A 45,914-nucleotide genomic window follows, 5' to 3' on the forward strand; every position below is an offset into this window, starting at 1 on the left:
CTGGCCGCCTACGCCGGCCAGACCGTCACCCTGAAGTTCACCGGCACCGAGGACATCTCCCTGCAGACGTCCTTCGTCATCGACGACACCGCGGTGAACGTCTCCTGAGCCAACCTCTTCCCACCGGCGTCCGGCGGTCCCCCTCGGGGTGACCGCCGGACGTCGTACGGGCGTCAGACGTCGAAGGTGGCCGGGCGCTCGGTGGCCGGCGGCGGCGGGGTGGCCTTCCACAGGCCGGTCTTCTGCGCGGCCAGCCGGGCCAGGTAGGCCGGGTTGAGGATGACGTAGCGCCGCCAGAGGCGCTTCGGCTCCAGGCCGAGCCGCCAGAACCACTCCAGCCCGGCCCGCTGCATCCACGGCGGCGGGTTGCGCAGCAGGCCGGCGTGGTAGTCGAAGGCCGCGCCGACCGCCATCAGCGGCATGTCCAGCAGCGGCCGCATGGCGTACGTGAAGACCTCCTGGCGGGGGCAGCCCAGCCCGACCAGGACCAGCCGGGCCCCGCTGGCCTTGATCCGGTCAGCGATCTCGACGTCCTCACCGGGGGAGAGCGCGCGGAACTTGGACGCCTCGACGCCGGCGATCTTCAGCGCCGGGAACTTCCGCTCCAGCGCCGGGACCAGCCGGGACAGGGTCTCCTCGGTGGAGCCGTAGAGGTAGACCGGCAGCCCTTCCGCGGCGAACCGGGCGAGCACCCGCAGCGTCAGCTCCGGCCCGTAGACCCGGTCGATGAGGCCGGCGCCGTGCAGCAGGTTGAGCGCCCAGCGGACCGGCTGGCCGTCGGGGGTGACCACGTCGAACGAGTTGAGCCGGGCGTTGTGCGCGGGGTCGAGCACCCCGGTCATCACGCCGTGCACGGCCAGCGCGGTCAGGGCCAGCGGACGCCGCTCGTGCGCCGCCGCGACGACCGCCTCGGTCGCCCGGGCGTAGTCGGTCGCGTCGACGAGGACGCCGAGGACGTTCCGCTTGGTGCCAGTCATGCCGTCGGCACCCACTTGTCGACGTTGGCCTCGTAGATCTCGCGGAGGATCATCGGCACGTCATAGGTGATCTTCCAGTTCGGGTAGTGCTCCTCGAACCGGGCCATGCTGCTGACGTACCACTGGTGGTCACCGGTGCGGGCCTGCTCGACGTAGTTGATCTTCGCCTCGCGGCCGGTGATCTGCTCGGCGATCCGGAACGCCTCGATGTGCGAGGTGTTCGAGTGCCGGCCGCCGCCCAGGTTGTAGACCTGCGCCGAGCGCGGCTCGCGGAAGAACGCCTCGAACGCGGTGAGCACGTCCCGGGAGTGGATCGCGTCCCGGACCATCTTGCCCTTGTAGCCGAAGAGGTTGTACGTGCGGCCCTCCATGACGCAGCGCATCAGGTACGCCAGGAAGCCGTGCAGCTCGGCCGCGGAGTGCGCCGGGCCGGTCAGCGTGCCGCCCCGGAAGCAGGCGGTCTTCATGTCGAAGTAGCGGCCGTACTCCTGGACCATCACGTCGGCGGCGACCTTCGAGGCGCCGAAGATCGAGTGCAGCGACTCGTCGATCGACATGTCCTCGGTGATGCCCTCGTACCACGGGTGGTCATCGGGCAGCTCGTACCGGGTCTCCAGCTCGACCAGCGGCAGGCTGTTCGGGCGGTCGCCGTACACCTTGTTGGTGGAGCAGTGGATGAACGGCGCCTCGATCGCGTGCCGCCGGGTGTTCTCCAGCACGTTGAGCGTGCCGCCCGCGTTCACGTCGAAGTCCGTGTAGGGCTCCTTGGCGGCCCAGTCGTGGCTCGGCTGGGCGGCGCTGTGGATCACCACGGCGATGTCCGAGCCGTACTTCCTGAAGACCTTCTCCAGGCCGTCCCGGTCCCGGATGTCCACCGGGTAGTGGGTGTAGGCGGTGCCCAGGTCGGCGGCGAGCCGGTCCAGGCTCCAGGCCGTCGACCCGTCCTCGCCGAAGAAGTACCGGCGCATGTCGTTGTCGATGCCGACCACGTGGAGACCGAGGCCGGCGAAGTGCCGGGCCGCCTCGGAACCGATCAGACCGCCCGAGCCGGTCACCAACGCGACACTCACACGCCACTCCTGATCCATGGGAGGCAGGGAACGAATCGGAGCATAGCGTGACGTGCAGCCTGCCCCGATACGGAGCGAGGGCCCCGCTGTCCGCGGAGCCCTCGTGATGGTGGGGAAGGGGGGAGTTGAACCCCCACGCCCTTTCGGGCACACGGACCTGAACCGTGCGCGTCTGCCATTCCGCCACTTCCCCGTGGCCTGACCTGCAACACCGTATCCCATCCCGCACCCGCCACCTGCGGCGGGTGCCGGAACATATTACGCTGTCACCGGTCATCGCCACGAGCGATCACCGTTCGTGGCGGACGAAACTGTAGCACGACCATCGGGCCGTCCACGAACGGGCCGCCGGCAGCCGGCCGAGCGGCATGTGAGCTGCGGAGGCGGTGTCCGGATACCATCATGGCCTCGGGACCCGAGGAGGAGCCGGTGAGCGTGCTGCAACGCTTCGAAAAGCGTCTGGAAGGCCTGGTCGAGGGGGCCTTCGCCAAGGTCTTCAAAGGGGTGGTCCACCCCGTGGAGATCCTCAACGCCATGCAGCGGGAGGCCGAGGCGCACAAGGCGATCCTGGCCGGCGGGCGCACGTTGGTGCCCAACCGCTACGTGATCGATCTCTCGCCGTACGACCACAGTCGGCTGGCGCCCTACGCCGCCGCGCTGGCCCAGGAGCTGGCCCAGTCGCAGGCGGAGTTCATCGGCGAGCAGGCCTGGACGGTCTACGGGGACGTGATCGTCGAGATCGAGCGCGGCGAGGGGCTCGACACCGGCATGTTCCGGGTCACCGCCGAGGTCTACACCGGTGGCGACGTCGCGCCGGTCTCCGCGCCCGGCGGTTACGACGCCGGTCCGGCCTACCCGGCCTACGACCAGGGTGGCGGCTACGGCCCCCCGCCCGGGCACGGCGGTGGCCGCAACGTCCGGCTGGTCTCCGGCGACGGCCGCACCTATCCCCTCCAGATGGGCTCGACCGTGATCGGTCGCGGCGACCAGGCCAACCTGCGCCTGCCAGACGTCGGGATCTCCCGCCGGCACGCCCGGCTGGACTTCGACGGTGGCCAGGTCGTGCTGACGGACCTCGGCTCGACCAACGGCACGATGGTCAACGGCCAGCGCGTCTCCGCCGTCGCCCTCAACCCGGGCGACATGGTCCAGCTCGGCACGACCACCCTGACCTTCCGCGTGGACGGCTGACCAGCCTTGCCGGAACTCGTCATCACCGTCGCCCGGTTCGGGTTCCTCATCCTGCTGTGGATCTTCGTGTTCACGGTGGTCGGTGTGATCCGTCGGGACCTCTTCGCGGGGGCCCGGTCGGGTCGGCTGGTGGCCGCGCCGCGCGGGGTCGGCGCCCCGGCCGGACCGGCGGCGAAGCCGGCCAAGGTCAAGCGGGGCAGGGCCGCGCACCAGTTGGTGGTCACCGCGGGTCAGCTGGCCGGCACCCGGATCACGCTGGGCGAGGCGCAGATCACCATCGGTCGCGCCGAGGATTCGACACTGGTGATCACCGACGACTACGCGTCGGCGCGACACGCCCGACTCGTGCCGCGTGACGGGCAGTGGTACGTCGAGGACCTCGGATCGACTAACGGCACCTACCTGGATCGCGCTAAGGTCACCGGACCAACCCCCGTCCCCCTCGGCGTGCCGATCCGGATCGGCCGCACTTCCCTCGAATTACGGCCATGACTCTGACCCTGCGCTACGCGGCCCACAGCGACCGCGGTCTGATCCGAGACGGTAACCAGGATTCCGTCTACGCCGGACCGCGGCTGCTCGCCGTTGCCGACGGCATGGGCGGCATGGCCGCCGGTGACGTCGCCAGCAACATCGTCATCGGTGCCATGGCGCCCCTCGACGAGGACGTCCCCGGGGACGCCCTCGTCGACGCGTTGCGTTCGGCCGTGGGCACCGCCAACCAGCAGCTCCGCGACACCGTGGACGCCAATCCCCAACTGGAGGGGATGGGCACCACGCTCACCGCGACCCTCTTCTCCGGCAGCAAGCTCGGGATGGTCCACATCGGTGACTCGCGGGCCTACCTCCTGCGGAACAACGAGTTCGCGCAGATCACCAAGGACGACACGTACGTCCAGATGCTCGTCGACGAGGGCCGGATCAGCGCGGAGGAGGCGAGCAGCCACCCCCAGCGCTCGCTGCTCACCCGGGCGCTCGACGGCCGTGACATCGACCCCGAGTACAGCGTCCGCCAGGTGCTCCCCGGCGACCGCTACCTGATCTGCTCCGACGGTCTCTCGGGCGTGGTCAGCGCGGACACCATCGGGGACACCATGCGGGAGTACGCCGACCCGCAGCAGTGCGTCGAACGCCTGGTGCAGCTCGCCCTGCGCGGCGGCGGCCCGGACAACATCACGGTGATCATCGCGGACGCGACGGACCAGGACATCGTCGAGGCGTCCCCGATCGTCGGCGGCGCCGCCGCCCGGGACCGGGGCATGGCCACGTCGGCCGACGTCTCCACCCCGGCGGCCCGCGCCTCCGCGCTCTCCGCCCCCCGGCCGCCCGCGCCGGAGGAGCCCGCGGACGCCCGCGACGACGAGCCCGAGGCGCGCCGGCACCACCCGCTGCGGACCGCGGCCATGCTGCTCGCGCTGCTGGTCATCCTCGGCGGCGGCCTGTTCGGCGGGTGGAGCTACACCCAGCGCCAGTACTACGTCGGTGCCACCCAGGACGGGCAGCTCGCGGTGTTCCGGGGCGTACCGGGCCAGGTCGCCGGCCTCGACCTGTCCAGCGTGCACGCCACCAGCGAGGCCAAGCTCGACGACCTCACCCTGGCCGCGCAGGAGCAGGTCAAGCAGGGCATCCAGGCCAAGAGCGAGCCGGACGCCGAGCGCCGGCTGGCCGAGCTGACCAGCGACGACCCGGCCAACCCGAACCTGAAGCCGCTCTGCCCGGCCAGCCCGACCCCGACGGCCGCCGCGCTCAGCCCGACGCCGACCGCCACCGCCAGCGCGGCGGCCCCGTCCGGCAGCGCCACCGCCCTCGCGCCGGTCACCCCCACGCCCACGCCGGCCGCGCCGACCACCACGCCCGACGCCGTCCCCTCCGACACGGTCCCGCCGGTCGACCCGGCCGGTTGCCGTTCGCCGGAGTGAGCGTCGGTTCGACCCGAAGGACGCATCCGTGACCGCAGCCGCCGTACCGGCAGCCTCGCCCGCCTCGACGGGCGAGCAGCCCGGCGTACGCCTGGCCCGGTCCCGGCGCAACGCCGAACTGTCGCTGCTCCTGCTCGCCATGGTGCTGGTCGCGGCATACTCGGCCACCGTCGAGGCGAACGTGCTGGACACGGTCACCTCGGACTTCTGGATCCCGGCCGCCACGCTGGGCCTGGTCTTCCTCGGCCTGCACCTGGTGATCCGCTGGCTGGCGCCCTTCGCCGACCCGGCGCTGCTGCCGGCGGTCGCCCTGCTCAACGGCATCGGCGTGGGCTTCCTGCGCCGCTACGACCTGGCCCAGGCGGCCCCGGAGGAGCGGGAGCACCTGGCCATCTTCGCCGGCACCGGCGGGCGGCAGCTCGCCTGGACGCTTGCCGGGGTGGTGCTCGCCGCGGCGCTGCTGGCGATCATGCGGGACCATCGGTCGCTCTCCCGGTACGCGTACACCCTGGGGCTGGCCGGCATCGTGCTGGTGATGATCCCGGCGGTGCTGCCGTCCCGGTTCTCCGAGGTCAACGGTGCCAAGCTATGGATCCGGGCAGGCGGGTTCCAGATCCAGCCGGGCGAGTTTGCGAAGCTGGCCCTGCTCACCTTCTTCGCCTACTACCTGGTTCGCAAGCGGGAGGTGCTGTCGCTGGCCAGCCGCCGGCTGCTCGGCATCGACTTCCCGCGCGGGCGGGACCTCGGCCCGGTGCTGGTGGTCTGGATGATCAGCATCCTGGTCCTGGTATTCGAGAAGGACCTGGGCACCTCGCTGCTCTACTTCGGCATGTTCGTGGTGACCCTCTACATCGCCACCGAACGGGTCAGCTGGCTGCTGATCGGTCTGGTCCTCTTCTTCGGCGGCGCCTACCTGGCGTACGTGCTGGGCAGCACCGTCGGCGGGCCGTTCGCGAACTTCTACCTCCGGGCGGAGATCTGGCTGGACCCGTTCGGTGACCCGTACGACAAGGGCTACCAGCTCGTCCAGGGCCTGCTCACGCTGGGCAGCGGTGGCCTCTTCGGCGCCGGCCCGGGCGGTGGCCAGCCGACCCTGCTGCCCGAGGTGCAGACCGACTTCATCTTCGCGGGGATCGGCGAGGAGATCGGTCTCTTCGGCCTCTCCGCGCTGCTCGTGGTCTACCTGCTGATCGTCGAGCGGGGGCTGCGGGCCGCGCTGGCGGTGCGGGACTCGTTCGGCAAGCTGCTCGCCGGCGGCCTGGCGTTCACCCTGGGTCTGCAGGTCTTCGTGATCGTCGGCGGGATCAGCAAGCTCATCCCGCTGACCGGTCAGACCACGCCGTTCCTCTCCGCCGGCGGCTCGTCGCTGATGGCGAACTGGCTGCTCATCGCGGTCCTGCTCCGGGTCTCCGACGGCGCTCGCCGGCCGGTGACCGGAGGCGGGCCGGCAGCCCGGCCGACGGGCGGTCCGCCGGAACAGCTGCACGGTGCCCCCACGGAGGTGATCCGGCCGTGAACGCACCGCTGCGCCGCGTCGGAGTGGTCGTGATGATCCTGTTCGGGCTGCTCTTCGCGAACCTGAACTGGATCCAGGCCTACAAGGCGGACGAATACCGCAACAGCGACTACAACGGTCGGGTCCAGGTCGCCGAGTACGACCGCAAGCGCGGCAACATCGAGGTCGGTGGCACCGCGTACGCGCTCAGCAAGGACACCGGCGGAAAGCTGCGCTTCCTGCGCACCTACCCCGCCGGCGAGGAGTACGCACACGTGCTCGGCTACCAGCCGGTCAACGGGGGCGCGACCGGCATCGAGCGGACCGAGAACCAGTTTCTCGCCGGCACCAGCGACCAGCTCATCGGCGACCGGGTGAAGGACATGTTCACCGGGAACAAGACCGGCGGCGGCAACGTGCTGCTGACCCTCTCCAAGCGGGCCCAGGACACGGCGTTCAAGCAGCTCCAGGACAACGAGGTCGGGGCGACCCGGGGTGCGGCGATCGCGATCGACCCGCGTACCGGTGCGGTGCAGGCGCTGGTCTCCATGCCGAGCTTCGACCCGAACCCGCTGGTCAGCCATGACACCGCCGCGGCGTCGAAGGCGTACAACAGGCTCGAGCAGGACCCGGACCACCCGCTGAACAACCGGGCCCTCTCCGAGACGCTGCCGCCCGGCTCCACCTTCAAGGTGATCATGTCGGCGGCGGCGCTGGAGAGCGGCTACACCAAGCAGACCAAGATTCCGGCCGGGGCGAGCTGGACCCCGCCGACCTCCGGGCAGCCGATCAGGAACGCGGCGGACTCGATCTGCCCGCAGGACGAGGTGACCCTGATCCAGGCGCTCACCGAGTCCTGCAACACCGGCTACGCGCAGCTCGGTGTGAAGCTCGGCGCGGACAAGGTCAAGGAGAAGGCCCGCCAGTTCGGCTTCGAGCAGGACGACCTGACCGTCGGTCAGCTGGGCGAGGGCGGGCTGACGGTGGCCGCCAGCCGGACCGGCGAGATCACCGCCCCGGGCGGCGCCACCGACCCCGCCGCGCTGGCCCAGTCCTCGATCGGCCAGCGTGACGTCCGGATGACCCCGTTGCAGGGTGCGCTGATCGCCGCCTCGGTCGCCAACGGCGGCAGCCAGATGCGGCCGTACCTGGTCAAGCAGCTGCTCGCCCCGGACCGCACCACCAGCTACTACACCGCCAAGCCGCGCGAACTGCGCCAGCCGGTGAGCGGGCAGGTCGCGGCCGACCTGCAGGACATGATGGTCAGCGTGGTCGAGAACGGCACCGGCAAGTCGGCCCGCATCCAGGGCTACACGGTCGGCGGCAAGACCGGCACCGCCCAGTCCAGCCCGGGCACCCCCGACCACGGCTGGTTCATCGGCTTCGCCCTGGACAAGAACGGCACCCCGATCTCCGCCGTCTGCGTGGAGCTGGAGCAGGCCGGGTCCGGTGGCAGCCACGAGGCGGCCCGGATCGCCGGCAAGATCATGGCGGCGGCCATCGCCGACTCCGGGGGCCGCTGACATGCTCAGCCCCGGGGTGCAGCTCGGCAACCGCTACCGCCTCGACGAGCGGATCGCCAGCGGTGGCATGGGTGACGTCTGGCGCGGCACCGACCAGGTGCTCGGCCGGACCGTCGCGGTGAAGAGCCTGCTCCCCGCCCTGCTCGACGAGGCGGGCTTCGCCGAGCGGTTCCGCGGCGAGGCGCGGACGATGGCCACCATCAACCACCCCGGTGTGGTGGACGTCTACGACTTCGGCAGCGACCAGCAGATCGCCTTCCTGGTCATGGAGTACGTCGAGGGCGACGCGCTCTCCTCGACGCTCAGCCGGGTCGGGCGGCTCACCCCGGCCCGGACGATGGCCCTGCTCGCGCAGGCCGCCGACGCGCTGCACGCCGCCCACGAGAAGGGGATCGTGCACCGCGACGTGAAGCCGGGCAACCTGCTGGTCCGGCCCAACGGCACGCTGGTGCTCACCGACTTCGGCATCGCCCGCTCCGACCTGGTGGGCCAGCTCACCGCCGCCGGCTCGGTGCTCGGCACCGCCTCGTACATCTCGCCCGAGCAGGCCACCGGCGCGGTCGCCACTCCGGCCTCCGACGTGTACGCGCTCGGCGTGGTCGCGTACCAGTGCCTCGCCGGCCGACGACCGTTCGAGGGGGACAACCCGCTCGAGATCGCCATGAAACACGTGCGGGAGGCCCCCCGGGCCCTCCCCGCCGACATCCCGCCCCAGGTCAGGGCGATCGTCGAGCGGGCCATGGCGAAGGACCCGGCGGCCCGCTGGCCGAGCGCCGCCGCGCTGGCGAGCGTCGCCCGGCAGGCCAAGCTCGCCCTGTCGCAGCAGACCCGGGGCGGCGCCGGGCACGCCGGGCCGATCTCCGGCGTACCCTCCTCGCCCGCCGCGCCGGCGGCCCGGGCGCAGGTCCCGGCCGCGTCGCGCCCGCAGCCCCGGCCGCCCGCGGTGGCCGCCCGCCCGCCGGTCGCGCCGGGTCCGGCCGCGGCGGCGCAGCCCGCCCCGCAGCCGCGCCCGCCGGTGGCGCCGCGCGGCGCGGCGACGGTCCCGCCGCCCCGACAGCACAACCCCCTCGGGTACGCGCGGCCGCCGGCCGCCCCGCCGCCGGCCGCCCCGCCGCCGGCCCCGCGCCGGTCCCGGTCGGGACTGTGGGTCACCGCCGTGGTGATTGCCGTACTGGTGGTCCTCTGCTCCGGCGTGATTTCGTACTACTACCGGAAGTACGCGGCGGCCGGCCCAGCCGGCACGCTTGCTCCGGTGAGCGTGACGTCCGGCGCGGTGCGGGCCCACGGTGCGGACGATCTGGTCGGTACGTCGTACCGTCGTGAGATACGGCTCCAGCCGGCTGGCGGCGAGACGACGACGAGCGAAGGACGAGAGACGCGATGACAGCGCAGGCCCGCCTGCTCGGTGGCAGGTACCAGGTCGGCGAGCTGCTCGGCTACGGCGGCATGGCGGAGGTGCACCGCGGTCGCGATCTCCGGCTCGGGCGGGACGTCGCGATCAAGATGCTCCGGGCGGATCTCGCCCGGGACGCCACCTTCCAGATGCGGTTCCGCCGGGAGGCCCAGAACGCCGCCTCGCTGAACCACCCGGCGATCGTCGCGGTGTACGACACCGGCGAGGAGACCGCGCCGACCGGCGAGACGCTGCCGTTCATCGTGATGGAGTTCGTCAACGGACGGACCCTCAAGGAGGTGCTGGGCGTCGAGGGCCGGCTCCAGCCGCGCCGGGCGCTGGAGATCTGCGCCGACATGTGCGCCGCGCTGGAGTTCAGCCACCGGCACGGCATCATCCACCGGGACATCAAGCCGGGCAACGTGATGCTCACCCAGACCGGCCAGGTCAAGGTGATGGACTTCGGCATCGCCCGGGCCCTGGCCAGCGGGGCCACCACGATGACGCAGACCAGCGCGGTCATCGGCACGGCGCAGTACCTGTCCCCCGAGCAGGCGCGCGGTGAGGCGGTCGACGCCCGCTCCGACGTTTACGCGGCCGGCTGCGTCCTGTTCGAACTGCTCTGCGGGCATCCGCCGTTCGTCGGGGACAGCCCGGTCAGCGTCGCTTACCAGCACGTGCGGGAGCAGCCGCCGACGCCGAGCACCATCAACCCGGACGTCAACCCGGCGGTGGACGCCATCGTCCTGAAGGCGCTGTCCAAGAACCCGCTGAACCGCTACCAGAGCGCTGGCGAGATGCGGGCGGACCTGCTCCGCGCCGCCGCCGGGCGGCCGGTGCTGGCCACCCCGGTCATGCCGATGGACGAGACCGCGGCGATGGGCCCGGCCGCCGCTGCCGGCGGCTACCCGACCCAGATGATGGGCCCGCAGACCCGCCAGCAGATGCCGGCCCGGGTCGGCGACGCGCGCAAGCGGAAGAGCTCTTCGTGGGTGATCGCGACCTTCGCCGCGCTCGGCGTGCTCGCGGTGATCGCCCTGGCCGCCGCCCTGTACCTCAACCAGAAGGGGGCGGACCAGGTCCGGGTGCCGGCCTTGCAGGGCAAATCCCAGGCCGTCGCCTTCCAGGAGGTCCGGAACGCGCAGCTCAACCCGATGCTCGGCGAGACGGTGCAGAACAACGACTGCGAGAAGGGCACCGTGGTCGGCCAGAGCCCGCCGGCCAGCACGACCGTGAACAAGGGCGACACCGTCACGATCCAGATCTGTGGCGGCCCGAAGAAGGTCACCATCCCGGACGGGCTGAAGGGCTCCCAGTTCACGAACGTCAAGCAGCAGCTCGAAGGGATGGAACTCCACGTCGACTCCGAGGAGGTCGACAGCAGCCTGGCGGAGGGCCTCGTCGTCAGCGTCGATCCCAAGGAGGGCCAGACGGTACTGGTCGGCTCCACCGTCAAGGTGCTGGTGTCCAAGGGCAATGTCGCAAAGGTCCCGGACGTGATCGGCCTCCCCAAGGACCAGGCGGAGCGACTCCTGAAGAACGCCGGGTACAAGGTGCGGGTCCTTGACGGTGACGAGGCCACCAACCCGGACCAGGTCGGCAAGGTCAGCAAGCAGACCCCCGACGCCAACAAGGACCTCCCGAAGGGCAGTCGGGTCACCATCTACGTCGACATCGCGCCGCCGGAGCCGACCGAAAGCCCGACCTCGCCCAGCCCCACCGGTTCGCCCACGACGCCGGGCACCGGTGGCGGATTCCCCTTCCCGACCCCGCCAGCGGGAGTCTCCGAGCAGTGAGGCATCGAGGCCCCGACTCCGGTCGGGGCCTCGATGTTCTCACCGCCTCCGGATCGCCGACCCGGCGGTGTCCGGGGCCGGGACCGCGCAACCTCGCCGATCCCGCGCGAGGCGAGCCGGTCAGGCGGTGGCGAAGGCGGCCCGCCGGCGGGCGTCCACCTCGGCGGCCAGCTCCGGTGCGCGCTCCAGCGCCGCCGGGTAGCCGCAGACGGCCAACCAGTTCGCCAGCATGAGGTGCCCGCCCTCGGTCAGCACCGATTCGGGGTGGAACTGGACACCCTCGATCGGCAGGGTCCGGTGCCGCATCGCCATGACTACGCCGGAGCCCGTCCAGCCGGTCACCTCCAGCTCGTCGGGGAGCGTCTCGGGCAGCACGGCGAGCGAGTGGTACCGGGTGGCGGTGAACGGGTCGGGCAGGCCGGCGAGCACACCCACCCCGTGGTGGCTCACCTCGGAGGTCTTGCCGTGCAGCAGCTCCGGCGCCCGGGTCACGGTCGCGCCGAAGGCCTCCCCGATCGCCTGATGGCCGAGGCAGACGCCGAAGAGCGGAAGCTTGCCGGCGTACTCCCGGATGACGTCGAGGCAGATGCCGGCCCGGTCCGGGCTCCCCGGCCCGGGCGACAGCAGCACACCCGCGGCCCCCACCCGGCCGACCTCGGCGACGTCGATCTCGTCGTTGCGTCGTACCTCGCAGTCGACGCCGAGCTGGCCGAGGTACTGCACCAGGTTGAAGACGAACGAGTCGTAGTTGTCGATCACCAGGACGCGCATCGGGTCACCTGCTCGGGGTGGTGGGCGGGGCGTTGTTGGTCTCCGTGCTGTACGGGATGTCCTCCTCGCTGGGGCGCACGCTCGGCACGGTGAGCTCGCCGCCGTCGTCACCCGGTACGCCGGAGTCCTGGGTGACCTGGACGTCGTCGAAGGGGAGCAGCGGCTCGGCCCACGGGAAGACCACGAACCAGAGCAGGGCGACCGAGGCCGCGGCGAGCAGCACCGAGCCGATCAGCTTTCCCGCCGGCCCGAACGGCAGCTTGCGCCAGATCCACGCGTACATCGTCAGCCTTCCAGCTCCGGCGGCCGGCCCGCGGACTTGGCCTGGGCGTGGTCCAGCCTGGCGTGGATGATCAACCGTTGGTAGTTGTCGAACTTGGGGTTGCAGGTGGTCAACGTGAGCAGCTTCTCGGTCGGCTTCTCGCCGGGCTCGCCCGGCACCGGCGCGACCACCTCGACCTGGGTCGGCCGGACGACCTGCTGCTGGTAGACCTTGTAGATGAACCACTCGGTCTGGGACTCGACCACGATGTCGTCGCCCGGCTTCAGCTCGTCCAGCCGCCAGAAGGTGGCGCGGATCCGGTGCCCGGCGACGGCGAAGTTGCCCACCTGGCCCGGCATGGCGCTCTTCGGGTAGTGGCCCGGGGCGTACCGGATGTCGTCCGGGGTGACCCCCTCGACCACCACCCAGTGTTTGTCCAACTTGGGGATGTAGAGCCCGGCGACGGGCTTGCCCTCGGCCGGTGGGGTGGGCTTGGGGGTGGGGCCGGTCGGGGCGACCGTTGGGTCCGTGTTGCCGCCCCACTCCTGGGCGAGCTGGCTGTTCAGGTCGTTCTGGTGGGCGTCGACGATCACCGTCTTGCCCCAGATCTCGTACCCGGCGAAGAGCAGCACGACCAGGCCGAAGGTGATCAGCACTTCGCCGGTGGCCCGGATCCCGGTACGCAGCCGGGAGCCGACGGTCGGGCGGGTCAGCTCGGAGTAGACGCTCTTGTATCCCTCGCCGGTCTGCTCGGGCCGGAGTTGCACCACACGCTCGCCCCGCCGGGGCTGGGGCGGTTCGGCCGGGGTGTCGGCGGGCTCGTCGCCGTGGTTCTCGCGCAGCGGCGGCACGGCTCCCATCAGCGCCGTGGAGTCGAGGGCGGGGCTGCTCGGGCGTCGGGCGGTGACGGCCGGAAGTACGGCGGTCGCGCCCGGATCCGCCGGCACGCCGCCGGTCTCCGGCCGCCCGGGCCGGCCCGCCTGCGGTACGCCACCGGGTGCCGCTGACCGTGGTGCGCCATCCGCCGGCGCGGCCGGGCGCGGCGTGCCGCCGACGGGTTCCGCCGTGGCGGGTCCGGTGTTCCGGGCGCGGCTCTCAGCACCCTCCGCCGACGTGGGGCGGGCCTCCGGCCGGTCGGACACCCGGGGGATGATCGCGGTCGGCGCGTCACCCGGTGCGGCCGGCCGTACGCCCGGAGTCGTGGACGGGACAGCCGGCCCGCCGCCGGGCTGCCCGGCCGACCGGCTCGGCGCTCCGGCCGCCGTTCCCGGCGCCCCAGCGCCCGGCCCGGCGGTGGTCGGGCCCGTCGTACCGGACGGGTCCAGGGCCCGTGCGGCGGTGATCGGCCGGTCGGCTCCGGCAGCCTGCGGCTCGGCGCCTGGTCGACGGTCGGCGGGAGCGGCCGGGCCGGCGGGAGCGGCCGGGCTGGTGGGAGCGGCCGGGCCGGCGGGAGCCGCCGGGCTGGTGGGAGTGGCCGGGCCGATGGGAGCCGCCGGGCTGGCGGGAGCCGCCGGGCTGGCGGGAGCCGCCGGGCTGGCGGGAGCCGCCGGGCTGGCGGGAGCCGCCGGGCTGGCGGGCGTGGCCGGGTGCGCGCGCGCGGCGATCTCGTCCCCCCAGCGCGGCGGCGGCTCGGTGGGCAGGCGACGCGGCGGGGCGGTCTGGGCCGGCCAGGCGTTCGGACCGGGGTGGTGCGGATCCGGCTGCGGCGTCGCGGTCGGCGGCTGGTGGGGCGCGCTCGTCGTGCCGGGCCGGCGCGGCTCCGCGCCGGTGGCCGGCCGGACGGGCTCGTGGCCGGGATGGGCGGGCCGGTCCGGGCCGGCCGGCGCCGCGCCGCGCCGGTCGGGGCTGGTCGGCGCCGACGGGATTGGATCGCGGCCTGCGGGGGCCGGCGCGGCGTAGGCGTCCGGGGGAGCGTCACCGAAGAGCCCGGTACGCCGGTCGTCGGCCGGTGGCCGGGGTGCGGCCGGTTGGCGCTCGGCCGGCTCCGGCCACGGGAGGTCGAGCGCGGGCCGCGCCGGGCGCTCGACCCGGGGGATGAACGCGGTCTGGTCCTCGCTGCGGTCGCGGTGGCGCCCGTCCCGCTCCCGGGGTTCTTCAGAGGTCACCGGGGCACCGTCGCGGAGCGGAGGGCGGTGGAGTCCTCGAACGCCGGCACGGTGACCGTGGAGACGGTTTCGGAGTAGCCGAGCTGGTAGTGGTCCACCGCTTCCTTGAACAACCGGACTCCCTCGGACGCGGCGAGGGCCCGCTGGAGGGAGGCGGGATCGCCGATTGCCACGATCTTGAAAGGAGGGGAGTACACCCGGCCGTGCAGCAGCAGGGTGTTACCGACGCAGCGTACCGCGCTGGTACTGAGGACGCGGACGTCCATGATTGACATGGCCTCGGCTCCACCCGCCCAGAGCGCGTTCACGACCGCCTGGACGTCGCCCTGGTGGACGACCAGATCGTCGTTGCTGGCCCCTTTGGGCAGGGTCTGGTCGGACCGGCGGGGCGCGTCGTTGAGTTCGATGGCGACGCCGATGCCGGTGAGCGCGGTGAACCCGGCGGCCTGCCGACTGGCGGCGGCCCGGTCGCGCTGCTCCTTGATCGGGCCGTCGGTGTCGGCCAGCGCGGCCGTCTGCTCCTCGACCTCGTCGCGCAGCCGGGCGGCCTCCCGCTCGCTGGCCGCGACCTGCTCCCGGCGGTCCTCGATCAACTGGGTGAGCTGGGGACGTCGGTCCTCCCGCAGGGCGGTCCCGCCGGCGGTGGTCGCGGTCGTGGTGAAGAGCAGGCCCGCCGCCGCGGCGATCAGGGGTACGCCGATCGACCATCCCGGGCGGCGCTGCCGTGGCCGCCGGGGCAGTAGGCCGACGACCGCCCGCCGGAGGACCTTCTGCCAGGAGGCGGCGCCGGACGTGTACTCCACCGGGCGTTCCCTTTCCCGTCGTCTCGTTCCGACCCGCGAGGGCGCGGACCGGCGTGCTCGACCCGAAAAGTCCCACCCTTTTCGGTCACTCCGCGCACCGGCCTGACCCCATTCGTGGCCTGGACGGTCCGTCGGGACTACGCTAGCTGTCGAACATTATTGGCCATGGACCGTCGCCCCCGCGCCCGGTTGTCAGGCCGGACGAGGTCGTACCCCCCTCTGGAGAGCGTCGTGCCCAAGTCTCAGGTCCGCAAGAAGAAGGTGTACACCCCGCCGACGGACGTGCGTCCGACGGCGACCGCGGCGACGCGCAAGCCTAGCCCGGTCTGGCTGCCGATCACCGCCGTCACACTGATCGTCGTCGGCATCGGCTGGCTGGTCGTGTACTACCTCTCCGAGCAGGCTTACCCCGTCGCCACGTGGGGCTACTGGAACCTCGCGGTGGGCTTCGGCGCGATGGTCACCTCGCTCATCCTGCTCTCCCGCTGGCGCTGACCCGGTCTGCGACTGCTTCAGCTCGGCGCGTCTGACGCTGAAGCAGTCGACATCCGGCCCGGCCCTGCTGCGACGGCTGAAGCCGTCGGGGGTCGGGCCGTCGCCCTGTCTCGCCCCGGTCGGCCACCGCTGACCGGTCTCCGGCACCGTCCGTTCGACGGACTTACGTCACGCCACCGCGCCCCTGCCCGGCGCGCGTGGCCGCGTCCACCTAAGGTGTCCGCAGGGCGGCGTGGCCGGATGCGAGATGACTCACGTTACTGCTGGGTAACCTTGCGCGTAGGCTGCACTGCATGACCGAGCGGAGCGAGGTCATCGGCCGGTCGGGTCGGGGTGGCGGTAGCGGCATGACGCCGGCCACGCCCTGAGCCGCTCCCGGTCGCCGAGCCGCTCGACAGGCAGCAGACCGGGAGGCCAACTCGATGGGCAGCGTCCAGATCGTCACCACGATCCTCGCGGCCGCCATCACCGCCGTGGCGGTGGGGCTTGCGGTACGCGCGGTCATGAAGATGGTGGCAGTCATCCGGCTGGGTCAACCCGCGCCGGAGCGGTTCACCGACAAGGGCGCCCGCACCAGGAAGATGCTGGTGGAGACCGCCGGCCACACCCGCATGCTCAAGTGGAGCGTGGTGGGTGCCGCGCACTGGTTCGTGATGGTCGCGTTCATCGTGCTGTCGCTGCTGGTGCTCGAGGCGTATTTCGAGGTGGTGACGCCGGGCGGCGGGCTGCCGATCATCGGGCACTGGACGATCTTCGGCCTGGCCACGGAGTTGATCGGCGTCTTCGGCTTCCTCGGCATCCTGGTGCTGATGGCGATCCGGCTGCGCAACCGGCCCAACCGGCCCGGCAACCGCTCCCGGTTCACCGGCTCGACCATGTGGCAGGGCTACTTCGTCGAGTGGGTCGTGCTGCTGGTGCTGATCTTCGGCTTCCTGATCCGGGGCTTCAAGGTCGCCACCGACCACTTCGAGTACCCGGTCTGGGCCACCCCGGTCAGCCACGCCCTCGGCAACGCCCTGCCGGCCTGGGAGGCCGGCGTCAGCCTGGCCGCCGTCATCAAGATCATCATCTCGATGACCTGGCTCATCGTGATCTCGCTGAACGTCACCATGGGTGTCGCCTGGCACCGCTTCCTGGCGTTCCCCAACATCTTCTTCAAGCGCGAGCCGGCGAAGCCGGCCGGCTCCGGCCTCGGCGCGCTGCGCCCGATGATGAGCGACGGCAAGCCGCTCGACTTCGAGGAGGCCGACCCGGAGAAGGACCAGTTCGGCGTGGCCCAGGTCGAGCAGTTCACCTGGAAGGGCCTGCTGGACTTCAGCACCTGCACCGAGTGCGGCCGCTGCCAGTCGCAGTGCCCGGCCTGGAACACCGGCAAGCCGCTGTCGCCCAAGGTGCTGGTGCTGAGCCTGCGCGACCACGCGTACGCCAAGGCGCCTTACCTGCTGGCCGGCGGAGGCAAGGACCTGACCGGCGAGGAGAAGGCGACCCAGGAGCAGCTCGCCGGCGTCGACGTGCTCGCCCTGGCCGAGGCCGACCGGCCGCTGATCGGCACCGCCGAGGAGGGCGGCGTCATCGACCCGGACGTGCTCTGGTCCTGCACCACCTGCGGCGCCTGCGTCGAGCAGTGCCCGGTGGACATCGAGCACGTGGACCACATCGTCGACATGCGCCGCTACCAGGTGCTGATCGAGTCGAGCTTCCCGTCCGAGGCCGGCGTCATGCTCCGCAACCTGGAGAACAAGGGCAACCCGTGGGGCGCCCCGCAGAACACCCGCGAGGACTGGACCAAGGGCCTGGACTTCGAGGTGCCGCGGGTCGGCGAGGTCGAGGACTTCGAGTACCTGTTCTGGGTCGGCTGCGCCGGCGCGTTCGAGGACCGGGCCAAGAAGACCACCCGCGCGGTCGCCACGCTGCTCAACGAGGCCGGCGTCTCGTTCGCCATCCTCGGTGAGGGCGAGACCTGCTCCGGTGACCCGGCCCGCCGGATCGGCAACGAGTTCGTGTTCCAGATGCTCGCCCAGCAGAACGTCGAGACGCTGAACGAGGCGTTCGAGGGCCGGGAGAAGAGCAAGCGGAAGATCGTGGCCACCTGCCCGCACTGCTTCAACACCCTCGGCAACGAGTACGGCCAGCTCGGCGGCGAGTTCGAGGTGGTACACCACACCCAACTGCTGGCGCACCTGGTCGCCACCGGCAAGCTCACCCCGGTGCAGCCGCTGGACGGCGGGCTCACCTACCACGACCCGTGCTACCTGGGCCGGCACAACCGGGTCTTCACCCCGCCCCGCGAGGTGCTCGGCGCTGCCCTCGGATCGGCCGAGATCACCGAGATGCCGCGCAACAGCGAGCGCTCCTTCTGCTGCGGCGCCGGCGGTGCCCGGATGTGGATGGAGGAGAAGATCGGCAAGCGGATCAACGTGGACCGGGTCGAGGAGGCCATGTCCACCGGCGCGAAGACCATCGCGGTCGGCTGCCCGTTCTGCTCGACGATGCTCAACGACGGGGTCAACGGCAAGGGAGCCGGCGAGCAGGTCGAGGTCGTGGACGTGGCCAGCGTGCTGCTCCGCTCCGTCCGACCCGAGAACGCCGCGGGCGAGAAGGAGGCCGCCGGCGCGGCCGGCTGAGCGAGCCCGCCAGCACGAGCGGCGCCACCCGTCCAGGGTCGGCGCCGCTCGGCGTTCGGGGGCCGGCCCTCGGGGTCCGAAGCACGCGCTCGTGCGGTCCGGCGGGTCCGTGGAAGAATCCCGTCCGAGGTGAGGCGAGCATCGACAGCCTTCTGGTCACCGCGTTGTTGCCCCTGGTCGGATTCGTCCTGCTGACCGCCGGCAACGCGTTCTTCGTCGCGGCCGAGTTCGCCCTGGTCACCGTCGACCGGGCCGAGATCGACCGGCGGGCCGGCGAGGGCGACGCCCGGGCCGTCACCGTACGCCGGGCGCTGCGCGAGCTGTCCTTCCAGCTCTCCGGCGCGCAGCTCGGCATCACCATCACCGCGCTGCTCACCGGCTACCTGGCCGAACCGGCCCTGGCCCGGCTCTTCGGCCCGCTGCTGCGCCCGCTCGGCGGGGCGGACCGGTTGAGCGGGCTGCTCGCCCTGGCCCTGGCCACGCTGATCTCGATGCTCTTCGGCGAGCTGGTCCCGAAGAACCTGGCGCTGGCCCGGCCGATGCCGGCCGCACTCGCCACCGCCGGGCCGATGCGGACGTTCGCCCGTACCTTCCGCTGGCTTATCCGGTTGCTCAACGACTCGGCGAACCGGCTGGTCCGGCGGCTCGGCGTGGAGCCGCAGGAGGAGCTGGCCAGCGCCCGGTCCCCGGAGGAACTGGGGCTGCTCGCCGCGATCTCGGCCCGGGCCGGCGCGCTGCCGCCGGACACCGCGATGCTGCTGCGCCGCACCATCCGCTTCGGCGACAAGCGGGCCGCCGAGGCGATGACCCCCCGGGTGGACGTGATCGCGCTGCGGGCCACCGCCACGGTCGCCGAGCTGCTGGACCTGTCCCGGCAGACCGGCCGGACCCGCTTCCCGGTCTACGAGGAGACGCTCGACCTGGTCACCGGCGTCGCCGGGGTGCCGGACGCGCTCGGCGTGCCGCTGGCCCGCCGGGCCTCCACCACCGTCGCCGCGGTCGCCCGCGAGCCCGTGTACGTCCCGGAGAGCCTCGACCTGGACGGGGTGCTGGCGGCGCTGAAGGCGGCCGGCGCCGACCTGGCCATCGTGGTCGACGAGTACGGCGGCACCGACGGCGTGGTAACCGTGGAGGACCTGGTCGAGGAGCTGGTCGGCGAGATCGCCGACGAGTTCGACCCGGACGCGGTCGACGACCTCGGGCCGGTCGAGCTGACCGTGCCCGGCGGCGAGCGGACCGTGCTGGTGGACGGCGTGCTGCGCGAGGACGAGCTGGCCGAGCAGACCGGCTTCCGGCTGCCCGAGGGGCCGTACGAGACGCTCGCCGGCTACCTGATGGCCCGGCTGGGACACATCCCCGTCGCCGGCGAGACGGTCGAGGAGGCCGGCTACGAGTTCACCGTGATCGAGGTCGAGCGGCACCGGGTGGAGCAGGTCCGGGTGGTCCGCCCCGAGGAGCCCGACGGCGATGAGTGAACTCCTGGTCGCCGTCCTGCTGCTGCTCGGCAACGCCTTCTTCGTGGGCAGCGAGTTCGCCCTGATCGCCTCCCGGCGTACGGTGATCGAACCGTTGGCCGCGGGGTCGAAGCGGGCCCGCTGGGCGCTCTCCGCGATGAATCAGATCCCGCTGATGATCGCCGGGGCCCAGCTCGGCATCACCATCTGCTCCCTCGGCCTCGGCGCGATCGCCGAGCCGGCGCTGGCGCACCTGCTGGAGACGCCGTTCGACGCGGCGGGCCTGCCCGCCTCCGCGGTGCACCCGGTGGCCTTCGTGATCGCCCTGGCCGTGGTGGTCTTCCTGCACACCGTGGTCGGCGAGATGGTGCCGAAGAACATCACCCTGGCCGGCCCGGAGCCGTCGGCGCTCTGGCTCGGTCCGGTGATGCTCGCCTTCTGCGTCGCCACCAAGCCGCTGCTGCTGGCCATGAAGTGGGCGGCCCGGCAGGTGCTGTGGCTGTGGCGGGTCGAGGCGACCGACGCGGTGAAGACGGTGTTCACCGCGGAGGAACTGGCCGGCCTGGTCTCCCAGGCGCGTACCGAGGGGCTGCTGGACGCGGAGGAGCATGCCCGGATCACCGGGGCGCTGGCCCTGCACAGCCGTACCGCCGCCGACGCGTTGCAGCCCTGGTCGACGGTCACCACGGTGGCCGAGGACGTGTCACCGGCCTCCCTGGAGGTCCTGGCGACCCGGACCGGCCGCTCCCGCTTCCCGGTGGTGCAGCGGTCCACCCGCCGGGTGCTCGGCTTCGTGCACGTCAAGGACGTGCTCGGGTACGCGGGCGCGAGCCGGCGGGCACCCGTACCGGTCGAGGTCTACCGGCCGCTGGCCGTGGTGCCGCCCGACCGTACGCTGGCCGATCTGCTGCTCGCCATGCGGCGGGAGCGACGCCACATGGTGCTGGTGAGGGACGGGCGGCGCGCGCTCGGCGTGGTGACGCTCGATGATGTATTGACCGCGATTGTTGGAAAGTGAATGAATACCCTTGGTGTGCAAGCGGTTGCGCATACGTGATTGACCAAAAGGTCGCCTTGATTCCACCCCGGTGCCTTCCCTAATGTGGGGCACCGACCGCTGTGGGTCGTCTGCCTCGACCTTCCCTCTCTCGGGGCGCCCGGCGGTCGGTTGCAAAGGAGTCCGTGCCGGTGGCAACCATGCCCCCTCATCGTCACGCCCCGAGCGAGCCGCCCGTCAGACCGGTCGGGGCGCGCCGGGTCGTACGCCGTCTCCTCACCCTGGTCGCGGCCGTCGCGGTCGGCGCCGGGCTGCTGACGGCACCGGCGCACGCGGCGCCGTCGGTCGACGAGATCGACGCGCAGATCGACAAGCAGTGGGAACAGCTCGAGCCCACCATCGAGAGCTTCAACAAGATCCGCTCCCAGCTCAAGGCCAACCAGAAGAAGTCGGCGGACCTCCAGAAGAAGATGGTGCCGCTGGAGCTGGAGTCGGCCCTGGCGATGAACCGGGTGGGCGACCTCGCCGCCCGGTACTACATCGACGGGCCGTCCCAGGACATCGGTGCCCTCCTGGTGAGCACCAAGCCGGGCACGCTCGGTGAGCAGCTCGTCATCCTCGACCGGCTGGCCGAGCAGCAGCGCAAGCAGGTGGCCGGTGTGCTGGCCATCCGCGACAAGTACAACGCGCAGAAGCAGAAGCTGGACAAGCTGATCGCCACCCAGATCAAGCAGCGGGACGAGCTGGCGGCGAAGAAGAAGCAGATCGACTCCGAGATCAAGCGGCTGACCGCGATGCTGCCGGTGACCTCGGTACGTGTCGACGGCTGTCCGAACATCGACGGCGTGGTGAGCAGCGCCGCCCGCACCGCCATCAAGACCGCCTGCGCGCAGGTCGGCAAGTGGTACGAATGGGGTGCCACCGGCCCGAGCACGTTCGACTGCTCCGGCCTCACCCAGTACGCCTACAAGGCGGCGGGCATCTACCTCACCCACTTCACCGGTGCCCAGTGGGACGAGGGACGGCCCGTGTCCCGGGCCGATGCCCGCCCCGGTGACCTGGTCTTCTTCTACAGCGACCTGCATCACATGGGTCTCTACCTCGGCAACGGGCTCATGGTGCACGCGCCCCGCACGGGTAAGCAGATCCAGGTCACCAAGATCGACTACATGCCGGTCGCCGGCTTCCGCCGGGTCACCTGACCCTCCCTCGGCAGCACGAAGGCCCCCGGTCCACGCGGACCGGGGGCCTTCGTCGTCGGGACCGGTCAGTCCGGCGCGCCGACCGCGGCCGGCAGGATCTCCACGTCGTCCAGGTTGGCGAACATCACCCGGTGACCGAACTGGATCTGCACGTACCGGTTCTCGCCCCGGATGACGGTCCAGTCACCCGGTGCCGAACCGTCGAAGGTGACGGCCCGGTAGTACTCGCCCGGCAGCACGCCACCGAGCGCGTACCGCTGGCCCGCCGCGAAGGTGTACTGCAGCGGCGCGATGGTCTGGTACGGCACGCCGGCCGGGTACGCCGCCCTCTCCGGGTAGGCCCGCCCGTACACCGGGATGGTGGCCTTGCCCGGCTTGGGGGTCACCACGAAGCCGTTCGCCCACTTGGCCGTCGGCGCCGAGGCCGGGTTCCAGAACCAGGCCTTCTGGCCGAGGTACCAGATCGCCGTCCAGTCGCCCTGGATGCCGGCGAGGGCGTACGTCTGGCCGGCGGACGCGCGGGCGCCGTGGTCGGAGATGTACATCGTGTCCGGCGTGCCGTCCTTGCGTAGCCCCAGGTCGTTGACGAGCGGGGCGGTCTCGCTCGGCGCGGTGTGCAGGATGACGGCCGAGGAGCCGCGCAGCGGGCAGGGCGCGGCCGGTGGGGTCGGCTTCGGGACGCCCGGCGGCTGCTGGTTGCAGCCGATGAACGCCGGCTGGTTGGTGGCGTAGTCCGGGTCGATGGTGACCAGGCCGGTGTGCGGCGTGGCGGTGCCCTGGAACGGCGCCTTCATCAGGTCGAAGTAGTGCGACCAGTCCCAGTACGGACCCGGGTCCCAGTGCATCCCGGCGACGTTGCCGGGGAGGATGCCGGGCACGTTGTCGTGGCCCAGGATGTGCTGCCGGTCCAGCGGGATCTGGAAGCGCAGCGCCAGGTGGCGGACCAGCTTGGCCGAGGTCCGGTACATCGCCTCGGTGTACCAGGTGCCGTGGCCGGCGAAGCCCTCGTGCTCGATGCCGATGGACTTGGCGTTCACGTACCAGTTGCCGGCGTGCCAGCCGACGTCCTTGGCCTTGATGTGCTGGGCGACGTAGCCGTCCACCGAGCGCAGCGTGTAGTGCCAGCCCAGGTAGGTCTTGTCCTGGACCAATTTCACGCTGGGGCCGAAGTAGCCCTCGGTGTCGTGGATGACGATGTATTCGATCTTCTGCTGGGCCGGCCGCGCGCCGAGGTCGTGGTTGCCGTAGTCGCCGGCGCCCGGGCCGTACTTCTCGTACGGGGCGGGAATCCACTCGCAGGCGAGCCGGACCGGGCATTCCAGGCCGTCCGGCCGCTCGGCGCGGCGCAGGCCCAGCTTGTGCAGCCCGGACTCGTCCGGCGTCACGGCGGCGGCGGCGAGGGTCACCCGCTGGCCGTCGTCGGTGGTCCGGCTGGCGCCCTGGCCGATCTGGTCGTACACCTCGTCGGCGAAGGCCGCCGCGGCGTCCTCGGTGTCCGCGCCGGAGTACCGGGCCACCGCGCCGTACCAGGCCGCCGGGTCGCTGCCGGCGCCGACCGGCCCGCCCAGATCCTTCTGGTACGAGGCGAGCAGCGCCGCGCCGCCCCGGATGTTCGCGACGGCGTCGGTACGCAGCGTCTCCACCGGGATGCCGGTGAGCGCGGCGGCGGCGTCGACGGTCTGCAGGGACGCCTGCGGCAGCACGTCGCCGGAGGGCGCGGCGGCGACGGTCGGGTCGAGCGTGAGCGGGCGGGAGTCGTCGCCGCGCGGGTCCTCGTTCTCGTCCACGTGTGAGCTGGACGGGGTCGAGGCGACCTGCTCGGCGTCGGTCAGGTGCATCGGGCCGTAGCCGCCGCTCGTGCTGGGCTGGCCCGGGTGGGTGTCCCAGCGGGACTCCAGGTACGAGACGCCGAGCAGGACGCTCTGCGGCACGCCGTACTCGTCGGCCGCGCCGGCGTACTGCTGCTGCCGGTCGGCGGTGTCGGCGCTGGACGGCTCGGCGGCCACCGGGCCGGTGGTCGCGAGCGCGGTGGCCGCCGCGACGGCGGCGGCCAGCAGTATCCGTCTGCCCGACGGCGGGGGTGAGAGGTGCATCGAACCTCCAGACAGGGATGGGGGTCACTGCGTTCCCACCCTCACTCCGCACCCGCCTTGCGGTCAATACCTTTCCGGCTGGTAAAACCCGCTGAAGAAAACCTTCATCCTCCGGATCGTGGCCGCAACTTCGCGTACGGAGTGTCACGGCCGCGTGAGTTGCGTCTTGATAACGGCGATCTCTACTCTGGTCAATCGTCGGCCGGCAGTTTCATCGCCCAGCCCGGGTGGTGACGGTCGGACACCGCCGAGTCGCCTCCGGGCGAGCCGGGGACCCAGGTAACTGGGGTGAATCCGCAGCCTCTGCGGTAGGGCGGCTCCCTTCCTGCCCGAACCCGTCAGCTAACCCGGTAGGCGGTCCGGAAGAAGGAGTACGGAGCCCGGTGGCTAACCATGCCCCGCGGCCGCCGTCGGCGCGGTCACTCGACCGGCTGACGGCTGCGCCGCGTTCACGCTGGTCCCGCTTCACCACCGCCCTCGCCGCCCTGGTCGGCACCGCCGTCATCCTGACCGGCGGCGCCACGGCGGCCCACGCAGACCCGTCGGTCGCCGAGATCGAAGCCCAGATCGACCGGGACTGGAACAAGCTCGAACCGATCATCGAAAAGGTCAACGCCACCCGCGAGGACCTCGCCGCCAACCGCAAGCAGGCCGCCGCGCTGGCCAAGCAGATCGCCCCGCTGCAGGCCAAGGTCGACCAGGCCCTCGGGCAGGTCGGCGGTCTCGCCGCCGACGCCTACAAGGGGGACAACCTCTCCACGGTGAACGCGCTGCTGGGCAGCCGCTCCCCGGGTGAGGTGGTCGACAGCCTGGAACTGCTCGACCGCTTCGCGCACCGCCAGCAGCAGCAGGTGCAGACGGTGGCCGAGCTGCGCGACCAGCTGGCCGCCAAGAAGCAGCCGCTGGACGACATGATCGCCAAGCTGGCCCGTACCGAGGCCCAGCTCGCGGCGCAGAAGAAGCAGATCGACGCCGAGATCGCCCGGCTCCAGAAGCTGCGGCTCAAGGTGTACGGCAACGGGGGCGGCGGGCCGCTGCGTCCGGCGCCCTGCCCGGCCGGCTACCCGGGTGGCCCCGGCGGGGTCGCGGCCAAGTTCGCCTGCGCCCAGATCGGCAAGATCTACGTCTGGGGCGCCGCCGGGCCGGACCACTACGACTGCTCCGGCCTGACCATGGCCGCCTGGGCCAAGGCCGGTGTCTCGCTGCCGCACAACGCGCGCCAGCAGCACGACGTCACCCGGCGGGTGAGCCGCAGCGAGCTACAGGTAGGCGACCTGGTCTTCTACTACAGCGACCTGCACCACGTCGCGTTGTACGTCGGTAACGGCTGGGTGGTGCACGCCTCCCAGTCCGGCAAGCCGATCACCATGAAGCGCGTCGACGACGGCCAGATCAACAGTTACGGCCGACCGGGCTGACGGTCCGCAGGGGCTCCCGCGACGCGGGGGCCCCTGCATCGTTCCTCAGCGGGTCGGCCAGACCCGCCAGTTCTGCCAGGACCGGCTCGGCGTCGGCCCGCGCTGCCCCTGGTAGCGCGACCCGTAGACCGCGGAACCGTACGGGTGCTCGGCCGGCGAGGAGAGCCGGAAGATGCAGAGCTGGCCGATCTTCATGCCCGGCCAGAGGGTGATCGGCAGGTTCGCCACGTTGGACAGCTCCAGCGTGACATGGCCGGAGAAGCCCGGGTCGATGAAGCCCGCCGTCGAGTGGGTGAGCAGCCCGAGCCGGCCCAGGCTGGACTTGCCCTCCAGGCGGCCGGCGAGCTGGTCGCCCAGCGAGATCACCTCGAGGGTCGAGGCGAGCACGAACTCGCCCGGGTGCAGCACGAACGGCTCGCCCTCGGGAACCTCCACCATCGACGTCAGGTCGTCCTGCTGGACCGCCGGGTCGATGTGGGTGTAAAGGTGGTTGTTGAAGACCCGGAACAGCCGGTCCAGGCGTACGTCGATGCTGGACGGTTGCACCAGCGTGGGCTCGAAGGGCTCCAGCGCGAGCGTGCCCGCCTTGATCTCGGAGACCAGGTCGCGGTCGGAGAGCAGCATCGGAACACCATAGCGACCGGTACGGGTGACCTGCGTGTCGGACTACATCTTCGTACACCTGTTCGATAGAATGTTCGCATGGCTTCCTGGTCCGAATTCGCCGCCGACGAGCCCCGACTCGCCGACGAGATCCGCCTTCTCCTGCAGCAGTACGGGCCGGGCTTCGGCTACCTCGCCACGGTCCGCGCCGACGGCGGCCCCCGGGTCCATCCGGTCGCCCCGGTCATCACCGACGACGGGCTCTACTGCTTCGTCATCGACTCGCCCAAGCGTCGCGACCTCGAACGCGACGGCCGCTACGCGCTGCACTCGTTCCCCCCGGAGGAGAGCGACGACGAGGCGTACGTGGCCGGCAGGGCCCACCCGGTGACCGATCCGGCGACCCTGACCCGGGTGGCCGAGCTCGGCCGGGCCGCGCCGCAGGTCGACTGGCGGCTGTTCGAGTTCACCGTCGACGTGGCGATGCTGACCCGGCGCGACCAGACCTCCCAGCCGGGCGCCGGCCGGCCGCAGGTGCGGGTCTGGCTCGATCCGCGGGCGACCGCCCCGCCCCGCCGTACGGTGGCCGCCGCCGAGGGTCGGCGCGGCGGCCGGCACGGCTTCGACACCCGCCGCCCAGCCGCCTGAGAGTCCACGAGAACGCCGGTGCCGGCCCCGTCCGAAGACAGGGCCGGCACCGGCGTTTCAGTGCTGGGCGCTCAGGCCGCGCGGTAGGCGTTCCACGCGGTGATCATCCGGCTCGCCTGACCAGCGGTGAACTGGTGCATGCACGAGTCGTAGGTGTAGTCCATGAAGTTGGTGATCGGGTCCAGGCCCGCCGCGGTGCAGGTGTCCCGACCGGTCGGGCACTGGTACGCGGGCGAACCCTCGGCCGGGGTGTCGTCGACGCTGTCGCCCGAGCCGGAGCAGCCGCCCTGGAAGGTGTGGTAGAGGTTCAGCCAGTGGCCGATCTCGTGGGTGCCGGTGTCACCCTCGTTGTAGTTGGTCGCGGTGCCGCCCGGCAGCGACTCGTTCAGCGCGACCACGCCGTCCATGCTGTCGAGCTTGCGCTTCGGGAAGGTGGCCCAGCCGAGCAGGTTGTCGCTCAGCTCGCCCAGGTAGATGTTCAGCGTGTTCTTGCCGCCCTCACGGAGCGAGGACTTCATCTGCCGCTCGGCCGAGGAGCCCTGCACGATCGGGTACCAGGCCGCGTTGGTGACGTGGTGCACCTTCTGCAGTTGGAAGCTGAAGGCGGTGGGGGCGCCGCCGGTGGCACCGCTGTACGCCTTGTTCAGCACGTCGATCTGCTGGGTGACCATCGAGTCCGGGATGTTGCCGCCGGCGCGGGTGCTGTCCCGCTGGACGACGTGCACGACGACCGGGACGGTGACGGTGGCCAGCGGGGCGGTGGCTTGGGCGCCGCCGCGGAAGGCGGCCTGCTCACGCAGGGCGGCGGCGAGGTCCGACTCGCGCTCGGCGACCTGCTTGGCGGTCAGGTTGTTCGGGTCCAGCTTGGTGCTGCCACCCTTGGCGACCCGGGCGTCCGAGTGGACGTCGGCGGGCTCGGCGCACGAGCCGGCGGGGGCGGCCGAGAAGGCCGAGGCAGCGGGGACGACACCCACCGCGGCGGTGCTGAGCATCAGCGCGAAGGTCGTCGTCGCGACACCGGCGGCACGCCGGGTCAGCAGGTTGGGACGGAGTCCCATGGGCCCACCTCTTTCTGTCGGCGTGCTACGGGGGTATGTCACGCCGAGTCGGAGAACGTGTGGGAGACGTTACATCCGATCGATGGATTTGAGAACGGGCATATGTTGCCGCGGTGAAACGTTCCGCTGCTCGGACGGGCCACCCCTGTTGCAAGATCGTTTCCGGGTGGTTGCGAGGGGGCTGGAAGTCGCCACGGGGGTACCTGCGTGCACGGAGATGGTGACCTCAGGTACAGTGGTGCCGCCTGCGGGTGTAGTTCAATGGCAGAACATCAGCTTCCCAAGCTGACAGTGCGGGTTCGATTCCCGTCACCCGCTCCACACGAAAGGCCCTGGCCAGGACGTCAGTCCCGGTCAGGGCCTTCGACATTCCACGGGCCACGAGCGGCCGATGCGCCTCCACGGGCCACCAGCCACGCTTCTCGCCGGCCTTCTTGTCTTGCCCTTGGCCTTGCCCGAAGGGCCGGCCAGCGACTTCTTGACCTACTTGCGCTCGGCCTTCACCGCGTCGCTCACCGCCTGGGCGATGGCCCGATCCGCCTCAGAAGTGGCGTGCTGGTAGATCATGGCCGCCCGGGGTGAGGCACGACCCATCCGGGCCATCAACTCGCGGGTGCTCGAGCCCGTCCGCGCCGCGATCGTGTTACCCGTGTGCCGCAGGTCATGGAAGTGCGGACCCGGCACGCCGACCTTGCCGACTGCCGACGACCAGCCGATGAAATGAGATTGCTCGACACGCCGCCGGCCCAGGTAGCTGCCCACCATGCCGCCGGAGCGCAGGCGACACCAGAAAAGACCTGTGCAACCGACGGAAGTGCCCGCACGTGTTCGTGCTGCCCGCCCACGAGGGTGGCACCACGGGAGGAAGGAAACGTGACCGCAGTGATGACCGCAGCCGCGGCCGCACCTCGTGCTTCGACAACAGACGAGCAGCGCGACTTCGACGAATTTTATGCGGCGAAGTTCGATGTCCTCCGATCGCAGCTCTACGCGTACCTGGGTGACCGAGCAGAGGCACAGGACCTGGTCCAGGAGGCGTTCTGCCGCGCTTACACCAGGTGGGCCAGGATCAGGAAATACGAAGACCCCTATGCCTGGGTGCGCCGGGTCGCATGGAATCTCGCCACCAGCAGGCTCCGGCGACAGAAGACGTCCGCGATGTTCCTGCGCCGCCAGCGCGAAGAACATCACGACGGCCCGTCGCCAGATCGCGTGGCGCTGGTCGCGGCCCTGTCCAAGATACCGCCGAAGCTTCGCAAGGCCGTCGTCCTGCACTACCTGGGCCAGTTGTCCGTAGCCGAAATCGCTCTGCAGGAAGACGTGCCCGAGGGCACCGTAAAAAGTTGGCTCAGCCGCGGGAGAACCGCCCTCGCTGAGCACCTCCAGGGATGACCGGAAAGGAAAGTCTCATGTCTGACAACGTGGACAACCTCATCAACGACGCGCTCGCCGAATTCGATGCGGTGGAGCGCTCCTCCTACCTGCCGGCACCGGGCACCCCCGCAGTCCGCCACAAGGTTGCGGTCCGGCGGAGAGTACGCCTCACGGCATTCAGCGTGGCCGGTGCGCTGCTGATCGCCGTGCCAATCGCCGCCTACGCCGCCAATCCACGGGGCAACAACTCGCCACCCAACGTGATCGGATCCGCGGGCCCCATCGAACCGGCCAGTCCGACTCCGTCGCTCGCCCCGTCGTCGGCTCCCGCATCGTCGGCTCCAGCGTCGTCGGCTCCGACGCCGGTCGATCTGCGCAATGCCACCCTCCACCTCCCGGCGTTCCCCGGCGTGGAGGACGTGTGCAAGGCGAAGGGGACGAGGACATTTGTGAACGGTACGACGACGCCAGCGGATGGCGTGAAACTGGTCATCGGCGAGTTGGCTCCCATCATGGCCGACCTCGACGGAGCACCGGGCGACGAGGAACTCACCACCATCCGTTGCCAGAACGATGAGTCGCTGAACGTCACCCAGCTGCTGGCGCTGAAGGTCGCCTCGGACGGCGCACTGACACCGTTGGGATACGTGATCAATTCGGCGGATACCCCCAACGTGGCCGCAACGTTCTCCCGCGAGGCGATCACGGTCGGTGACGGCGTCGTCCGGCTCACCGTCTATGGCCCGTACCAGACCGACGGGTGGCCGGCCTGTGACCGACAGGTGCGGGGCTACGCGTTCCGGAATGGTGCTTTCCGTCAGGTGAGCGGTCCGACCACCTTCCAGGCGCCATCCAAGAACTTCCACGAGGTCGACTTCCGCAACACCGGCCTCCTCATGGGCCGCGGGAATCCCGACGGGTCCGGTCGGGTCTACTGCGTGCCGATGGTGAATGGGGTCGGCGAAGCCGACCTGGACAACGACGACGACAAGGGCACGACCCGCTACACGATCACGATCGACGCCGTTTCCTTCGTCAACGCCAGCGACGGCGAAGCGACGTTCGCCATCCTCACGTTGCGGTCCCCCAGTGGCGAGATGTCACAGACCCTGCAATCTTTCCAGCAGGATGGGGACTACCCGCTCGGCTGGGAGGTTCTCCGGTCAGGCACCAACGGAGTCAGCCGTATCGAGAAGGCGGTAGTCAGCGGGAGCACCGTGCAGGTGACCGTCACGACCGCAAGCGGAGTGCAGGTGTGGTCGTACCGCCCCTCCGCCAAAAATCAGAGCTGGCAACGAATCAGCTGACAGTCGCTCCAAAAGCGCCGGGCCCGCCCGAGCAGGGCGGGCCCGGCGGCCGTGCCTCCGCACCTTCCTCGAAGCGGCCGCCGTACCCGCTGCCTGCCCGATGCAGCGGTCAACACCGGTCGACATTGGCTGCGCCCGACGGCGACAAGCTTGGCGTCTCTGCTCGCCCGCTGGGCACCGCGATTCCCGTCACCCACGGCCAGCTCGTCGTCGGTGATCGCGTCCATCAGTTGCCGGCTCCTCCGGTCGCGGGCATCGGGTCGAAGAGCGCCAGCTCCTCCGGCGTCGGGCGCTCCCGTTGGAAGAAGGCCCAGGCCCGCTCGAACTCCTCGTCGGTGACCCGGAAGACCCCGGGGCCCGGAGCGGCGGTCCGCGGCCGCAGCCGGTCGAGCAACTCCTGCCGGGAGGGCTCCAGCAGGCAGAGCACCACCCGAGCCCCGACCGCCCGGGCCTGCGAGCGGTAGCGGTCCCGTTCCTCCCGCGCCCAGAGCCCCCAGTCCAGGACCACGTCGACGCCGAGCGCCAGCACCCGGAGCGCCGTCGACCACTGGAGCCGTTCCACCCGGTCGCGGATGGTGTCCAGCTCCGGCTCGGACAGCTCGGGGTGCAGGTCGCGCAGCCACTCGTCGGCGGTGAGCCGCAGCGCGGAGTGCTCCCGCTCCAGCCGCCGGGCCAGCGTGGTCTTGCCGCTGCCCGGCAGGCCGCAGGTCAGGAAGAGGGTGGCGGTCACTGCTGGTGTACGGCGGCGGCGAGCCGGTGCAGCAGGGACAGGTCCGCCCGGTCGACGTCGCGCGGTTCGTAGCCGCGGTGGAACACCAGTTGCTGCTCCACCGAGATGCAGTCGACCCGGCGACCGGCGATGGTCCCGGTGGTGAAGCACTCCCGCGGCCAGCGGAAGCTGCTGCCGTCCAGTCCGGCCTGGTGGCCGTCGCCGGCCTCGTCGAAGGTCAGCGGGTGCAGGTCCACCCGGCCCCGCCCGTCCGCGACGACCTCGACGCGTACCGGACGCCAGTCGGTCTCGACGACGTACCCGAGCTGCGCGAGCGCCCGCAGCGCGGCCGACTCGTGCTCGGCCGGTACGGCCAGGTCCAGGTCGCGGTGCGGCCGGGTCTGCTCGCCGACCAGGGCGTCCACTCCCCAACCGCCGCTGATCCAGGCCGGGCAGCCGACGGCGGCGAGGGTGTCCAGGACGGCGTGCACCTCCGCCGCGCCCATGCCGGTGCCCTCGACCAGGTCGAGCACGTGCTGGAGGCACGGCTGGCCGTGGACCAGCGCCTCTCCGGTCGGGACGAACCCGGTGCGCCGCAGTACCGCGAGCGACGCGTGGTTGGTCAACGCCGCCGCCGCGACCAGCCGGCGCAGCCCGTACGCGTCGCGGGCCAGCGCGCAGACCCGGCGTACGCCGTCCTGGGCCACGCCCCGGCCGGTGGCCCGCTCGGCCACCCGGTAACCCAGCTCGGCGCTGCCGTCGGCCACGTCAACCAGGTTGAACCGGCCCAGCACGGCGCCGTCGTCGTCGACCAGCACGTGGAAGTGACACCGGCCGGTCGCCTGCTCCGCCAGCAGGCCCGCGTGCCGGGCGGCGAACTCGGCGAAGTAGTCGTCGCCCCGATCCGACACGGAGCGCGCGAAGTATGCCCGGTTCTCCCGCTCGAAGTGGAGCAGCGTGGGGGCGTGACGGGCGTCGAGCCGCTCAAGTTCGGGCATCGCGACACGCTAGCAACGGAGCCGGCCGTCCCGTCACCCGTTTCCGGGCGACCGGACGTCCGCCAGCAGCTCCTCCACGGCCGCGAACTCGTCGGGCCGCAGCGGCCCGTACGCGAGGGCGCCCGCGTTCTGCTCGACCTGGGCCACGGTCCGGAACCCCGGGATCGGGACGGTGACCTCGCTGCGCGCCCACAGCCAGCCCAGCGCGCCCTGGGCCGGCGTACGGCCGCCGGTGGCGAAGACCTCGCGCAGGGTCGCCACCCGCGCCAGCCACTCCGGTGCCCCGGCGCCGTCGCGGAAGTACGTCAGCCACTCGTAGCCCTGCGAGCGCACGTCGTCCCGGGCCACCGTGCGGCCGTCGGCGTACTTGCCGCTGAGCAGCCCCATGGCCAGCGGCCCCCGGTTGATGCTGGCCTGCCCGGACCGCTCGCACACCTCGACCATCGCCGGCCGGTCGGCCAGCACCGACATGTCGTGCTGGATCGCCGTGCAGTGCGGGCCGGCGGCGGCGAAGGCCGAGGCGCGTTCCGGATCGTCGGTGCTCCACCCGTACGCCCGGAGCTTGCCGGCGGCGACCAACTCCTCGAGCGGACCGATCAGGTCCAGGGCCGTGGCGATCGGCAGGTCGCCGAGGTGCAGCTGGTAGAGGTCGACGTGGTCGGTGCCCAACCGCCGCAGCGAGCCGTCCAGGCAGCTGCGCAGATAGCCGACGCTGCCGTCGGTGCCGAGCGCCTCCCGGGTCAGCTCGTCGAAGGTGAATCCCCACTTCGACGCGATCACCACCCGGTCCCGGTCGGCGCCGAGCGCCTTGCCGAGGATCACCTCGCTGTGCCCGGCGCCGTAGCTGCTCGCCGTGTCGAAGAAGGTGACCCCCAGCTCGACCGCCCGGCGGATGGCCCGGATCGACTCGGCGTCGTCGACCCGGCCCCAGCCGTACTGATTGTCGCCGCCCGCGTACGGGCCGCCGATCGCCCAGCAACCCATGCCCAGCGCGCTGACCTCGATCCCGCTGTGCCCCAACGTTCGATTCATGAACGCGAGTCTCCCGGTTCGAGCGCGCTCGAGGTCAACCCCTCACGAGGCCGGGTACCAGCGCAACTCGACGGTGTTGCCGTCCGGGTCGCGTACGTAGATCGAGGTGCCGTTGCCCTGCGCGCCGAAGCGCGGCACCGGCCCGGTCAGCACGGTGAACACCCCCGAGGCGATCACCTCTGCCCAGTCGAGCGGCTCCACCACCAGGCAGAAGTGGTCCACGTTCGACCCGCCGGGCTCGCCGCGTACCAGGTCGATGATGGTCCCGGCGTTGACGCGTACCGAGGGGAAGGGCACCTCGCCGGCCCGCCAGCGGTCGACCCGGACGGGCGCCAGGCCGAGCGTGCCGCAGTAGAAGTCGAGGGACCGTTCGACGTCGGCGACGGTGAGGACCAGGTGGTCGAAGCCCGTCACCCGCACTGCACTTACGGCATCCATCGGAGTTCCTTTCGAACGGTGAAAACCTCGCTGTCCACCCTCGTCCGGACGCCGCCGGCGACCAAGCCGCGATCGGGCTACGATCGTTGACCCTGAGTCAACGGTGGGGGTCGACGTGCTGGAGCGGTACGAGATCGAGACGTTCCTGACCCTCGCCGAGGAGCTGCACTTCGGGCGGACCGCCGAGCGGCTGCGGGTGACCACCGGGCGGGTCAGCCACGTGGTGCGGAAGCTGGAACGCCGGATCGGCGCGCCGCTCTTCGCGCGCACCAGCCGGGTGGTCCGGCTGACCCCGATCGGCGCCCGGCTCGCCGACGACCTGCGACCGCTGGTGGCCGGCATGGCGGACGCCGTCCAGCGGGCCGTCGAGGCCGGACGTGGCCTCACCGGTGAGCTGCGGGTGGCGTTCGTCGGCGAGTCGACCGCACCGGTGCTGCTCCGGGCGGTCAGCCTCTTCACCGAGCGCCACCCGGAGTGCGTGGTCCACGTCCACGAGGCCCCGCTCGCCACCACCCGGTCCAGCCTGCACGACGGCTCGGTCGACCTGCTCATCGCGTCGTACCCCTTCGACGGGATGGCGAACGGCCCGGCGCTGCTGCGCGAGCGGCGGGTGCTCGCGGTGGCCGCGGAGCATCCGCTGGCCGGGGAGCCGTCGGTGTCGGTGGAGGTGCTGGCCGACCATCCGGTGGTGCAGTATCCGGCGATGACCTCGGCCGAGTTCAAGCGTGACCGCACCCCGGACCGGACGCCATCGGGCCGCCCGGTGCCGAAGGGGCCGGTCGGCAACACCTTCCCGGAGATGCTGTCGCTGGTCGCGATGGGCCGGGGGGTACTGCCGGTGGGCGAGCAGACCCGCCGCTACCACCCCCGCCCGGACCTGGCGTACGTGCCGATCCACGACGCGCCGCCGATCCTCCGCGGCCCGGTCTGGCTGGCCAGCAACACCACGGCCCGGGTACGCGAGTTCGTCCGCGCCGCCGCCGACGCCAACGACCCTGCGGAGGCGTGACGTGCGGGACGAGATCCGGGCGCTGGTCGAGGCGCTCGGCCCGGGGGACGAGCTGGAGGAGCGGCACCGTGCGGAGACGCTGGCCTGGCTGGCCCGGACCGCCGACATCTTCCGCCGGGAGAAGCCGGGGACGCCTTCGCCGCACCTGGTCGCGTACTTCCTGCTCCGGGACGCGACGGACGGCGCGGTGCTGCTGGTCGACCACCGCAAGGCGGGAATGTGGCTGCCGACCGGCGGTCACGTGGAGCCGGGCGAGCACCCGGCGGAGACCGTACGCCGGGAGGTGGTGGAGGAGCTGGGCGTGCCCGCCGTCTTCTCGCCGGTGCTCGGCGAGCGCCCGGCCTTCCTCACCGTCACCGAGACCGTCGGCCCGCCGGCCGACCGGCACACCGACGTCAGCCTCTGGTACGTGCTGAGCGGCAGCCCGGACCAGCAACTGGCCCCCGACCCGGGCGAGTTCCGGGGCGTCCGCTGGTGGACGCCCCGGGAGGTGGCCGATGCGGCGCCGGGCACGGTCGAGCCGCACCTGACTCGGATGCTCGCCAAACTCGTGTCGACGCCTTGACCCTGCCCCTGCGGCAAGGCCCAGCGTGGTCCGTGCCGGTCGCCCTGACCGGTACGAGGAGGATGGGCCCGTGGAGCTGCTGACCATCGGGGCCTTCGCCCGAGCGGCGCGCCTGACGCCCAAGGCGTTGCGGCTCTACGACGAGCTGGGCCTGCTCCCGCCCGCCGCCGTCGACCCGCACTCGGGCTACCGGTACTACGAGCCGGCCCAGCTCGACCGGGCCCGGCTGATCGCGGCCCTGCGGCGGGCCGGGATGCCGCTGGCCGAGATCCAGGCCGTCTGCGGGCTACCGGCGGAGGCCGCGGCCGAGGCGGTCGACGCCTGGTGGCGTCGGGTCAGCGCCGACACGGCAGCCCGCGGACGCGTCGTCGCGCTCCTCGTCGACCAGCTCTCCGAAAGGGGCGCCACCATGTCCGAACCCACCTTCCGGTACGCCGTCCGCTGCACGGCCGGCGCGGTCCGCGACTCCAACGAGGACACCGCGTACGCCAGCGACACGTTGCTCGCGGTGGCGGACGGCCTGCGCGGACCCGGCGGCGCCGCCGCCAGCACGGCCGCCGTCGACGCGCTCCGGCCGCTGGAACTGGCCGACGCGCCCGCCGCCGAACTGCTCGCCACGCTCGCCGACGCGATCACCGCCGCCGACCGGACGGTACGCGCGCACGCCACCGACGGGCACCAGCCGGTCACCACCCTCACCGCCGTGCTGCGGCGCGGCACGCGGCTCGCGCTGGTGCACGTCGGGGACACCCGGGCGTACCTGCTGCGCGGGGGCGAGCTGTCCCGGCTGACCCAGGACCACACGTACGTGCAGTCGCAGGTCGACCAGGGCCGGCTCACGCCGGCGGAGGCGGCGGCGCACCCGCAGCGGGCCCTGCTGTCCCGGGCGCTCGGCGCCGGCGCCCCGGTCGAGGCGGATCTCGCGCTGCGGACCGCCCTGGTCGGGGACCGCTACCTGCTCTGCTCCGACGGGCTCTCCGCCGTGGTCGGGCCGGCGGCGCTCCAGGCGGCGCTCGCCGGGGCCGACGATCCGGAGACCGCCGTCGAGCGGCTGGTCGACCTCGCGTACGCCGAGGGCGCGCCGGACAACGTCGCCTGCGTGGTCGCCGACCTGGTCGCCGGGTGACGCGCGCCCCGGGCCGGCCCGGCCGGCCCGGGGCCGTACCCTGGCGATCATGCGGATTGGCATCGTGATCCTGCCCGACCAGCGCTGGTCGGACTCGCAGCGGCGCTGGCGGCAGGCGGACGAGTGGGGCTTCGACCACGCCTGGACGTACGACCATCTGGGCTGGCGCGACCTGGTCGACGGCCCCTGGTTCGACTCGATGACCACGCTGACCGCCGCCGCGACGGTGACCTCGCGGATCCGCCTCGGCACCCTGGTCGCCTCGCCCAACTTCCGGCACCCGGCGGCGTTCGCCCGGCAGGTGACCGCGCTGGACGACGTCTCCGGTGGCCGGTTGCTGCTCGGGCTCGGCGCGGGCGGCATCGGCTTCGACGCCACCGTGCTGGGCGGGGAGACCCTGCCACCCCCGCAGCGGGTCGACCGGTTCGCCGAGTTCACCGAGCTGCTGGACCTGATCCTGCGGGAGGACGGCACCACCTGGCGCGGCGAGTGGTTCGCCGCGGTGGACGCCCGGAACAACCCCGGCTGCGTCCAGCAGCCCCGGGTGCCGTTCGTGGTCGCCGCGAACGGGCCCCGCTCGATGCGGCTCGTCGCCCGGTACGGCCAGGGCTGGGTGACCACCGGGCTCGGCGGTGACGACCTGGAGAGCTGGTGGGCCACGGTCGCGGACCTCGCCGGGCGGATGGAGGCGACTCTGGAGAAGGCGGGCCGTGACCCGGCCACCCTGGACCGCTGTCTGTCGCTCGACGCGGCACCGGTCTTCTCGCTCAGCCACGCGGACTTCTTCGCGGAGCAGGTGGCCCGGGCGGCGCGGCTGGGCTTCACCGACGTGGTGACGCACTGGCCCCGGGCCAGCAGCTGGTACGCCGGCGACGAGGCGGAGCTGGTGACGGCGGTCGGTCTGCTGCCGGAGCTGCGCCGGCTCTGACCGCCCGGCCCGTCAGGTGCCCAGGTCGCCGGTGCTGATCCCGCCGTCCCCCGCGGAGACCAGGCGGAACCGGATGCAGACGACCTGGGTGTCGTCGTTGACCGGGAAGCCCTCCCGGGTCCAGAAGCGGCGGTGCCCCTCCCGCCACTCCTCGATCGACCGGTCGCCCTCCCCTTCGGAGCGGGCGAAGTCCCAGGACACGTCCGCGAAGCGGACCACCTCGACGCCGGTCACCTCGACGACGCCGACCAGCGCGTCCTGGTCATCGACCAGGACCAGCCGCTCGCCGGCCTGCTCCAGCTCCTCGTTCTCGGCGGCGTACTCGTCCGTCAGCAGGCCGGCGGTGGCGGTCTTCACGCCGGCCAGCACGAGGGTGTTGAGGTTGGCGCGCATCTCGCCGGGGGTGCCGAGGGCGAGCGTGCGCAGTCCACCGATCCGGGGCCACATCCTGCCGAGGCTAGTGGCAGCCGGTCCACCCGTCGCGGGATTTCCCGTCCCGCACGGGCTCCGGTCGGTGATGCTGGCAGGAGGCGGAGAGGTCGCGAGGAGGCAGCCATGGCGGGTCGGCGGGCGGTGCTCGTCCCGGGCGTGGGCTACGACACCCGAGGCCCACTCTTCGCGTACGCCGGGGAGGCGCTGCGCCGCCTCGGCTTCGACGTCCACGGGGTGACCTGGCAGGTGCCCCGCGACCTGCCCGCCGACCGGACCACCGAGTGGGTGGCCGAGCAGGTGACGCCGACCCTCGACGGCGGCGTCGACCTGCTGGTCGGCAAGTCGCTGGGCACTCTCGCCAGCCCGCTCGCCGCCGACCGGGGGCTGCCGGCGGTGTGGCTGACCCCGGTGCTCAACCATCCGGAGATGGTCGACGCGCTCAACCGGACCGCCGCGCCGTGCCTGCTGGTCGGCGGCACCGCCGACTCGCTGTGGAACAGCGAGGTGGCCCGCCGGCTCAGCCCGCACGTGCTGGAGGTGCCGGACGCCGACCACTCGATGCTGGTGCCCGGCCCGCTGGCGCGCTCCGCCGAGGTGCTGGGCCAGGTCTGCACGGCAGTGGAGGAGTTCGTCAGATGAGCTGGCCGGCGTAGCCGGCGGCGGCCAACACCCGCGCGTCGCCGGTCGCCGCGTGGGTCTCCAGCACCGCGTCGGCCAGCTTCACCACGTGCGCGTCGCCGTGCCGGGCCGCCCGCGCGAACACCTCGTCCGGTTCTCCCGGCGTCACCGCCGGTGGGGCGGCCGGCGTGGGTGGGGCGTACACCGAGGTCACGGCGGCCGTGGCCGACCAGGCCGCGGCGACGCTCGGCGCCCACAGCGCCGGGTCCAGGGCCGGCAGGGTACGCAGCACCGCGGTCGGCGCGGTCACCGCGTGCACCAGCATCACCGGGTTGCCGTGCCCGAACCGCAGGTAGTCCAGGCCGGCGCGGTGCACCAGTTCGGTGAGGGTCCGCTCGGCCTGCGTCGGGCCGACCGGCGGGCGCAGGGCCACCACCGCGGCGGCCCAGTCCGGTACGTCGGGCAGTCGGCCGAGCCGGTCCCGGATCCCGCCGGTCTGCTCGGGGAGCCGAGGCACCCCGGCCAGCGCGGTCGCCACGTCGGACCGCCCGGTGAGCGGACCGGCCCCGGGCACCGGCTGCCAGCGGGCGGCCCAGTAGCCGAGCGCCTGCCCCAGCTCGGCGAGCCGCGCCCGGTTCACCCCGTCGGTACGTAGCACCCGCACGGCGTGGCCGACCCGGATGACCCCGTGGGTGGCCCCGGCCGCGATCCCTGGCAGCAGCCGGGGCCACCAGGTGCCGAGCACCTCCTGCCAGGGATGTTCGCGCAGCTCGTGATCGAAGTGGGCGAGCCAGTCCCCGGCCCGCTTCGGGTCGCCGAGGGCGGCCCGCCAGTCGTCGACCGGCCGGAGACCGCGTGGCAGGTCGTCCAGCCGGCTCAGGTAGTCGTCGAGCCAGCGGTGCACCCGGGTGCCGTGGCCGTGCCGGACCAGCGCCTCGACCGCCATCGGTCCGTGGTTGGAGAGCCAGCCCTCGAACTCGGGGCCGGTCCGGTGCAGCCGTTCGTACGCCTCGTCCAGAATGCCGTCGTTCATGCCGCGATCGTCGATGCTCAACCGCGCTTGAGGTCAAGCGCTCACAGGCAATCGCCGGTGAGCAGGGCGCGCAGCCGGAGCCGCTCGGCGACCGCCGGCGGGCAGGTGGTGACGACCGCCGCCGCCCCGACGACCTCGGCCCCGGCGGCCGCGACCATCCGGTGCAGCGCGTCGAGCTGGGCCCCGCTGTCCACCCAGTCGTCGACGAGCAGCACCCGGTCGGCGGGGCCGAGCCGGCTGCTGTCCAGGCCGAGGCGCTGCCGGTGGCCCCGGTGGTCCGGGGGCGTCTCGGCCCAGCCCAGCGCCCCGACCCGCCGCCGCTCGCCGCCGTCCTTGTACGCGGGCAGGAAGCCGGCGCCGGTGGCCACCGCGACCAGCGGGCCGAGCAGCAGCCCGGTCACCTCGGGGGCGATCACGACGGTGGGCCGGGCGGCCGGGAAGAGCCCGGCCAGGGCGGGTCCGAGGCCGGCCAGCACCGCCGGATCGCGCCACCAGCCGGCGGTGTCGCTGACCAGATGACTGCTGTCCGGGCCGGGGTCGACCCAGCGGAACAGCTCGACCAGACGTCGGCTCAGCACGCTCTCCATCCTGCGGCATCGCCGCTCGACCAGGTGGCGACGGCTCCTGCCTGCGCTCCTTCCTCCTTTCGGAGGACGTCGGGTGGTTTGATCGGCTACACGTACCTGGGTAAATGCGGGCATAGCACCATGATCACGTTGACTTCGGAAGTACTTCTCTCGTTACGGTCCCAGCCGGTTTGTTCCGCTGACGAAAGGACCGGCTGGTGGCTGGTAGGCACCTTCGTACCCGCAAGTTCTCGCCCGCCGGCATCGCCGCCACCGCCGCCGTCGGCGTGGTGCTCGCGATCGGCGGCACCGTCGGCGCGGTCCAGCTCACCTCGGCCGAGCCCGCCGCCGAGCCGGCCGCCGCCGAGTCGCTGCCGAGCACCCTGGCCCCCAGCTCGGCGTCCCCCTCCGCCTCGCCGAGCGCGTCGCCGAGCCTCAGCCCCTCGCCGAAGGCCACCCCCAGTCCGAAGGTGACCCGTACCCAGGCGGCGTCGCGGAGCAAGACCCGGACCGCCAGCCCGACGCCCACCGCGAAGAGGACCACCACCGCACCGAAGGTCGTGGGCAGCGGTTCCTGCGGCGCGTCCTTCTACGACGAGGGCCAGATGACCGCGAACGGGGAGACCTTCAACCCGGACGCGCTGACCGCCGCGCACAAGACGCTGCCGTTCAACACCCGGGTCCGGGTCACCAACCCGGCCAACGGCAAGTCCGTGATCGTGCGGATCAACGACCGCGGCCCGTACGTCGACGGCCGGTGCCTGGACCTGTCCCGGGCGGCCTTCGCGGCCATCGCCTCGACCGACCTCGGCGAGATCGACGTCAAGTACGAGGTCCTCGGCTGACCGGGTGACCGGCGTCGTCCGGGCCGGGGCGGCCGGGCCGGACGGAAGTTCCACGGACCACCCGCCAGGCTCATTCACCCGGTCACGTCCATCAGGCATGCTGTCCGATGTACGCACGCAACCTCTCCAGTCGGGCCGCGGCCCGCTGAGCCCCGGGTCCCGCGCCGGTATCGGCGCGGCCCTCGCGCTGCTCGCACTCGTCTCCGCCGTGGAGCTGGCGGACGGCCGCCCGGTGCACTACCTCGCGCTGATGGCGGCCGCCCCGCTGCTGGCCGCCGCGCTGGCATCCTGGCGGGTGGTGCTCGGGCTGGGTGTGCTCGCCACCGGCATCGGGGTGGCCTTCGCGCTCGTCGAGGGGGCCACCTCCCTGGTCACCGCGGTGAACGTCGCGTCGATCGCGCTCGCCGCCGCGATCGCCACCGCCGTGGCGGCGGTACGCCAGCGCCAGTCGGAGCGGATCGCCGAGCTGTCCCGGCTCGCCTCGGTCGCCCAGCAGGCCGTGCTCCGGCCGCTCGGTCCCCAGGTGGGCACGCTCGCGGTGGCGGCCCGCTACATCTCCTCCACCGCCACCGCCGAGATCGGCGGCGACCTGTACGAGGTGATGGACACCCCGTACGGCGTCCGCATGATCATCGGCGATGTCCGGGGCAAGGGGCTGGACGCCGTCCGGCTGGCCAGCATCGTGCTCGGCTCCTACCGGCACGTCGCGTACGAGCGGGCCGACCTGCGGGCGGTGGTGACCGACCTGGACCGGGCGGTGGCCCGCAACGTGGGCGACGAGGACTTCGTCACCGCCGCCCTGGTCGAGGAGCGGGGCGGCACCCTCACCATCGTCAACTGTGGACACCCGCCGCCGCTGCTGCTGCGCCGGGGCGCGGTGATCCCGCTGGAACCCCCGGCGCCCGCGCCCCCGCTGGGCTTCATGCCGGTGGTCCGGCCCCGGGTGGAGCGCCTCGAACCGGGCGACCGGCTGCTGCTCTTCACCGACGGGCTCGGCGAGGCCCGACGGGACGGCGAGTTCTTCCCCACCGCCGACCGGGCCTGGCGGCTGCTGGGCCACGGCACGGTGGCCGACGGTCTGGCCTCGTTGGAGACCGCGCTGGTCGAGTGGGTGCACGGCCGGCTCGACGACGACATCGCGCTGGTGCTGATGGAATACAGCGGCCCGCGCAGCGGCGTGACCGCCGCCGTGCCGAGCTGGGAGGTCGGCGCGGCCGAGAGCTGACGCTCTCCGGCCCGGTCAGCCCTCGGCCAGCTCGTCGGTGGCCCGCCGCCCGGCCTTCCCGGCCCGGTGCAGGAAGTCGGCGATCACCTCCAGCTGGGCCTCGTCGTAGCCGGCGCAGACGTCGTCCATCGCGGCGTTCATCCCCGCGTAGAGCTGGAAGATTTCGCCGTTGCGCTCGCGTAGGGCCCGGACCGTCACCGAGCGGCGGTCGGTGGCGTCCGGGTCCCGCTCGCGCACGATCCAGCCGCCCCGCTGAAGCCGGTCCAGGATGCCGGTCACGGTGGCCGGATGCAGGCCGGCCCGGCGGGCCAGCGCGCCAGGGCCGAGAGGCCCGTGCCGGGCGATCAGGTCGAGGCAGTCCAGGTCCACATCGCGCAGCGCCAGGCGTACGCCGACCTGGTGGTTGAGCAGCGCGAGCTGGTTGTTCAGCTCCCGCATCTCGTCCTTGACCCGGGTCACCGTCCGCCTCCGTCGGCGGGCTTCCGCAGAATCTACGGAACTCATATTGTTTGAACCTCGTATCAACTGTTACGGTTTCCATATCTTACGGGACTCCGCCGCCTCGGGCGGCGAACTGGAGGAGTGGCGGATGAAGCTGACGATCTTCGGGGCCACCGGTGGCATCGGTCGCCACCTGGTCGACCAAGCGCTGGCCGCCGGTCACGACGTCACCGCGGTGGTCCGCGATCTCGCCCGGCTGCCCGGCACCGCCGCCCGGGTGGTCGCCGCCGACCTGGCGGATGGGGCGACGCTGCGCACGGCGGTCGACGGCGCCGACGCGGTGCTGTCCGGCCTCGGCCCCCGGTCCCTGGCCGACGCCGGCGTGGCGTCCCGGGGCACCCGGGCGATCACCGAGGCGATGGCGGGAGCGGGCGTACGGCGGATCGTGGTGGTCAGCGCGGCCCCGGTGGGCGTGGTGCCCGCCCCCGGCCGGCCCCGCCCGCTCCGGCGCGACCCGGGCGACGGTCTGCTGATGCGCCTCGTGCTCGGACCGGTGATCCGGCGGGTGCTGCGGCGGCACTACGTCGACCTCGCGCTGACGGAGGAGGAGTTGCGGGAGGGGGCCCTCGACTGGACCGTGGTCCGGCCGCCGCGGCTGACCGACGGCCCGGTGACCGGCCGCTACCGCACCGCGTACGGGCGCAACATCCGGGGCGGTCTCGCGGTGTCCCGGGCCGACGTCGCCCATCTCATGCTCGCCCTGCTCGACCGGCCCGAGTCGGTGCGGCAGACCGTCGGCGTCGCCGACTAGCCCCCGGGGAGTCGCCCATGCACGCCACGTACGTCGTCGTCACCCTGCTCGCGGTCGTCGCCACCGGCTTCTCGGGCATCGCCGCTCTGGCCCGTTTCCGGCCGATCCTGCCCGGGATGGCGGCGGCCGGCGTACCGCAGTCGTGGCTGACCTTCCCGATCGGCACGCTGAAGACCGCGGGCGCGGCGGGCCTGCTCCTCGGGCTGGTGGGCGTGCCGTGGGTCGGTGTCGCCGCCGCTGCCGGGCTCGTGCTCTTCTTCGCCTGCGCGGTGCACACCCACCTGCTCGCCCGCGACCACTCGGCCCAGTTCGCGCTGGCCATCGGCTTCCTCGCGCTCGCCGGAGCCACGCTGGCGCTCGGGGTGGCCGGAACCTGAACCGGAAGTGTGTAATGGCTGTCACTTCCACGATCGGCTTGTCGTTGGCTACCGGTGAGTAATACAGTCGGGGTTACTGATCGGTAACACCTGTCCGGAAGCGGGGCCAGCGAGCATGACCCACTACAAGAGCAACCTTCGGGACCTCGAGTTCAACCTGTTCGAGGTCTTCGGGGCGGACCGGACGTTCGGCCAGGAGCCGTACACGGACCTGGACGTCGACACCGCCCGTAGCTTCCTCTCGGAGGTCGACCGCCTGGCCCGCGAGGACCTGGCCGCCAGCTACTCGGACAGTGACCGCAACCCGCCGGTCTTCGACCCCGCGACGCACACCGCGCCGCTGCCGGAGTCGTTCAAGAAGTCGTACCAGGCGTTCATGGACTCCGAGTTCTGGCGGCTCGACCTCCCCGAGGCCCTGGGCGGCACCAACGCCCCGCGCGCCCTCTGGTGGTCCCTCGCCGAGCTGGTGCTCGGCGCCAACGCCCCGATCTGGATGTACGCCTCCGGCCCGTCCTTCGCGCACGTGCTGCACGTCGAGGGCACCGAGCAGCAGCGGAAGTGGGCCAGGCTCTTCATCGAGAAGCAGTGGGGCTCGACCATGGTGCTGACCGAGCCGGACGCCGGTTCGGACGTCGGCGCCGGCCGTACCCGGGCCGTCCCGCAGCCGGACGGCTCGTGGCACATCGAGGGCGTCAAGCGCTTCATCACCTCGGGTGAGCACGACCTCTCCGACAACATCGTCCACTACGTGCTGGCCCGCCCGGTCGGCATGGAGGGCGTGGGCGGCCCGGGCACCAAGGGCCTCTCCCTCTTCGTGGTGCCGAAGTACCACTTCGACGAGGAGACCGGCGAGCTGGGCGAGCGCAACGGCGTCTTCGCCACCAACGTCGAGCACAAGATGGGCCTGAAGGTCTCCAACACCTGCGAGGTGACCTTCGGCGAGCACGGCGTACCGGCCAAGGGCTGGCTGCTGGGCGAGAAGCACGACGGCATCCGGCAGATGTTCATGATCATCGAGTACGCCCGGATGATGGTCGGCACCAAGGCGATCGCCACCCTCTCCACCGGCTACCTGAACGCGTTGGAATACGCCAAGAACCGGGTGCAGGGCGCCGACCTGGTCCAGCAGGCCGACAAGACCGCGCCCCGGGTCACCATCACCCACCACCCGGACGTGCGCCGCTCGCTGCTCATGCAGAAGTCGTATGCCGAGGGCCTGCGGGCGCTGGTCTGCTACACCGCCAGCTGGCAGGACAAGGTCGCCATCGCCGAGGCGGCCGGCGACGAGAAGGCCACGAAGCTGGCCAAGCGGGTCAACGACCTGCTCCTCCCGCTGGTCAAGGGGGTCGGCTCGGAGCGGGCGTACGAACTGCTGGGCCACGAGGCGCTGCAGACCTTCGGCGGCTCCGGTTTCCTCCAGGACTACCCGCTGGAGCAGTACGTCCGGGACGCCAAGATCGACACCCTCTACGAGGGCACCACGGCGATCCAGAGTCTGGACCTGATCTTCCGGAAGATCGTCCGGGACAACGGCAAGGCCCTGATGGCGGTCGCCGGCGAGATCCAGGAGTTCATCACCTCCGAGGCCGGCAACGGCCAGCTCAAGGAGGAGCGACAGGCGCTCGGCAAGGCGCTCGCCGAGATCCAGAACATCCTCGGCGTGATGACCGGCTGGCTGGGCGAGGCCCAGGGCGGCGACGCCCGCGCCCTCTACAAGGTCGGCCTGAGCAGCCGCCGGTTCCTGCTCGCCGTCGGTGACCTGGTGGTCGGCTGGCTGCTGCAGAAGCAGGCGGACGTGGCGCTGAAGGCCCTCGGTGGCGAGGTCTCCGCCACCGACAAGGCGTTCTACACCGGCAAGGTCGCCGCTGCCCGGTTCTTCGCCCGCGAGGTGCTGCCCCGGATCGGGGCCGACCGGCGGATCATCGAGGGCGCCGACCTGGAGATCATGGACCTCCCGGAGGAGGCGTTCTGATCTCCCGCGGGGTGATCCGACACTGACCGACGGCGGGGGGGGGGGGGGGGGGGGGGGGGGGGGGGGGGGGGGGGGGGGGGGGGGGGGGGGGGGGGGGGGGGGGGGGGGGGGGGGGAGGGGGGGAGGGGGGGGGGGGGGGGGGGGGGGGGGGGGGGGGGGGGGGGGGGGGGGGGGGGGGGGGGGGGGGGGGGGGGGGGGGGGGGGGGGGGGG

At 72.1% G+C, this 45,914-nt stretch carries 44 protein-coding genes, 2 tRNA genes and 1 riboswitch; of the genes, 27 read left to right on the forward strand and 19 right to left on the reverse strand.

Annotated elements, in window-relative coordinates:
• Window positions 1-173: 173 nt before the first annotated feature.
• The 3 genes from ACZ6S5_RS28350 to ACZ6S5_RS28360 all read right to left on the reverse strand — a co-directional run bounded on the left by ACZ6S5_RS28350 (window position 174) and on the right by ACZ6S5_RS28360 (window position 2,240).
• Window positions 174-977 carry a WecB/TagA/CpsF family glycosyltransferase gene (locus ACZ6S5_RS28350; RefSeq protein WP_466005257.1) on the reverse strand — a complete coding sequence of 268 codons (804 nt, stop codon included), beginning with the start codon at window positions 975-977 and terminating at the stop codon, window positions 174-176.
• Window positions 974-2,047, reverse strand: coding sequence for an NAD-dependent epimerase/dehydratase family protein (locus tag ACZ6S5_RS28355; protein ID WP_466005259.1), 1,074 nt, complete (start codon window positions 2,045-2,047; stop codon window positions 974-976). Before ACZ6S5_RS28355 ends, ACZ6S5_RS28350 begins: the two co-directional genes overlap by 4 nt.
• Before the next feature lie 107 nt (window positions 2,048-2,154).
• Window positions 2,155-2,240 (reverse strand) — tRNA-Leu (locus ACZ6S5_RS28360).
• Between the two features lie 209 nt (window positions 2,241-2,449).
• On the opposite strand from ACZ6S5_RS28360, the gene ACZ6S5_RS28365 reads away from it, so the two are divergent.
• The 7 genes from ACZ6S5_RS28365 to pknB are packed head-to-tail and all read left to right on the forward strand — an operon-like array spanning window position 2,450 to window position 11,364.
• The gene (locus tag ACZ6S5_RS28365; RefSeq protein WP_466005261.1) at window positions 2,450-3,238 is read left to right on the forward strand and encodes an FhaA domain-containing protein; all 789 of its coding nucleotides are present in this window, start codon (window positions 2,450-2,452) and stop codon (window positions 3,236-3,238) included.
• A 6-nt stretch (window positions 3,239-3,244) separates the two neighbouring features.
• Entirely contained in the window at window positions 3,245-3,730 is a 486-nt protein-coding gene (locus ACZ6S5_RS28370) for an FHA domain-containing protein FhaB/FipA (RefSeq protein WP_412819834.1), read from the forward strand.
• Complete coding sequence (locus tag ACZ6S5_RS28375) at window positions 3,727-5,157, forward strand: PP2C family protein-serine/threonine phosphatase (protein WP_466005263.1); 1,431 nt, start codon at window positions 3,727-3,729, stop codon at window positions 5,155-5,157. The genes ACZ6S5_RS28370 and ACZ6S5_RS28375 overlap by 4 nt, the downstream gene beginning before the upstream one ends.
• Window positions 5,158-5,185: 28 nt before the next feature.
• Entirely contained in the window at window positions 5,186-6,673 is a 1,488-nt protein-coding gene (locus ACZ6S5_RS28380) for an FtsW/RodA/SpoVE family cell cycle protein (protein WP_466005265.1), read from the forward strand.
• On the forward strand, window positions 6,670-8,175 hold the full coding sequence (locus ACZ6S5_RS28385) for a peptidoglycan D,D-transpeptidase FtsI family protein (RefSeq protein ID WP_466005267.1): 1,506 nt from the start codon (window positions 6,670-6,672) through the stop codon (window positions 8,173-8,175). The genes ACZ6S5_RS28380 and ACZ6S5_RS28385 overlap by 4 nt, the downstream gene beginning before the upstream one ends.
• Before the next feature lies 1 nt (window position 8,176).
• Window positions 8,177-9,559, forward strand: a complete 1,383-nt coding sequence (locus tag ACZ6S5_RS28390; RefSeq protein WP_466005269.1) for a serine/threonine-protein kinase — start codon at window positions 8,177-8,179, stop codon at window positions 9,557-9,559.
• Window positions 9,556-11,364, forward strand: coding sequence for a Stk1 family PASTA domain-containing Ser/Thr kinase (pknB, locus tag ACZ6S5_RS28395; protein ID WP_466005271.1), 1,809 nt, complete (start codon window positions 9,556-9,558; stop codon window positions 11,362-11,364). Before ACZ6S5_RS28390 ends, pknB begins: the two co-directional genes overlap by 4 nt.
• Before the next feature lie 120 nt (window positions 11,365-11,484).
• Here pknB and ACZ6S5_RS28400 read toward each other — a convergent pair whose 3' ends face one another.
• The 4 genes from ACZ6S5_RS28400 to ACZ6S5_RS28415 form a co-directional block, all read right to left on the reverse strand.
• Entirely contained in the window at window positions 11,485-12,135 is a 651-nt protein-coding gene (locus ACZ6S5_RS28400) for an aminodeoxychorismate/anthranilate synthase component II (RefSeq protein ID WP_466005273.1), read from the reverse strand.
• Window positions 12,136-12,139: 4 nt separating this feature from the next.
• Window positions 12,140-12,418 (reverse strand): hypothetical protein, encoded by a 279-nt coding sequence (locus tag ACZ6S5_RS28405; protein WP_466005275.1) that lies wholly within the window; start codon window positions 12,416-12,418, stop codon window positions 12,140-12,142.
• 2 nt (window positions 12,419-12,420) lie between these two features.
• Window positions 12,421-14,037 carry a class E sortase gene (locus ACZ6S5_RS28410; protein ID WP_466005311.1) on the reverse strand — a complete coding sequence of 539 codons (1,617 nt, stop codon included), beginning with the start codon at window positions 14,035-14,037 and terminating at the stop codon, window positions 12,421-12,423.
• A gap of 461 nt (window positions 14,038-14,498) precedes the next feature.
• Window positions 14,499-15,305 (reverse strand): DUF881 domain-containing protein, encoded by an 807-nt coding sequence (locus ACZ6S5_RS28415; protein WP_466005276.1) that lies wholly within the window; start codon window positions 15,303-15,305, stop codon window positions 14,499-14,501.
• Between the two features lie 231 nt (window positions 15,306-15,536).
• Between ACZ6S5_RS28415 and ACZ6S5_RS28420 the strand changes: the two genes are divergently transcribed.
• The 5 genes from ACZ6S5_RS28420 (at window position 15,537) to ACZ6S5_RS28440 (ending at window position 22,077) form a co-directional block, all read left to right on the forward strand.
• Complete coding sequence (locus ACZ6S5_RS28420; protein WP_466005278.1) at window positions 15,537-15,800, forward strand: cell division protein CrgA; 264 nt, start codon at window positions 15,537-15,539, stop codon at window positions 15,798-15,800.
• Window positions 15,801-16,222: 422 nt separating this feature from the next.
• Window positions 16,223-18,424, forward strand: coding sequence for a (Fe-S)-binding protein (locus ACZ6S5_RS28425; RefSeq protein WP_466005280.1), 2,202 nt, complete (start codon window positions 16,223-16,225; stop codon window positions 18,422-18,424).
• Between the two features lie 167 nt (window positions 18,425-18,591).
• Window positions 18,592-19,899 carry a hemolysin family protein gene (locus ACZ6S5_RS28430; protein ID WP_466005312.1) on the forward strand — a complete coding sequence of 436 codons (1,308 nt, stop codon included), beginning with the start codon at window positions 18,592-18,594 and terminating at the stop codon, window positions 19,897-19,899.
• Window positions 19,892-20,896: a hemolysin family protein gene (locus ACZ6S5_RS28435; RefSeq protein ID WP_466005282.1), complete on the forward strand. Its 1,005-nt coding sequence runs from the start codon at window positions 19,892-19,894 to the stop codon at window positions 20,894-20,896. The genes ACZ6S5_RS28430 and ACZ6S5_RS28435 overlap by 8 nt, the downstream gene beginning before the upstream one ends.
• 164 nt (window positions 20,897-21,060) lie before the next feature.
• Window positions 21,061-22,077: a C40 family peptidase gene (locus tag ACZ6S5_RS28440; RefSeq protein ID WP_466005284.1), complete on the forward strand. Its 1,017-nt coding sequence runs from the start codon at window positions 21,061-21,063 to the stop codon at window positions 22,075-22,077.
• Between the two features lie 65 nt (window positions 22,078-22,142).
• On the opposite strand, the gene ACZ6S5_RS28445 is transcribed toward ACZ6S5_RS28440, so the two are convergent.
• Complete coding sequence (locus ACZ6S5_RS28445) at window positions 22,143-24,170, reverse strand: N-acetylmuramoyl-L-alanine amidase (protein ID WP_466005286.1); 2,028 nt, start codon at window positions 24,168-24,170, stop codon at window positions 22,143-22,145.
• A gap of 235 nt (window positions 24,171-24,405) precedes the next feature.
• A riboswitch (cyclic di-AMP (ydaO/yuaA leader) is annotated at window positions 24,406-24,541 on the forward strand.
• Window positions 24,542-24,553: 12 nt separating this feature from the next.
• Here ACZ6S5_RS28445 and ACZ6S5_RS28450 point away from each other — a divergent pair.
• Window positions 24,554-25,588, forward strand: coding sequence for a C40 family peptidase (locus ACZ6S5_RS28450; protein WP_466005288.1), 1,035 nt, complete (start codon window positions 24,554-24,556; stop codon window positions 25,586-25,588).
• A 45-nt stretch (window positions 25,589-25,633) separates the two neighbouring features.
• Here ACZ6S5_RS28450 and dcd read toward each other — a convergent pair whose 3' ends face one another.
• Window positions 25,634-26,212, reverse strand: a complete 579-nt coding sequence (dcd, locus tag ACZ6S5_RS28455) for a dCTP deaminase (protein WP_265008550.1) — start codon at window positions 26,210-26,212, stop codon at window positions 25,634-25,636.
• Window positions 26,213-26,290: 78 nt separating this feature from the next.
• Here dcd and ACZ6S5_RS28460 point away from each other — a divergent pair, with 78 nt between their 5' ends.
• Window positions 26,291-26,839 (forward strand): pyridoxamine 5'-phosphate oxidase family protein, encoded by a 549-nt coding sequence (locus tag ACZ6S5_RS28460; protein ID WP_466005290.1) that lies wholly within the window; start codon window positions 26,291-26,293, stop codon window positions 26,837-26,839.
• A gap of 71 nt (window positions 26,840-26,910) precedes the next feature.
• On the opposite strand, the gene ACZ6S5_RS28465 is transcribed toward ACZ6S5_RS28460, so the two are convergent.
• Window positions 26,911-27,897, reverse strand: coding sequence for a zinc metalloprotease (locus tag ACZ6S5_RS28465; protein WP_466005291.1), 987 nt, complete (start codon window positions 27,895-27,897; stop codon window positions 26,911-26,913).
• 247 nt (window positions 27,898-28,144) lie between these two features.
• Between ACZ6S5_RS28465 and ACZ6S5_RS28470 the strand changes: the two genes are divergently transcribed.
• Window positions 28,145-28,218: transfer RNA gene (locus ACZ6S5_RS28470), tRNA-Gly, on the forward strand.
• 162 nt (window positions 28,219-28,380) lie between these two features.
• On the opposite strand, the gene ACZ6S5_RS28475 is transcribed toward ACZ6S5_RS28470, so the two are convergent.
• Window positions 28,381-28,662, reverse strand: coding sequence for a tyrosine-type recombinase/integrase (locus tag ACZ6S5_RS28475; protein WP_466005292.1), 282 nt, complete (start codon window positions 28,660-28,662; stop codon window positions 28,381-28,383).
• 117 nt (window positions 28,663-28,779) lie between these two features.
• On the opposite strand from ACZ6S5_RS28475, the gene ACZ6S5_RS28480 reads away from it, so the two are divergent.
• Both ACZ6S5_RS28480 and ACZ6S5_RS28485 read left to right on the forward strand, forming a co-directional pair.
• On the forward strand, window positions 28,780-29,289 hold the full coding sequence (locus tag ACZ6S5_RS28480) for an RNA polymerase sigma factor (RefSeq protein WP_466005313.1): 510 nt from the start codon (window positions 28,780-28,782) through the stop codon (window positions 29,287-29,289).
• A gap of 17 nt (window positions 29,290-29,306) precedes the next feature.
• Complete coding sequence (locus tag ACZ6S5_RS28485; protein WP_466005293.1) at window positions 29,307-30,578, forward strand: hypothetical protein; 1,272 nt, start codon at window positions 29,307-29,309, stop codon at window positions 30,576-30,578.
• A gap of 226 nt (window positions 30,579-30,804) precedes the next feature.
• Here ACZ6S5_RS28485 and ACZ6S5_RS28490 read toward each other — a convergent pair whose 3' ends face one another.
• The 4 genes from ACZ6S5_RS28490 to ACZ6S5_RS28505 are packed head-to-tail and all read right to left on the reverse strand — an operon-like array spanning window position 30,805 to window position 33,755.
• Window positions 30,805-31,308, reverse strand: a complete 504-nt coding sequence (locus ACZ6S5_RS28490; RefSeq protein ID WP_466005294.1) for a P-loop nucleotide/nucleoside kinase family protein — start codon at window positions 31,306-31,308, stop codon at window positions 30,805-30,807.
• Complete coding sequence (locus ACZ6S5_RS28495; protein WP_466005295.1) at window positions 31,305-32,285, reverse strand: GNAT family N-acetyltransferase; 981 nt, start codon at window positions 32,283-32,285, stop codon at window positions 31,305-31,307. Before ACZ6S5_RS28495 ends, ACZ6S5_RS28490 begins: the two co-directional genes overlap by 4 nt.
• Window positions 32,286-32,318: 33 nt before the next feature.
• A complete protein-coding gene (locus tag ACZ6S5_RS28500) occupies window positions 32,319-33,317 on the reverse strand; it encodes an aldo/keto reductase (protein ID WP_466005296.1) in 999 nt (332 codons plus the stop codon).
• A gap of 42 nt (window positions 33,318-33,359) precedes the next feature.
• The gene (locus ACZ6S5_RS28505; protein WP_466005297.1) at window positions 33,360-33,755 is read right to left on the reverse strand and encodes a VOC family protein; all 396 of its coding nucleotides are present in this window, start codon (window positions 33,753-33,755) and stop codon (window positions 33,360-33,362) included.
• Window positions 33,756-33,870: 115 nt separating this feature from the next.
• Here ACZ6S5_RS28505 and ACZ6S5_RS28510 point away from each other — a divergent pair, with 115 nt between their 5' ends.
• The 4 genes from ACZ6S5_RS28510 to ACZ6S5_RS28525 all read left to right on the forward strand — a co-directional run bounded on the left by ACZ6S5_RS28510 (window position 33,871) and on the right by ACZ6S5_RS28525 (window position 37,383).
• A complete protein-coding gene (locus ACZ6S5_RS28510; protein ID WP_466005314.1) occupies window positions 33,871-34,764 on the forward strand; it encodes a LysR family transcriptional regulator in 894 nt (297 codons plus the stop codon).
• A 1-nt stretch (window position 34,765) separates the two neighbouring features.
• Window positions 34,766-35,329: an NUDIX hydrolase gene (locus ACZ6S5_RS28515; RefSeq protein WP_466005298.1), complete on the forward strand. Its 564-nt coding sequence runs from the start codon at window positions 34,766-34,768 to the stop codon at window positions 35,327-35,329.
• A gap of 70 nt (window positions 35,330-35,399) precedes the next feature.
• Window positions 35,400-36,455, forward strand: coding sequence for a MerR family transcriptional regulator (locus ACZ6S5_RS28520; protein WP_466005299.1), 1,056 nt, complete (start codon window positions 35,400-35,402; stop codon window positions 36,453-36,455).
• 49 nt (window positions 36,456-36,504) lie between these two features.
• A complete protein-coding gene (locus tag ACZ6S5_RS28525; RefSeq protein WP_466005300.1) occupies window positions 36,505-37,383 on the forward strand; it encodes an LLM class flavin-dependent oxidoreductase in 879 nt (292 codons plus the stop codon).
• 12 nt (window positions 37,384-37,395) lie between these two features.
• On the opposite strand, the gene ACZ6S5_RS28530 is transcribed toward ACZ6S5_RS28525, so the two are convergent.
• A complete protein-coding gene (locus ACZ6S5_RS28530; protein WP_466005301.1) occupies window positions 37,396-37,830 on the reverse strand; it encodes an ASCH domain-containing protein in 435 nt (144 codons plus the stop codon).
• A 108-nt stretch (window positions 37,831-37,938) separates the two neighbouring features.
• On the opposite strand from ACZ6S5_RS28530, the gene ACZ6S5_RS28535 reads away from it, so the two are divergent.
• Window positions 37,939-38,454, forward strand: a complete 516-nt coding sequence (locus ACZ6S5_RS28535) for an alpha/beta hydrolase (protein WP_466005302.1) — start codon at window positions 37,939-37,941, stop codon at window positions 38,452-38,454.
• Here ACZ6S5_RS28535 and ACZ6S5_RS28540 read toward each other — a convergent pair.
• Both ACZ6S5_RS28540 and ACZ6S5_RS28545 read right to left on the reverse strand, forming a co-directional pair.
• Window positions 38,447-39,466 (reverse strand): questin oxidase family protein, encoded by a 1,020-nt coding sequence (locus tag ACZ6S5_RS28540; protein WP_466005303.1) that lies wholly within the window; start codon window positions 39,464-39,466, stop codon window positions 38,447-38,449. The two genes, ACZ6S5_RS28535 and ACZ6S5_RS28540, sit on opposite strands and share 8 nt — an antisense overlap.
• A gap of 41 nt (window positions 39,467-39,507) precedes the next feature.
• Window positions 39,508-40,053, reverse strand: a complete 546-nt coding sequence (locus tag ACZ6S5_RS28545) for a phosphoribosyltransferase (RefSeq protein WP_466005304.1) — start codon at window positions 40,051-40,053, stop codon at window positions 39,508-39,510.
• 197 nt (window positions 40,054-40,250) lie between these two features.
• Here ACZ6S5_RS28545 and ACZ6S5_RS28550 point away from each other — a divergent pair, with 197 nt between their 5' ends.
• Both ACZ6S5_RS28550 and ACZ6S5_RS28555 read left to right on the forward strand, forming a co-directional pair.
• Entirely contained in the window at window positions 40,251-40,877 is a 627-nt protein-coding gene (locus ACZ6S5_RS28550) for a septal ring lytic transglycosylase RlpA family protein (protein ID WP_466005305.1), read from the forward strand.
• 97 nt (window positions 40,878-40,974) lie between these two features.
• Window positions 40,975-42,102 (forward strand): PP2C family protein-serine/threonine phosphatase, encoded by a 1,128-nt coding sequence (locus ACZ6S5_RS28555; protein WP_466005306.1) that lies wholly within the window; start codon window positions 40,975-40,977, stop codon window positions 42,100-42,102.
• A 15-nt stretch (window positions 42,103-42,117) separates the two neighbouring features.
• Here the strand turns inward: ACZ6S5_RS28555 and ACZ6S5_RS28560 are convergent, their stop codons facing one another.
• Window positions 42,118-42,561, reverse strand: a complete 444-nt coding sequence (locus tag ACZ6S5_RS28560) for a MarR family transcriptional regulator (protein WP_466005307.1) — start codon at window positions 42,559-42,561, stop codon at window positions 42,118-42,120.
• A gap of 130 nt (window positions 42,562-42,691) precedes the next feature.
• On the opposite strand from ACZ6S5_RS28560, the gene ACZ6S5_RS28565 reads away from it, so the two are divergent.
• The 3 genes from ACZ6S5_RS28565 (at window position 42,692) to ACZ6S5_RS28575 (ending at window position 45,703) form a co-directional block, all read left to right on the forward strand.
• Window positions 42,692-43,354, forward strand: a complete 663-nt coding sequence (locus ACZ6S5_RS28565; RefSeq protein WP_466005308.1) for an NAD(P)-dependent oxidoreductase — start codon at window positions 42,692-42,694, stop codon at window positions 43,352-43,354.
• 17 nt (window positions 43,355-43,371) lie between these two features.
• A complete protein-coding gene (locus ACZ6S5_RS28570) occupies window positions 43,372-43,731 on the forward strand; it encodes a DoxX family protein (RefSeq protein ID WP_466005309.1) in 360 nt (119 codons plus the stop codon).
• A gap of 115 nt (window positions 43,732-43,846) precedes the next feature.
• Window positions 43,847-45,703, forward strand: coding sequence for an acyl-CoA dehydrogenase (locus ACZ6S5_RS28575; RefSeq protein ID WP_466005310.1), 1,857 nt, complete (start codon window positions 43,847-43,849; stop codon window positions 45,701-45,703).
• Window positions 45,704-45,914 lie beyond the last annotated feature (211 nt).

The organism is Micromonospora sp. NPDC051924 (genome assembly GCF_055586005.1).

What these genes read in the sequence shown, in the direction of transcription:
- ACZ6S5_RS28350 (WP_466005257.1), bottom strand. Translation starts at nt 977, where the DNA reads ATGACTGGCACCAAGCGGAACGTCCTCGGCGTCCTCGTCGACGCGACC.
- ACZ6S5_RS28365 (WP_466005261.1), top strand. Translation starts at nt 2,450, where the DNA reads ATGGCCTCGGGACCCGAGGAGGAGCCGGTGAGCGTGCTGCAACGCTTC.
- ACZ6S5_RS28375 (WP_466005263.1), top strand. Translation starts at nt 3,727, where the DNA reads ATGACTCTGACCCTGCGCTACGCGGCCCACAGCGACCGCGGTCTGATC.
- ACZ6S5_RS28390 (WP_466005269.1), top strand. Translation starts at nt 8,177, where the DNA reads ATGCTCAGCCCCGGGGTGCAGCTCGGCAACCGCTACCGCCTCGACGAG.
- pknB (WP_466005271.1), top strand. Translation starts at nt 9,556, where the DNA reads ATGACAGCGCAGGCCCGCCTGCTCGGTGGCAGGTACCAGGTCGGCGAG.
- ACZ6S5_RS28400 (WP_466005273.1), bottom strand. Translation starts at nt 12,135, where the DNA reads ATGCGCGTCCTGGTGATCGACAACTACGACTCGTTCGTCTTCAACCTG.
- ACZ6S5_RS28405 (WP_466005275.1), bottom strand. Translation starts at nt 12,418, where the DNA reads ATGTACGCGTGGATCTGGCGCAAGCTGCCGTTCGGGCCGGCGGGAAAG.
- ACZ6S5_RS28425 (WP_466005280.1), top strand. Translation starts at nt 16,223, where the DNA reads ATGGGCAGCGTCCAGATCGTCACCACGATCCTCGCGGCCGCCATCACC.
- ACZ6S5_RS28435 (WP_466005282.1), top strand. Translation starts at nt 19,892, where the DNA reads ATGAGTGAACTCCTGGTCGCCGTCCTGCTGCTGCTCGGCAACGCCTTC.
- ACZ6S5_RS28445 (WP_466005286.1), bottom strand. Translation starts at nt 24,170, where the DNA reads ATGCACCTCTCACCCCCGCCGTCGGGCAGACGGATACTGCTGGCCGCC.
- dcd (WP_265008550.1), bottom strand. Translation starts at nt 26,212, where the DNA reads ATGCTGCTCTCCGACCGCGACCTGGTCTCCGAGATCAAGGCGGGCACG.
- ACZ6S5_RS28460 (WP_466005290.1), top strand. Translation starts at nt 26,291, where the DNA reads ATGGCTTCCTGGTCCGAATTCGCCGCCGACGAGCCCCGACTCGCCGAC.
- ACZ6S5_RS28465 (WP_466005291.1), bottom strand. Translation starts at nt 27,897, where the DNA reads ATGGGACTCCGTCCCAACCTGCTGACCCGGCGTGCCGCCGGTGTCGCG.
- ACZ6S5_RS28475 (WP_466005292.1), bottom strand. Translation starts at nt 28,662, where the DNA reads ATGGTGGGCAGCTACCTGGGCCGGCGGCGTGTCGAGCAATCTCATTTC.
- ACZ6S5_RS28485 (WP_466005293.1), top strand. Translation starts at nt 29,307, where the DNA reads ATGTCTGACAACGTGGACAACCTCATCAACGACGCGCTCGCCGAATTC.
- ACZ6S5_RS28495 (WP_466005295.1), bottom strand. Translation starts at nt 32,285, where the DNA reads ATGCCCGAACTTGAGCGGCTCGACGCCCGTCACGCCCCCACGCTGCTC.
- ACZ6S5_RS28500 (WP_466005296.1), bottom strand. Translation starts at nt 33,317, where the DNA reads ATGAATCGAACGTTGGGGCACAGCGGGATCGAGGTCAGCGCGCTGGGC.
- ACZ6S5_RS28505 (WP_466005297.1), bottom strand. Translation starts at nt 33,755, where the DNA reads ATGGATGCCGTAAGTGCAGTGCGGGTGACGGGCTTCGACCACCTGGTC.
- ACZ6S5_RS28525 (WP_466005300.1), top strand. Translation starts at nt 36,505, where the DNA reads ATGCGGATTGGCATCGTGATCCTGCCCGACCAGCGCTGGTCGGACTCG.
- ACZ6S5_RS28530 (WP_466005301.1), bottom strand. Translation starts at nt 37,830, where the DNA reads ATGTGGCCCCGGATCGGTGGACTGCGCACGCTCGCCCTCGGCACCCCC.
- ACZ6S5_RS28535 (WP_466005302.1), top strand. Translation starts at nt 37,939, where the DNA reads ATGGCGGGTCGGCGGGCGGTGCTCGTCCCGGGCGTGGGCTACGACACC.
- ACZ6S5_RS28540 (WP_466005303.1), bottom strand. Translation starts at nt 39,466, where the DNA reads ATGAACGACGGCATTCTGGACGAGGCGTACGAACGGCTGCACCGGACC.
- ACZ6S5_RS28545 (WP_466005304.1), bottom strand. Translation starts at nt 40,053, where the DNA reads ATGGAGAGCGTGCTGAGCCGACGTCTGGTCGAGCTGTTCCGCTGGGTC.
- ACZ6S5_RS28555 (WP_466005306.1), top strand. Translation starts at nt 40,975, where the DNA reads ATGCTGTCCGATGTACGCACGCAACCTCTCCAGTCGGGCCGCGGCCCG.
- ACZ6S5_RS28565 (WP_466005308.1), top strand. Translation starts at nt 42,692, where the DNA reads ATGAAGCTGACGATCTTCGGGGCCACCGGTGGCATCGGTCGCCACCTG.
- ACZ6S5_RS28570 (WP_466005309.1), top strand. Translation starts at nt 43,372, where the DNA reads ATGCACGCCACGTACGTCGTCGTCACCCTGCTCGCGGTCGTCGCCACC.
- ACZ6S5_RS28575 (WP_466005310.1), top strand. Translation starts at nt 43,847, where the DNA reads ATGACCCACTACAAGAGCAACCTTCGGGACCTCGAGTTCAACCTGTTC.